The 57,671-nt window shown below is 58.1% G+C and carries 53 protein-coding genes and 4 tRNA genes (2 of these 57 cut by a window edge); 28 read left to right on the top strand and 29 right to left on the bottom strand.

The genetic code is table 11. The features are described 5' to 3' along the window. The 6 genes from D7X94_RS18150 to trhA form a co-directional block, all read right to left on the bottom strand. Positions 1 to 61, bottom strand: partial view of a hypothetical protein gene (locus D7X94_RS18150; RefSeq protein WP_147401691.1) — the 5' end (the start) only. It extends 356 nt beyond the left edge of the window; only the first 61 of its 417 coding nucleotides appear in the window; its start codon is at positions 59 to 61; its stop codon lies off the left edge, out of view. Between the two features lie 725 nt (positions 62 to 786). Further along, positions 787 to 861: transfer RNA gene (locus tag D7X94_RS08865), tRNA-Gln, on the bottom strand. 52 nt (positions 862 to 913) lie between these two features. Further along, positions 914 to 990: transfer RNA gene (locus D7X94_RS08870), tRNA-His, on the bottom strand. Positions 991 to 995: 5 nt separating this feature from the next. After that, positions 996 to 1,072, bottom strand: a tRNA-Arg gene (locus D7X94_RS08875). Positions 1,073 to 1,147: 75 nt separating this feature from the next. Further along, a tRNA-Gly gene (locus D7X94_RS08880) sits at positions 1,148 to 1,221 on the bottom strand. A gap of 140 nt (positions 1,222 to 1,361) precedes the next feature. Continuing rightward, complete coding sequence (gene trhA / locus D7X94_RS08885; RefSeq protein WP_243111236.1) at positions 1,362 to 2,060, bottom strand: PAQR family membrane homeostasis protein TrhA; 699 nt, start codon at positions 2,058 to 2,060, stop codon at positions 1,362 to 1,364. 566 nt (positions 2,061 to 2,626) lie between these two features. Between trhA and D7X94_RS08895 the strand changes: the two genes are divergently transcribed. Continuing rightward, positions 2,627 to 3,187: an RNA polymerase sigma factor gene (locus D7X94_RS08895; RefSeq protein WP_120427364.1), complete on the top strand. Its 561-nt coding sequence runs from the start codon at positions 2,627 to 2,629 to the stop codon at positions 3,185 to 3,187. 40 nt (positions 3,188 to 3,227) lie between these two features. Continuing rightward, a complete protein-coding gene (locus tag D7X94_RS08900) occupies positions 3,228 to 4,247 on the top strand; it encodes a hypothetical protein (protein ID WP_120427365.1) in 1,020 nt (339 codons plus the stop codon). Between the two features lie 42 nt (positions 4,248 to 4,289). Here the strand turns inward: D7X94_RS08900 and D7X94_RS18155 are convergent, their stop codons facing one another. Then, positions 4,290 to 4,535: a hypothetical protein gene (locus tag D7X94_RS18155; protein WP_147401692.1), complete on the bottom strand. Its 246-nt coding sequence runs from the start codon at positions 4,533 to 4,535 to the stop codon at positions 4,290 to 4,292. A 25-nt stretch (positions 4,536 to 4,560) separates the two neighbouring features. Further along, complete coding sequence (locus D7X94_RS08905; RefSeq protein ID WP_120427366.1) at positions 4,561 to 6,333, bottom strand: phosphoenolpyruvate carboxykinase (GTP); 1,773 nt, start codon at positions 6,331 to 6,333, stop codon at positions 4,561 to 4,563. Positions 6,334 to 6,583: 250 nt separating this feature from the next. Here D7X94_RS08905 and D7X94_RS08910 point away from each other — a divergent pair, with 250 nt between their 5' ends. Further along, the gene (locus D7X94_RS08910; RefSeq protein WP_158590964.1) at positions 6,584 to 7,990 is read left to right on the top strand and encodes an MATE family efflux transporter; all 1,407 of its coding nucleotides are present in this window, start codon (positions 6,584 to 6,586) and stop codon (positions 7,988 to 7,990) included. A 122-nt stretch (positions 7,991 to 8,112) separates the two neighbouring features. Beyond that, a complete protein-coding gene (locus D7X94_RS08915; RefSeq protein ID WP_120427368.1) occupies positions 8,113 to 8,835 on the top strand; it encodes a PHP-associated domain-containing protein in 723 nt (240 codons plus the stop codon). A gap of 374 nt (positions 8,836 to 9,209) precedes the next feature. On the opposite strand, the gene spoVAC is transcribed toward D7X94_RS08915, so the two are convergent. Beyond that, positions 9,210 to 9,653: a stage V sporulation protein AC gene (spoVAC, locus tag D7X94_RS08920; protein WP_120427369.1), complete on the bottom strand. Its 444-nt coding sequence runs from the start codon at positions 9,651 to 9,653 to the stop codon at positions 9,210 to 9,212. A gap of 503 nt (positions 9,654 to 10,156) precedes the next feature. Here spoVAC and secA point away from each other — a divergent pair. The 23 genes from secA to hisS all read left to right on the top strand — a co-directional run bounded on the left by secA (position 10,157) and on the right by hisS (position 37,502). Beyond that, positions 10,157 to 12,907 carry a preprotein translocase subunit SecA gene (gene secA, locus D7X94_RS08925; RefSeq protein WP_120427370.1) on the top strand — a complete coding sequence of 917 codons (2,751 nt, stop codon included), beginning with the start codon at positions 10,157 to 10,159 and terminating at the stop codon, positions 12,905 to 12,907. A 16-nt stretch (positions 12,908 to 12,923) separates the two neighbouring features. Further along, positions 12,924 to 13,682, top strand: a complete 759-nt coding sequence (locus D7X94_RS08930; RefSeq protein WP_120427371.1) for a hypothetical protein — start codon at positions 12,924 to 12,926, stop codon at positions 13,680 to 13,682. A 388-nt stretch (positions 13,683 to 14,070) separates the two neighbouring features. Next, entirely contained in the window at positions 14,071 to 14,745 is a 675-nt protein-coding gene (locus D7X94_RS08935; protein WP_120427372.1) for an acyltransferase, read from the top strand. A 33-nt stretch (positions 14,746 to 14,778) separates the two neighbouring features. Then, on the top strand, positions 14,779 to 16,548 hold the full coding sequence (locus D7X94_RS08940; RefSeq protein ID WP_243111237.1) for an FtsW/RodA/SpoVE family cell cycle protein: 1,770 nt from the start codon (positions 14,779 to 14,781) through the stop codon (positions 16,546 to 16,548). Positions 16,549 to 16,993: 445 nt separating this feature from the next. Then, positions 16,994 to 18,355 (top strand): penicillin-binding transpeptidase domain-containing protein, encoded by a 1,362-nt coding sequence (locus D7X94_RS08945; RefSeq protein WP_120427373.1) that lies wholly within the window; start codon positions 16,994 to 16,996, stop codon positions 18,353 to 18,355. Between the two features lie 587 nt (positions 18,356 to 18,942). Beyond that, a complete protein-coding gene (locus tag D7X94_RS08950; RefSeq protein WP_120427374.1) occupies positions 18,943 to 19,899 on the top strand; it encodes a type I phosphomannose isomerase catalytic subunit in 957 nt (318 codons plus the stop codon). Positions 19,900 to 19,918: 19 nt separating this feature from the next. Continuing rightward, complete coding sequence (locus D7X94_RS08955) at positions 19,919 to 20,863, top strand: sugar kinase (RefSeq protein WP_120427375.1); 945 nt, start codon at positions 19,919 to 19,921, stop codon at positions 20,861 to 20,863. A gap of 16 nt (positions 20,864 to 20,879) precedes the next feature. Continuing rightward, a complete protein-coding gene (gene ruvC / locus D7X94_RS08960) occupies positions 20,880 to 21,404 on the top strand; it encodes a crossover junction endodeoxyribonuclease RuvC (protein WP_120427376.1) in 525 nt (174 codons plus the stop codon). Then, on the top strand, positions 21,394 to 21,996 hold the full coding sequence (gene ruvA / locus D7X94_RS08965; RefSeq protein ID WP_120427377.1) for a Holliday junction branch migration protein RuvA: 603 nt from the start codon (positions 21,394 to 21,396) through the stop codon (positions 21,994 to 21,996). Before ruvC ends, ruvA begins: the two co-directional genes overlap by 11 nt. Positions 21,997 to 22,180: 184 nt before the next feature. Further along, on the top strand, positions 22,181 to 22,546 hold the full coding sequence (locus tag D7X94_RS08970; RefSeq protein WP_120427378.1) for a cupin domain-containing protein: 366 nt from the start codon (positions 22,181 to 22,183) through the stop codon (positions 22,544 to 22,546). A 65-nt stretch (positions 22,547 to 22,611) separates the two neighbouring features. Continuing rightward, positions 22,612 to 23,739, top strand: a complete 1,128-nt coding sequence (ruvB, locus tag D7X94_RS08975; RefSeq protein WP_120427379.1) for a Holliday junction branch migration DNA helicase RuvB — start codon at positions 22,612 to 22,614, stop codon at positions 23,737 to 23,739. A gap of 121 nt (positions 23,740 to 23,860) precedes the next feature. Next, positions 23,861 to 24,499 carry a hypothetical protein gene (locus D7X94_RS08980; protein ID WP_120427380.1) on the top strand — a complete coding sequence of 213 codons (639 nt, stop codon included), beginning with the start codon at positions 23,861 to 23,863 and terminating at the stop codon, positions 24,497 to 24,499. Further along, positions 24,492 to 25,310 (top strand): class I SAM-dependent methyltransferase, encoded by an 819-nt coding sequence (locus D7X94_RS08985; protein ID WP_120427381.1) that lies wholly within the window; start codon positions 24,492 to 24,494, stop codon positions 25,308 to 25,310. Before D7X94_RS08980 ends, D7X94_RS08985 begins: the two co-directional genes overlap by 8 nt. Positions 25,311 to 25,559: 249 nt before the next feature. After that, positions 25,560 to 26,357: a cell division protein ZapA gene (zapA, locus tag D7X94_RS08990; protein ID WP_120427382.1), complete on the top strand. Its 798-nt coding sequence runs from the start codon at positions 25,560 to 25,562 to the stop codon at positions 26,355 to 26,357. A gap of 4 nt (positions 26,358 to 26,361) precedes the next feature. Further along, the gene (locus D7X94_RS08995; protein ID WP_243111238.1) at positions 26,362 to 28,428 is read left to right on the top strand and encodes a U32 family peptidase; all 2,067 of its coding nucleotides are present in this window, start codon (positions 26,362 to 26,364) and stop codon (positions 28,426 to 28,428) included. Positions 28,429 to 28,489: 61 nt separating this feature from the next. Beyond that, positions 28,490 to 28,918 carry a dUTP diphosphatase gene (gene dut, locus D7X94_RS09000; protein ID WP_120427384.1) on the top strand — a complete coding sequence of 143 codons (429 nt, stop codon included), beginning with the start codon at positions 28,490 to 28,492 and terminating at the stop codon, positions 28,916 to 28,918. A 488-nt stretch (positions 28,919 to 29,406) separates the two neighbouring features. After that, on the top strand, positions 29,407 to 30,423 hold the full coding sequence (locus D7X94_RS09005) for a rod shape-determining protein (RefSeq protein ID WP_120427428.1): 1,017 nt from the start codon (positions 29,407 to 29,409) through the stop codon (positions 30,421 to 30,423). 320 nt (positions 30,424 to 30,743) lie between these two features. Beyond that, the gene (mreC, locus tag D7X94_RS09010; RefSeq protein WP_120427385.1) at positions 30,744 to 31,637 is read left to right on the top strand and encodes a rod shape-determining protein MreC; all 894 of its coding nucleotides are present in this window, start codon (positions 30,744 to 30,746) and stop codon (positions 31,635 to 31,637) included. After that, entirely contained in the window at positions 31,634 to 32,149 is a 516-nt protein-coding gene (mreD, locus tag D7X94_RS09015) for a rod shape-determining protein MreD (RefSeq protein WP_120427386.1), read from the top strand. Before mreC ends, mreD begins: the two co-directional genes overlap by 4 nt. Before the next feature lie 83 nt (positions 32,150 to 32,232). After that, positions 32,233 to 34,785, top strand: a complete 2,553-nt coding sequence (locus D7X94_RS09020) for a penicillin-binding transpeptidase domain-containing protein (protein ID WP_120427387.1) — start codon at positions 32,233 to 32,235, stop codon at positions 34,783 to 34,785. A gap of 181 nt (positions 34,786 to 34,966) precedes the next feature. Next, positions 34,967 to 35,707 (top strand): nucleotide-binding protein, encoded by a 741-nt coding sequence (locus D7X94_RS09025; RefSeq protein ID WP_120427388.1) that lies wholly within the window; start codon positions 34,967 to 34,969, stop codon positions 35,705 to 35,707. Between the two features lie 74 nt (positions 35,708 to 35,781). Further along, positions 35,782 to 36,180 carry a methylglyoxal synthase gene (locus D7X94_RS09030; RefSeq protein WP_120427389.1) on the top strand — a complete coding sequence of 133 codons (399 nt, stop codon included), beginning with the start codon at positions 35,782 to 35,784 and terminating at the stop codon, positions 36,178 to 36,180. Between the two features lie 35 nt (positions 36,181 to 36,215). Next, the gene (gene hisS / locus D7X94_RS09035) at positions 36,216 to 37,502 is read left to right on the top strand and encodes a histidine--tRNA ligase (protein WP_120427390.1); all 1,287 of its coding nucleotides are present in this window, start codon (positions 36,216 to 36,218) and stop codon (positions 37,500 to 37,502) included. A gap of 249 nt (positions 37,503 to 37,751) precedes the next feature. Here hisS and D7X94_RS09040 read toward each other — a convergent pair whose 3' ends face one another. The 20 genes from D7X94_RS09040 to glmM all read right to left on the bottom strand — a co-directional run bounded on the left by D7X94_RS09040 (position 37,752) and on the right by glmM (position 55,187). Further along, positions 37,752 to 38,261 carry a GNAT family N-acetyltransferase gene (locus tag D7X94_RS09040; RefSeq protein ID WP_120427391.1) on the bottom strand — a complete coding sequence of 170 codons (510 nt, stop codon included), beginning with the start codon at positions 38,259 to 38,261 and terminating at the stop codon, positions 37,752 to 37,754. Further along, positions 38,258 to 40,543: an ATP-dependent Clp protease ATP-binding subunit gene (locus D7X94_RS09045; RefSeq protein ID WP_120427429.1), complete on the bottom strand. Its 2,286-nt coding sequence runs from the start codon at positions 40,541 to 40,543 to the stop codon at positions 38,258 to 38,260. The genes D7X94_RS09040 and D7X94_RS09045 overlap by 4 nt, the downstream gene beginning before the upstream one ends. 829 nt (positions 40,544 to 41,372) lie before the next feature. Beyond that, a complete protein-coding gene (locus D7X94_RS09055; RefSeq protein ID WP_158590965.1) occupies positions 41,373 to 42,038 on the bottom strand; it encodes a Type 1 glutamine amidotransferase-like domain-containing protein in 666 nt (221 codons plus the stop codon). 5 nt (positions 42,039 to 42,043) lie between these two features. Beyond that, positions 42,044 to 42,655 carry a CDP-alcohol phosphatidyltransferase family protein gene (locus D7X94_RS09060; RefSeq protein WP_120427394.1) on the bottom strand — a complete coding sequence of 204 codons (612 nt, stop codon included), beginning with the start codon at positions 42,653 to 42,655 and terminating at the stop codon, positions 42,044 to 42,046. Between the two features lie 94 nt (positions 42,656 to 42,749). Further along, a complete protein-coding gene (locus tag D7X94_RS09065) occupies positions 42,750 to 43,448 on the bottom strand; it encodes a CvpA family protein (protein WP_120427395.1) in 699 nt (232 codons plus the stop codon). 242 nt (positions 43,449 to 43,690) lie between these two features. Next, entirely contained in the window at positions 43,691 to 45,001 is a 1,311-nt protein-coding gene (locus D7X94_RS09070) for a DUF5711 family protein (protein ID WP_120427396.1), read from the bottom strand. Between the two features lie 69 nt (positions 45,002 to 45,070). Further along, positions 45,071 to 45,814 carry a tRNA pseudouridine(38-40) synthase TruA gene (truA, locus tag D7X94_RS09075; protein ID WP_120427397.1) on the bottom strand — a complete coding sequence of 248 codons (744 nt, stop codon included), beginning with the start codon at positions 45,812 to 45,814 and terminating at the stop codon, positions 45,071 to 45,073. A 49-nt stretch (positions 45,815 to 45,863) separates the two neighbouring features. After that, positions 45,864 to 46,424 (bottom strand): YdeI/OmpD-associated family protein, encoded by a 561-nt coding sequence (locus D7X94_RS09080; protein ID WP_120427398.1) that lies wholly within the window; start codon positions 46,422 to 46,424, stop codon positions 45,864 to 45,866. Positions 46,425 to 46,436: 12 nt separating this feature from the next. Continuing rightward, entirely contained in the window at positions 46,437 to 47,252 is an 816-nt protein-coding gene (locus D7X94_RS09085; protein ID WP_120427399.1) for an energy-coupling factor transporter transmembrane component T family protein, read from the bottom strand. Further along, positions 47,242 to 48,117 (bottom strand): energy-coupling factor transporter ATPase, encoded by an 876-nt coding sequence (locus D7X94_RS09090; protein WP_120427400.1) that lies wholly within the window; start codon positions 48,115 to 48,117, stop codon positions 47,242 to 47,244. Before D7X94_RS09090 ends, D7X94_RS09085 begins: the two co-directional genes overlap by 11 nt. A gap of 39 nt (positions 48,118 to 48,156) precedes the next feature. Continuing rightward, complete coding sequence (locus tag D7X94_RS09095; RefSeq protein WP_243111239.1) at positions 48,157 to 48,414, bottom strand: hypothetical protein; 258 nt, start codon at positions 48,412 to 48,414, stop codon at positions 48,157 to 48,159. Next, on the bottom strand, positions 48,414 to 48,551 hold the full coding sequence (locus D7X94_RS09100; RefSeq protein WP_158590966.1) for an aminoglycoside 6-adenylyltransferase: 138 nt from the start codon (positions 48,549 to 48,551) through the stop codon (positions 48,414 to 48,416). The genes D7X94_RS09095 and D7X94_RS09100 overlap by 1 nt, the downstream gene beginning before the upstream one ends. Continuing rightward, on the bottom strand, positions 48,548 to 49,429 hold the full coding sequence (locus D7X94_RS09105) for an energy-coupling factor transporter ATPase (protein WP_120427430.1): 882 nt from the start codon (positions 49,427 to 49,429) through the stop codon (positions 48,548 to 48,550). The genes D7X94_RS09100 and D7X94_RS09105 overlap by 4 nt, the downstream gene beginning before the upstream one ends. 19 nt (positions 49,430 to 49,448) lie before the next feature. Continuing rightward, positions 49,449 to 50,141 (bottom strand): NUDIX hydrolase N-terminal domain-containing protein, encoded by a 693-nt coding sequence (locus D7X94_RS09110; protein WP_442857896.1) that lies wholly within the window; start codon positions 50,139 to 50,141, stop codon positions 49,449 to 49,451. After that, positions 50,117 to 50,473 (bottom strand): hypothetical protein, encoded by a 357-nt coding sequence (locus tag D7X94_RS09115; protein WP_120427402.1) that lies wholly within the window; start codon positions 50,471 to 50,473, stop codon positions 50,117 to 50,119. The genes D7X94_RS09110 and D7X94_RS09115 overlap by 25 nt, the downstream gene beginning before the upstream one ends. A 135-nt stretch (positions 50,474 to 50,608) precedes the next feature. After that, positions 50,609 to 51,478: a class I SAM-dependent methyltransferase gene (locus tag D7X94_RS09120; protein WP_120427403.1), complete on the bottom strand. Its 870-nt coding sequence runs from the start codon at positions 51,476 to 51,478 to the stop codon at positions 50,609 to 50,611. A gap of 24 nt (positions 51,479 to 51,502) precedes the next feature. Then, a complete protein-coding gene (locus D7X94_RS09125; protein WP_120427404.1) occupies positions 51,503 to 51,871 on the bottom strand; it encodes a DUF4180 domain-containing protein in 369 nt (122 codons plus the stop codon). After that, positions 51,861 to 52,364 carry a 2'-5' RNA ligase family protein gene (locus D7X94_RS09130; RefSeq protein ID WP_120427405.1) on the bottom strand — a complete coding sequence of 168 codons (504 nt, stop codon included), beginning with the start codon at positions 52,362 to 52,364 and terminating at the stop codon, positions 51,861 to 51,863. The genes D7X94_RS09125 and D7X94_RS09130 overlap by 11 nt, the downstream gene beginning before the upstream one ends. Positions 52,365 to 52,483: 119 nt before the next feature. Next, positions 52,484 to 53,419, bottom strand: a complete 936-nt coding sequence (locus tag D7X94_RS09135; RefSeq protein ID WP_120427406.1) for a class I SAM-dependent methyltransferase — start codon at positions 53,417 to 53,419, stop codon at positions 52,484 to 52,486. A gap of 415 nt (positions 53,420 to 53,834) precedes the next feature. After that, the gene (gene glmM / locus D7X94_RS09140; protein WP_120427432.1) at positions 53,835 to 55,187 is read right to left on the bottom strand and encodes a phosphoglucosamine mutase; all 1,353 of its coding nucleotides are present in this window, start codon (positions 55,185 to 55,187) and stop codon (positions 53,835 to 53,837) included. Positions 55,188 to 55,824: 637 nt separating this feature from the next. Here glmM and D7X94_RS09150 point away from each other — a divergent pair. Then, on the top strand, positions 55,825 to 57,671 hold the 5' portion of the coding sequence (locus D7X94_RS09150) for a glycogen/starch/alpha-glucan phosphorylase (RefSeq protein ID WP_120427408.1). 592 nt of this gene lie beyond the right edge of the window; the window shows 1,847 of its 2,439 coding nt (coding positions 1–1,847); its start codon is at positions 55,825 to 55,827; its stop codon lies off the right edge, out of view.

A 57,671-nucleotide genomic window follows, 5' to 3' on the forward strand; every position in this document is an offset into this window, starting at 1 on the left:
CGGTATCTGGCTGCTTTGGCGCAGGCGTTGGGTCTATTGTCTTTGGTTCTGTGCCCTGCATATCGGTATCTTCTACGCTAGAGGTGGATGCGTATGAGCTTTCTTGTTTCGCGTGTGGAGAGATGGTTTGACTATCGTGTTCATCTTTAATGACAAATTTTTTGATTGTTGATACGGTCGGCTTGAAATTTATTCCGGCGATGATCTGCTCAAGGACGGCAGTCATATCAATGGTAGCCCGGTCAGCTCCCGAGGCTGGTTCAGTCTTTACCGCGAGTGTTTGCAGAGCAGGTGCTGGGTCTGGCGGTGCTGTCTGGCACCCGATAATGCTCGCTAAGAGGGCTGTGGTCAGGAAGGCTGTTAGGATTTTCTTCATGGGTCTCATCCCTTCTTGAAGTTTTTCTTGACCACAAGGATACCACAAGATTTTGAGAAGTCCAGACCAAACCCAAAGAAATACCCTCTAAAGATGCCTTTGAAACTTTTGTAATAATTGGGCAGAGTGCGGGCCGAGAACAGGTAACGGTTTGCGGTTATCTTACTTGTCATCAACATCTTTCTCTTGAAAATGAAAAGCCGGTCGCTTGTTTGCGAGGGCTAACCTCCAGCGACCAGCCATTTATGTTTGCTCTATTTCGTTGTTGTGCGAGTTCACTTCCTGCCGCAAAGCCAAAAGGCCGTTTTTACATCCACGTTTCGGCACTTTTGAAATCCAGCCTTTTGAGATGCAAAAAACCGCGTGGTTACGCGGTCTTTTACCCAAATATCTTTTTGGTTTTCCTAGGATGGCTGGGCTGGCGAGATTCGAACTCACGGGTGACGGAGTCAAAGTCCGTTGCCTTACCGCTTGGCGACAGCCCAATATGCCGGGCACGGAGTCTAATCACAAAGAATTAAACTCCGTGCCCGTGTGTGGGGTGGAAGATGGGACTCGAACCCACGATCTCCAGAGCCACAATCTGGCGCTTTAACCAACTAAGCTACATCCACCATAATGGCGCGCCAAAAGGGACTCGAACCCCTGGCCTACTGCTTAGAAGGCAGTTGCTCTATCCAGCTGAGCTATTGGCGCACATGAGGCATTCCCTTTGGCCTGCGTTCAAAGAGATAAAGTATGAAACAAATCGATAGGAAGCTGAAAGGAAAATGGAGCGGGTGATGGGAATCGAACCCACACGACCAGCTTGGAAGGCTGGAGTTCTACCACTGAACTACACCCGCGCATCGACCCCGCACTCCAGAAGCCCTTCTAGCGCCATAACACACTAGGAACCTCCAGTTACTACGTGATTATAGCATAGTTCAGTGGATTCGTCAAGTGAATTTTCAGCTCTCTTAAGAGATTTTCTTCCAGCCGCCTTTTATGACGCGATCTCATAGACGCAAATCGCTTGTAAAATACTTCCTGCCAACACAAACAGGTGGAAGCAAGAGTGCATATAAGGAATTTTCTTTCCCAGGCCGTAGAGTATCGTTCCCGCCGTGTACAGAATCCCGCCGGCCAGCAGACACCAAAACCCCAAGTGGCTCACGCTTTTCCACAAGATCCCCATGGCAAAAATAACCACCCAGCCCATACATAGGTAACAGACCATGGATACCGCTTTGAAGCGTTCCACGCTGACCGCGTTTAGGACAATCCCGACTGCGGCGGCGGCCCACACCAGCCAGAACATGGCCCAGCCAAGAATGCCTCCCAGGCAGACCAACGTAATCGGTGTGTAGGTGCCGGCAATAAGCAGAAAAATCGTGCAGTGGTCCAGAGAGCGGAATACTACCTTCGCGCGGTTGAGCCCCAAACCATGATAAATTGTAGATATCGTGTACAGCATCACCATTGTGCCGCCATATATGGACACAGAGCTGATCACAACGGGGGTTTTCCGGCAGAACACCAGCAGCAGGACCAAAACCGTCACAGCAAACAGGGCGGACACGCCATGAGACACAGCGGAAAAGATTTCTTCCCCCAGAGAATACCGGGGAAGGCCCATAGATTCGCATTTTTCCCGGCGAAGCTCTCCTCTGCTTCGGCTTTTCCTTGTCATCGCGTTTTCCATTTTCGCACCTCCAGATTTTTAAAATAGCAACATATAGTTCTTGAGACCATTTATATGAATATTATATACCGCTTATCCTGAAAATGCAAGAGGTTTTTTCTGTGCTTTTTGAAACCTTGTGTAGATAATCGAGATGCAGCCCAAAAACAGCAAAATAAAATCACACAATTCTGAGAAAACAGAGATTTAGAGCAGGTACATTTAGCGGTTTCCTACTCTGAAATTATCGTGCTTATCAGTACGGCCCCGGTCAAGAAGTGCCAGTCAAAGCGGCTGGACGACCAGATCGCGGCCAAGGAGCGGGAACTGGTGAAAGTCACCCGCTACAAGCAAGGTCTGTATTAAGACTGGAAAGACGGCGAGATCACTCGTGAGCACTACCACAACATGAAAACCGATTATGAACGTCAGATGGCCACGCTGACCGTTGTACTGGAAACAGTTATGCGGCTTTATGCGAAGTTTTGCGCTTCAAAAAATTATTCAAAAAATTTTCACTTCTCCGTAACCCTTCCACTCTTAATAACGATATATAGAATGAGGGCCCGAGAGAGAGGTGTGGGAACATGGAAGATGAAAAAATTGTGGCGCTGTTTTTACGCCGGGATGAGTCTGCCATCACCTATACGGCGGAGAAATATGGAGGCCGCCTACGGGCGCTGGCCAACAATCTGCTGGCGAATTCTTCAGACGCGGAGGAATGCGAGAACGATGCCTATCTACAGGCGTGGGCTGCTATTCCCCCTCATGAGCCATGGGATTACCTGTTCCCCTTTTTGGCAAAGATTACCCGGCGGCTGGCAATCAATGTCTGCCGTAGCCGGGGCCGCCAAAAACGCAGCGCACCTCTTACCCAGCTTACCAACGAGTTGGAGGAATGCATTCCCTCCCGGGAGGACGCCCAGGGGCAGGTGGACGGCATTTTTTTAGCCGAGGCCGTCAGCATCTATCTGCGTACCCTGTCTCAGGACCGCCGGGATATGTTCATCCGCCGCTACTGGTATCTGGACTCCATCTCCAGCATTGCGGACCGGTTTGGAGCCAGCCAGAGCAAGGTAAAGACTACCCTCTACCGCTGCCGCGCCGGACTGAGAGACTATCTGTCTAAAGAAGGGTATTCGTTATAGCCCCAGCGCGCCGGGAATCGGAAAGGATTGTGATTTATGTATGAATGGCAGTGATTTTTTAGATAAACTGGAGGGCTTGGACCCGGATCTCATCCAGGCGGCCGCCCAGGCTCCCGCCTCCAAACTCCGGCGGGTTTTCGACTTCAGTGCCTGGATCGCCGCGGCAGCCTGTCTATGCGTCCTCTTCTTGCCCTGGATTCTGAAGCAGGTGTTTCTTCCCCTGGCGCCTGAAGAATCCGCCGCTCCCGATAACGCCGTGAACACCTCCCACCAGCTGGAGGACGGGGGGGCGGAGGCGGGAGGGGGAGAGGCGCACTCGCCCCAGATGGCTAAGGAAGCGGAGCCTGAAGAGAATGTCTATGAAGAGACAGGAAAGCTGGAGTCCCAGAAAGCGGACATTTATATAGAGTGCTACGACGACAGCGCGGGCAATAGTTGGACAGCCACCATCCTAGGTGAGACTTACCAGTCCGGTTTTCCCGAAGGCATGCTTCCGGCGGAGGAATATTTCTCCCATAACGCCCAGGCCCCGGAGCCCGTCTCCCTGGCCGTTGAATTCGTCGATAGTATGTCTTTTCGGGGGGAAACCGAGTTCGCCCAGTCGGAGCAGGTGAAAAAGGCCCTGCCGGACCTGGGGGATTCCCATTCTCCCCTGATTTTCGGGGACTACGATGAGAAGGACCGGCTCTCCCAGCTGCAAATGTGCTGGGGCCTGGAAGAGGACGATGATGAGAAAGGGCTTACGGCCTGGTTCCTTACGGCCACTGTCTCCGCCCAGAATCCGGCAGACCCGGATACGGAAGTCCAGGCGAAGATTCAGGGGGGCGAGACCCGGGTCCTCCGGGACGGGGTGACCGTCGTCGCCCTGGGAACCTCCGGCCAGGAGAGGACCCTGAGCTTCCAGAGGGAGGGCATGTACTACCGGATTTTTGCACAAGAAGGTATTCCCGATGAGTACATGGTCGCGGTGCTGAACTGGTTCCTGGGGGACAGCTTTAGCCTGGACCTCTTCTCCAAGGAAAATGGCGAGACTTTCCATGGCTTCAAAGCAGGTTCTTAAGTTCGGCGGCTTTGCCGCCTGGTTCAAAAGATTCTCTTAAACTTAAAAGTTAAAAGCTGCATCAAAAAAGCAGAGAACGGCTGAATCATAGCCGCCCTCTGCTTTTTTGATAAAGGGATTAAAATACTTATAGGAAAAACTTTTGCCCTGGACAGCTTGATCGGTCAATATTGACCAGAGTAAAAGTTTTGTCCACTTTTTCAAAAGTGGCGTGGTGTGGAGCGGCGCTCCACGACTTTGCCGTAGCCACCAAGAGTTTGCTCGCGAACTCTTGGTGGCGGAGGCCATTCCGTATCACTCCATAAAAGTATGCTTACTTGCAGTTGGCCTTCAAAGTCTCCAACTGGTCCTTCAGGGCCTGGGGCAGCTTGTCGCCGAACTGCTTGTAGAACTCCTCGATGCCCTCGGCCTCCTTGGCCCAGGCGGCCTTGTCCACGGTGAGGATCTCCTTGAGGGTGTCGATAGAGAAGTCCAGACCCTCAAGGTTGATGTCCTCGGCCTTAGGCACAAAGCCAATGGGAGTCTCCACAGCGTCCACTTTGCCCTCGCAGCGCTTGATGATCCACTCCACCACGCGGAAGTTGTCACCAAAGCCGGGCCAGATGAAGTGGCCGTCCGCGTCGGTGCGGAACCAGTTTACATTGAAAATCTTGGGAGCTTTGTCTCCCAGCTTTTCGCCCATCTCGATCCAGTGCTGGAAGTAGTCGCCCATATGGTAGCCGCAGAAGGGCAGCATGGCCATGGGATCCCGGCGGACCACGCCCACGGCGCCAGCGGCGGCGGCGGTGGTCTCGGAGCCGGTGATGGAGCCTACAAACACGCCGGCGTTCCAGTCGCGGGACTGGTACACCAGGGGCACGGTGTCGGGACGGCGGCCGCCGAAGATGATGGCGGAAACCGGCACGCCCTCGCCCTTGTCAAACTCGGGGCTGATGCAGGGGCAATTCTTGGCGGGAGCGGTGAAGCGGCTGTTGGGATGGGCCAGCTTGCCGCCCTCGGCGATGAACTCGGGGCCGTTCACATCGGCTCCCTTCCACTCCTGGGCATTCACAGGCGGGTTCTTGTCCAGGCTCTCCCACCACACGGTGTTGTCGTCCAGATTGCGGCCCACGTTGGTGAAGATGGTGCCCTTCTGGGTGGAGATCAGGGCGTTGGGGTTGGACTTCATATTGGTGCCGGGGGCCACGCCGAAGAATCCGTTCTCCGGGTTGATGGCGTACAGGCGGCCGTCCGGGCCCTGGCGCATCCAGGAGATGTCGTCGCCCACGGTCCACACCTTGTAGCCCTTGGCCTTGTAGCCCTCGGGCGGGATCATCATGGCCAGATTGGTCTTTCCGCAGGCGGAGGGGAACGCAGCGCAGACATACTTCACTTCGCCCTGGGGATTTTCAATGCCCAGGATGAGCATATGCTCGGCCATCCAGCCCTCGTTCTTGGCCTGATAGGAGGCGATGCGCAGAGCGAAGCACTTCTTGCCCAGCAGCACGTTTCCGCCGTAGCCGGAGTTTACGCTGATGATATAGTTGTCCTCGGGGAAGTGGCAGATATAGCGTTTCTCCTCGTCGACGTCCACCTTGCAGTGCAGGCCCTTCACCCAGTCGGTGCTGTCACCCAGCACGTCCAGCACAGCCTTGCCGGTGCGGGTCATGATGGACATGTTCAGCACCACGTAGATGGAGTCGGTGACCTCAATGCCGATCTTGGCCAGAGGAGAGCCCACAGGGCCCATGGAATAGGGGATGATATACATGGTGCGGCCCTTGTAGCTGCCCCGGGCAATGTCGAACAGCATCTTGTAGGCCTTCTCGGGATCCATCCAATGGTTGGTGGGGCCCGCGTCCTCCTCCTTCTTGGAGCAGATGAAGGTGCGGCCCTCCACACGGGCCACGTCGTTGACGGCGGTGCGGTGGTAGTAGCAGTCAGGCAGTTTATCCTGGTTGAGCTTGATCATCTCGCCGGTAGAGCAGGCCTCCTTGCGCAGGGCTTCCACCTGCTCCTCAGAGCCATCGATCCACACCACGTTGTCTGGCGTGACAAGCTCCTTCATCTCTTCCAGCCAGTTCAGGACTGTCTTGTTGTTGGTCATGCTAAACTTGCTCCTTTCAAAAAAATATAGGAAAATTTGAAATTTGTAGAAACTCATTCTGACACTCATTTTATCACATACGAGAAAAATAATCAAGAGGGCTTTTTGATTAGGGAGACGCCCGCCCCAACAGGTTTTTGCGGCAACTTTTTCCTTTGTTGAAGGCAGCGCGTTCTTTGCAAAATACCAATTGAATCCTGGAATGTTTTGTGGTAGAATAGGGTTTATTCGGAAAATGGGAGGGAGATGTTTGACCGCAATCAGAAAAATCGCGGACCGGTATATTGGGACAAAAGCCTTTTATCTGTCCGTGGTTGCCCTACTGGTCCCCATGGTGATTCAGCAGGGCATCACCCAGTTTGTAAATCTGCTGGACAACGTGATGGTGGGCCGGCTGGGAACTGCTCCCATGTCCGGCGTAGCCATCGTCAACCAAATCATCTTTATTTTTAACCTCACCCTGTTCGGGGGGATGTCCGGGGCATCCATTTTTGGGGCGCAGTACTATGGAAAAGGGGATCTGGAAGGCCTGCGGAATACGCTGCGTTTCCGGCTGCTGTTTGCCATAGCGGCTGGGGCGCTGGGCATCCTGGCCCTTATCTGTTTTGGGGACAGCTTCTTTATGCTGTTCCTTCACGCGGATGCCTCTACTCCGGAGGAAATTGCCGCCACCCTGTCATATGCCCGCAGCTATATGTGGATCATGCTGTGGGGGCTCCTGCCTTTTGCCTTGTCCAGTTGCTTTTCCAGCGTCCTAAAGGATACAGGAGAAACATTTATCCCCATGGTGGCCAGCGTAATTTCCATTGCGGTGAACTTGGCGCTCAATTACTTGCTGATTTTCGGCAGCTTTGGCTTTCCCCAAATGGGCGTGGCGGGCGCTGCTTTGGCTACAGTGATCGCCAGGTATATTGAGGCTGTCTATCTGATTTTTGAGTCTTTCCGGCACAAGGCCAAGTTCTCCTTTATGAAAGGCGCGCTGAAGAGCCTGCGGGTGCCTCTGCCTCTTGTGAAGCGGATTGCCATTACAGGAACCCCCTTGATGCTCAACGAGAGCCTATGGTCCATAGGCGTCTCCATGATCCAGGCCTGCTATGCTACCCGGGGGCTGGCGGCTGTGGCGGCCTCCAATATTAACGGCACGGCTTTTAACCTGTTTTCCCTGCTGATGATGGCCATGGGAAACGCAGTGGCCATTCTGGTGGGCCAACAGTTGGGCGCCAACGACATGGACGGCGCGAAGGGCACGGTACGCAAGCTCATTGCCTTTGGGGTGGCGGTAAATGTAGGCATGGGGCTGCTGCTGATTCTCTGCGCTCCTTTGATTCCTATGATCTATAATACCGAGGCCAACGTGCGGCATCTAGCTACCATGATGCTGATGATTTCCGGGGCTTTCCTGCCTCTGTCCGCCTTTACCAACTGCGCGTATTTCACCATCCGCTCCGGGGGGAGAACCTTTATCACCTTCCTGTTTGACTGCGTGTTTACCCTGGCGGTCTGCCTGCCGGTGGCCCTGATCCTCAGCCGTTTCACTACGCTGAGTCTGCCCTGGCTGTTCTTTTTCGTCCAGTGCGTGGACAACGGCTTAAAGCCCATTATCGGGGGGATCATGCTGAAATCCGGGATTTGGGCCAAGAACGTGGTGAATGCTTAGAATATGGCACAGTATGGTAGGAATTTTGCGGCCGGGGATGCTGCGCCGCCGCGCTGCCGGCTCATCTCTGCGGGCAGGGGTTCCAGCCCTAACAATTATTAAAGCAAAGAAGGAAACAAAGTATGGAAAACAGCACATATCCCTATCAATATGAAACTCACTGTCACACCTGTTGGTGCAGCGCCTGCGCCCATGATACCCCCCAGGATATGGCCCGGGCGTATTATGAGCACGGGTACGCGGGGATTGTAATTACCGACCACTTCCTGCTGGGCAACACGGCGGTGGACCGCACTCTGCCTTGGGAGCGGATGATGGCCTGTTACTATGCGGCCTATCAGGCTGCGGCCGATTGGGCCCAGGGCAAAGACTTCGATGTGCTCTTCGGCATGGAACACAACTATGGCAACGGGAGGGAGGCCCTCACCTATGGGATCAGCCTGGAGTTTCTCCTGGCTCACCCGGGGCTGCACCGCCTGCCGCCCAAGGAATATTACGCCGTGGTCCATGAGGCGGGGGGATTTGTCTCCATGGCACACCCCTACCGGGACCGGGGGTATATTGACATGAGCCAGCCGATGTTCCCAGAGTATCATGACGCGCTGGAGGTGTTCAATTTTTATAATTATCCGGAGGAAAACCGGAAGGCGGAAGATCTGGCCCGGTCCAGAGGGATGGTGGGCACCTCCGGCGGCGACGAGCACCGGAAGGACGGAGACGCCATTGGCTGTGCGGGAATTCTGCTGCCCAGGCGGGTACGCACAGGGGCTGAGCTGGTAGAAGTTCTCCGCAGCAGGGACTATCAGATTCTGGTGGACGGCGAGGCCAGGAGCTGTGTGTTTTGAGCACGTGAAGCGGGGGGCTTCCACATAAGGTACAACTAGAAGCGGCGCTTGAGAAAGACAAATCGGGAAAACCTTGCGGTGCGGCGGGCTGACTGGTTTGTCTTTGCTTTGTTTATGGCAAAACAATCGTAATCCACAGCCGTGGCTGTCAGAAAGTATCCCTTTTGAACTGTGTGGACTGGGTACGGCATCTGAGGTGCCGACATGGCCGTCAGTACAAGCGCGTGCTACTTTTCAAAAGAAAACGATAGATCAAAAGCCCATCCAAAGGAGATGGGCTTTATTACGGTCAGGACTTGTTTGAAAATAAAGACAGTGTTTTCGGCTTTTCAGACAGGATTTAAGGCGCTGGCCGCGAATTGTGCGGTGTTGCCTTAAATCTGAAATATAAAAATGATCAGGCCGTAGACCACGCTGGCCGTAATACCGAACACCAGCACAGGCCCGGCCACGGTGAACAGCTTCGCCCCCAGGCCGGTGATGAAGCCCTCGCTTTTGAATTCCATTGCGGGGGAGACCATGGAATTGGCAAAGCCCGTGATGGGAACCAGGACGCCCGCCCCAGCGTGTTTGGCGATATTGTCATACCAGCCCAGGGCAGTGAGGGTGGCAGAAATCAGGATGAGGCTGATGGAGACGGCCATGCGGGCCTGGGGCAGCTCTAGGCCGAGGTTCTGATATAAATTGCACAAAACCTGCCCGATTGTGCAGACAAAGCCGCCAAACAGAAAGGCCAGCGTACAGTCCTTTACAATGGGGGAGGGGGGAGAGGCCGCTTTCACGCTTTGGGCGTATTCTTCCGGGGTAATGGTTTTCATGGTTGTTCCTTCCTTTCGCGCAAGATCGCATCATGGGGTTATTGTCTCTCCGAAAGCCGGACTTATTCTTGCGAAACGGGGAAAAGGCGGAAACCTCTGCACAAATGTAAATAAACTGTTGCGTTTCTTGCAATCCTAGCCTAAATCGTGCTATAATGTAAACAAAAGCCTCGCCGGGAAAGGCCTTGCGCTTCCCCGAGCAGATTTCTAATTGCGGAATTAAGCATACTTTTTTGTAGTAATACTGTGTGGCCTTCGTACGCACAGGTCGCGTACTACGGCAAGGCCGTGGGACTCCGTCCCACACCCCGCCAGGGGCTACGCCGCCCCTGGACCCGGCAATGTGTTTGGGTTTGGCACACTCAGCTAACCAGCGTAAAAGTTTGGTCCAGTCCAGGGTGAGAGTTCGTAAGACGAAGTCTAACGAACTCTTGCCGCCAGAGGCCAACACATACTTTTAAAAAGTATAAATATGAAACTTTCCGAGGACGAGAGGAGTTACTATGGCGAATAATATCCTGACAAAATTCTTTGGCAACTACAGCAAGCGGGAGCTGAAACGCATCCAGCCCCAAGTGGATAAGGTCCTGGCCCTGGAGGGGAAATACCGAGGGCTATCCGACGGGGACCTGAAGGCCGAAACCGGCCGGTTCCGGGAGGCGCTGAAAAGCGGAAGTACTTTGGACGATATCCTTCCCGAGGCCTTCGCCGCCTGCCGGGAGGCCATGGACCGGGTGCTTAGCAAGCGACTCTTTCCCGTGCAGATCCAGGGCGGCGTGATCCTCCACCAGGGGCGCATTGCCGAGATGAAAACCGGCGAGGGCAAAACCTTCACCCTGGCCCTGCCCGCCTACCTGAACGCCCTTTCCGGCCAGGGGGTGCATATCGTCACCGTGAACGAGTATCTGGCCAAGTACCAGGGGGAGATGATGGCCCGGGTGTTCAACTTCATGGGCCTCACCGTGGGGCTGGCCCTCACAGGCATGGACCCCCAGCAGAAAAAGGCCGCCTACGACTGTGACATCACCTATGGCACCAACAACGAGATGGGTTTTGACTACCTGCGGGATAATATGGTGATCTATAAGGAGCGGAAGGTCCAGCGGGGCCACCACTACGCCATTGTGGACGAGGTGGACTCCATCCTCATCGACGAGGCCCGCACGCCGCTGATCATCTCCGGCCAGGGGGAGGCCGCTGGGGAGCTGTACGACCGGGCCAACGCCTTTGCCCGGGGGCTGCGGCTGGTGAAGGTCAAGGAGACTGATGAAAAAGCGGACAACGACGAGCTCTATGAGGGCTACGACTATATTGTCAACGAAAAGCTGCGCACCTGTTCTCTCACCCGTCGGGGCGTGAAAAAGGCCGAGGAGTTCTTCCACATCCAGAACCTGACGGACCCGGAGAATATCGCTATACAGCACCATGTGAACCAGGCTATCCGGGCCTGGGGCATCATGCACCGGGACCAGGACTATGTGGTCAAGGACGGCGAGGTCATTATCGTGGACGAGTTCACCGGGCGGCTGATGTACGGCCGGCGGTACAACGAGGGCCTTCACCAGGCCATTGAGGCCAAGGAGGGGGTGCAGGTAGCCCGGGAGAGCAAGACCCTGGCCACCATCACCTTTCAGAACTATTTCCGTATGTATGAAAAGCTCTCCGGTATGACGGGCACCGCCATGACCGAGCAGGAGGAATTCTCTGAGATCTACCGGCTGGATGTGGTGGAGATCCCCACCAACCGGCCCATGATCCGGGAGGACTGCGCGGATGTAGTCTATAAAACCGCCGAGGCCAAATACCGGGCGGTAATCGAGGACATTGTGGAGCACCACCGGAAGGGCCAGCCGGTGCTGGTGGGCACCATCACCATCGAAAAGTCGGAGATGCTTAGCAAGCTCCTGAAGCAGCGGGGCGTGAAGCATCAGGTGCTGAACGCCAAGTTCCACGAGAAGGAGGCCCAGATCGTGGCCCAGGCCGGCCGCAAGGGCGCCGTGACCATTGCCACCAACATGGCCGGGCGCGGCACGGATATTGTACTGGGCGGCAACGCGGAGTTTATGGCCAAGGCCGAAATGCGCAAAAAGGGCTATACCGAGGAACTCCTAGTGGAGGCCACGGCCTTCAGCCATACGGAGGACCCGCAGATCCTGGAGGCCCGGGAAGAGTTTGCCCGGCTGAACAAGGAGTTTGAGCAGGAGATCGCCCCCGAGGCCGAAGAGGTGAAAAAGCTAGGCGGGCTCTACATCATCGGCACAGAGCGCCACGAGTCCCGCCGGATTGACAACCAGCTGCGGGGCCGTTCCGGCCGCCAGGGCGACCCAGGCAAGAGCCGGTTCTATATTTCTCTGGAGGACGACCTGATGCGGCTCTTCGGCGGCGAGCGCCTTTCCGCCATGATGGACCGGCTGAAAATCGACGATGATGTGCCCATCGAGGCGGGAATGGTGTCCAGCTCTATCGAGGGCGCCCAGCGGAAGGTGGAGAGCCGGAACTTCGGCATCCGGAAAAACGTGCTTCAGTATGACGAGGTGATGAACAAGCAGCGGCAGATCATCTATGGCCAGCGGGACCAGGTGCTGGAAGGCGGAGACATGAAATCCGCCATCCTAAAGATGATCGAGGAGGCTGTGGAGGACAACGTGAAGCGCTTTTTGCCGGAAAACGTCCCCCACGACGACTGGGACTTAGCCGGGCTGCGGGAGCACTATATGGGCTGGCTCCTGGGGGAGGAGGATCTGAACTACACTTCCCGGGAGGTGGAGGATCTGGATCCGGAATTCGCCAAGGAGGAGATCTGGAAGAGGGCCCAGGCCCTGTATGAGAAAAGGGAGCAGGAGTTTACTCCGCAGATCATGCGGGAAGTGGAGCGGGTGGTCATGCTGAAGAATGTGGACCGGGAGTGGATGGATCACATCGACGCCATGGAACAGCTTCAGGACGGTATCCGCTTGCGAGCCTATGCCCAGCACGACCCGGTGGTGGAATACCGCCTGGAAGGCTTCGACATGTTCGACAGCATGATCGCGGCCATCCGGGAGAACACGGCCAAGGACATCCTCACCGTGCGCCTGCGCACCAAGGAGGCGCCCCAGAGGGAGCAGGTGGCAAAGGAGACTTCCGCCGGAGCCGGGGGAGGAGAGCAGGTGAAGCGGCAGCCCGCCAAAAAGGAGAAGAAGCCTGGCCGCAACGATCCCTGCCCCTGCGGCAGCGGGCTGAAGTATAAAAAGTGCTGCGGGCGCAACGAGTAAGGGGAGGTTTGGACAGATGGGCAAGAGGATAGGAGCGGCCATGCTGGCCCTGGCACTGATGCTGGCCCTGGGAGGATGCGATTTTCTGCCGTCGGCAGATTTTGACGATTACGATGTTTCCGGGTATATTCAGGCCCTTCTGGACAGCAGCTACCGGGATTCCCACCAGCTGTTTATGGATGTGACCCAGGCTACCCAGGAAGGGGCCAAGCAGAACAACACCACCACGGTGCAGAACGCGGCGGTGAACTTCTGCAACGCCTACAATCTCTCCCCCACTGAAGAACAGATGACCCGGTTGGAGAGCATTATGAGCCAGGCCCTGCGGTCTGTGCGGTACACGGTGAAAGAAGAACAGAAGGTGGACGCCGGCTATTATATTGAGGTGGAAGTGACGCCGATGGTGAATCTGGCGGGACTGGGGGATGAGTTCAAAGAACTGCGTACCCAGGCCCAGACGGAGGCCGACGCTGCCAATACTCCGGCGGCCACCCCCGGGCCTGATGAGGACGGGGACGATGACGAATGGGGAGAAGAGGGGGAGGGAGAAGCCACCCCCACCCCGGCACCCACGCCTGAGCCGCCCAAGGTGGACGCATACGCGCTATATATCGACAAGGTACTGGATAGCTGTCAAGGGAAGATTGCCGAGCCCCAGTTCCAGACCCAGAGCATTGTGGTGGCGCTGGACATTGTGCAGACCAAAGAGGGCGAGCTCCAGTTGGACATGAACCAAATCGACAGGATCGACCAGACGGTGCTGCTGTTCAAGTAGCGAAAGACCCGTTGGACCGGTCAAAGCTGATCAGGGTAAAAGTTTTGCAGACTTCGCTCTGCGAAGTCTTTGCTTTCTTCAAAAGCTCATAGGGTGTGGGAGAGTTCGCTTCGCGAACTCTTGAGTCCCACGGTCTTGACCTTAACACCTGAGAAGCGCATTCTTTAGAAGGTGAAATTGGCGCGCAGCGCCAAGAGGAAACTTTTTGCAGGAGAAAAAGTTTCCTGGAAATCGGAACCCAGCCATCGCCGGGCGGAGGCACATAGCCAAGCCGCCCGCCCGGACTTGTGCTTCGCAATCAGCCTGCGCGCACACCCACGCGCCTATAACCATAAATATAAAAATATTAACTCTCAAAAACTATAATTTTCTGAAAGAAGGAACGTGTATGAATCAAGCGAATCTTGCCACGGCGGCTCTGCTGGACCTGTCCCGTACCGCCGCCCGGACCCTTTTGGAAAAAACAGAGTACCCCTGGCAGGCCCTGCCGGAGATCAGGGCGTTCGTCAAGGCCCTGGGTGACTCCCTGCCCGCCGGGGACTACCACCACCCCCAGGAGTTTGTGTGGATCCATAAGAGCGCGGAGATTTTCCCCAACAATTATATCGCCGGGCCTTGTATTATCGGGCCGGAAACACAGGTGCGGCCCGGGGCCTTCCTTCGGGGGAATATTCTGGTGGGGGCGGGCTGCGTGGTAGGCAATTCCACCGAGCTGAAAAACGTGATCCTTTTCGACGGGGTGCAGGTGCCCCACTATAACTACGTGGGCGACTCCATCCTGGGCTACAAGGCCCACATGGGGGCGGGGGCCGTCACCTCCAACGTGAAGCAGGACAAATCCCTGGTGACGGTGCGCCTGCCCGATGGGGCCAGGGTGGAGACCGGGCTGAAGAAGTTCGGGGCGGTCCTGGGAGATCACGCAGAAATCGGCTGCGGCGCGGTGCTGAACCCCGGCACGGTGGCCGGTCGGAACAGCCGGGTGTACCCTCTCTCTATGGTGCGGGGGGCCGTGCCCGGGAACAGCATCTATAAAAACGCGGGAGAAATCGTGGAAATCCGGTAGGCCGGGCGGGCCTTTGGGGGAATGGAGGGAATCGTGGAATATATCCTGGAATTTTTGCAGTCCGGCGTGGCTCCGGCGGCGTTGCTGATTATACGGGCCATTGTACCCCTGCTGGCCGGATATGTGGTCTGGCGGAGCTATACCTCCTTCAAGCGGGGCCAGCGCCGGCGGGACCCGGTGGTCATGCTCCTGGACGAGGGCTCCGGGGCCCGGTTTCCCGTGCTCTACTGGGAAAACTCCATCGGCCGGAGCAGAAGCTGCGACATCTGTCTGCCGGTGGGGTCGGTCTCTCGGGACCACGCGGTGTTCATGCGCCGGGAAGAGGGTTGGATGGTGTGCGACACAGGCTCCAAGGGCGGCGTGCTGGTGAACGGGAAGAAGATCAGCGGCCCTACGCTGGTGCGCATCGGGGACGCTATGACCTTCGGCAGCGTCACCCTTTCCTTATATAATACCTCCCAGATTCCGGAGAGGAAACGCCGGGCCTTTCAGACCCTTCTGCGGGAGGCGGCGTCCCCCTTCCGCCTGATGATGACGGCCACCCTGGTCCACCTGCTGATAGCCTTTCAGGCGGGCGTCACGGCAGAGGAGGGAAAGCTCGGTTTCCAGCCGGAGCTGCTCTTGCCGGAGCTGGGGGTGCTGGCGGTAGGCTGGGGGCTCTATGCCTACTCTATCGGCTATCTCCACCGGGTAAGCTTTGAGATTGAGACAGTGGGCTACCTGCTTTCGGGAATCGGAATCAATCTGCTGGCGGCTTTTGATCTGGGAACCGCCCGAACCCAGCTGATTGCCATGATTTTGGGCGTGGGGATTTTCTGCTTCCTCATCTGGTTCATGAACGACCTGGACCGGGTGGCGAAATACCGCCTGGCCATCGGCATCGGGGCGCTGTGCCTGTTTGTGGTGAACCTGCTTCTGGGCACCACCCAGTTCGGCTCCAAGAACTGGATCCGCATCGGGCCGGTGAGCGTGCAGCCCTCGGAGTTCATCAAGATCGCCTTTGTCTTTGTGGGCACGTCCACCCTGGACAGGCTCCAGACCAAGAAGAACATCACGGAATTCCTGGTGTTTACCGGGGCCTGCATCGGGTTTCTGTTCCTCATGCGGGACCTGGGCACCGCGCTGATTTTCTTTGCCACCTTTTTGATTATCGCCTTCATGCGTTCGGGCAGTGTGCGCACCATTGTACTGATTCTGGCGGCGGCGGCCCTGGGCGTGTTCCTGATTCTCACCTTTATGCCCTATGTGGCGGACCGCTTCGGCGCCTGGAGGCATGTGTGGGAGGACCCCTACGACTCCGGTATCCAGCAGACCCGGACCCTCACCTATATGGCCAGCGGAGGGCTCTTCGGCATCGGCCTGGGCCGGGGATGCCTGAAATACATTTTCGCGGCGGACAGCGACCTGGTCTTTGGCCTGCTCTGCGAGGAGCAGGGGGTTCTGCTGGGCCTTCTGGTGATCCTCTCCATCGCCCTCTTCATCCTCTATGCCCGCAGCGACGTGACCCGCAGTCGGTCCACCTTTTTCTCCATCGGGGCCTGCGCGGCGGCGGGGATGCTGCTCTTCCAGACCTGCCTCAATGTGTTCGGCGTCACGGACATTTTGCCCCTCACCGGGGTGACTTTGCCCTTTATCAGCGCGGGCGGGTCCAGCATGGCCTCTGTGTGGGGGCTGATGGCCTTTCTCAAGGCCTCGGACGAGCGCACCTACGCAGTACGGCGGGCGGGCGCACACGGCGCCAAGACCTCGGGGGCTCAAGAGTTCGCAAAGCGAACTCTCCCCAAACCCCCGCAAGGGGCCTAGACGCCTGAGACTTGGCTTCGCCAAGTCTTTGACCGCGTAATGTCACTCCTCATTTCATTCGTTGTGAACGTTTTGATGTTTTCGCTAAGCTAACCAGGGCAAAAGTTTCGTCAACCTTTTCAAAGGTTGCAGGGGTTTGGGGACAGCGTCCCCAAGGTCTTGCCCTTAAAACACCTGAGAAAACAACGCAGGGGGGGTAGCATAAACGTCCCAGTGGGACGTTTTGCGTAGGGGACCCACGTAAGGGGTCCCCTGTCCCGACTGCGGAGCAGGCGGGAAGTCCCTGGGTTCCGGAGAAGGCCAGCTGAGCGCACGAGCGTACCAGCCGAGAGCGCGCCTTGCCTGCTGGAATCTGGACGCGCCACCGCACCCCAAAAGCCCCCGTACAAACATCCAAAACCATACGCAGACCATCATTTCCACGAAATAGAAAGGGGGTCCGCCTATGAAAACCGTAGGTTTCCGGTCCTTCGCGCTCTACATTCTGCTGTTCGCCTTTCTGGGGGGCGTGGGCTGGCTGGTGTTCAGCCTGCTGCTCCACGGGGGGCAGTGGGCCATGCAGCCCTATAACGGCCATATTTACGACGACAACCCCACCATCACCCTAGGGGAGATCCAGGACCGGGACGGGGCGGTGCTGGCCTCCACCCAGGAGGGCCGCCGGGTCTATAGCGAGAGCGAAACCGCCCGCCGGGCCCTGCTGCACACGGTGGGGGATTCCGCCGGGTACATCAGCACCAGCGCCCAGTATACCCTGCGCACCAAGCTCACGGGTTACAACCTGATCACCGGCCTGAACGACACCGTGTTCAACCGCATGGGCAGCACCGTGCGGCTCACTGTGGACCAGGACGCCTGCGTGGCGGCCTACAACGCCCTGAACGGCCAAAACGGCGGGGCGATTTTCTACAACTACAAGACCGGGGACATTCTCTGTAAGGTGAGCGCCCCCAGCTATGACCCGGAGAACGTGCCCGAGGATATCGGCGAAAATCCGGATTACGAGGGGGTCTACCTGGACAACACCCTGTCCGGTTCCTTCACGCCGGGGAGCATCTTCAAGCTAGTGACCTCCGCCGCGGCCATGGAGAAGTGGCCGGACACCTGGAGCAGCCTCACCTATGACTGCTGGGGCTCCGAGGAGATCGGCGGCAGCAATATCACCTGTCTGGGAGAGCACGGGGAATTGGATCTGTCGGGGGCCCTGGGCCACTCCTGCAACTTATACTTTGCCAAGCTGGCCAACGACATCGGCGCGGCGGACCTGCAAAAGACGGCGGAAAAGCTGGGCTTCAACGCCAGCCTGAGCTTTGGAAGCATTGAGATCGCCAAGAGCGAGGCACCTCTCTCCGGCTCAAACCAGAACCAGCTGGGCTGGGCTGGCATTGGCCAGTACACGACCCTTGCCAACCCCTACCACATGATGGTGCTGATGGGAGCGGTTGCCAATGGTGGGGAGTACGTTCAGCCCCGGCTGACAGGGGATTCCGGGCTTTTTGAGGGATTGGGGTCCGGCGGCAGCCGCCGCCTTCTGACCTCCGTCCAGGCGGCCAACCTGAAGGCTCTGATGCGGAGCAATGTGGAGAACTACTACGGGGACTCTTTTTTCCCGGCGGGCCTGAACGTGTGCGCCAAGACCGGCACTGGCGAGGTGGGCGAGACCCAGGACCCCAACTGCTGGCTGGTGGGCTTCTGCGACAACGCCCAGTATCCCATCGCCTTCGCCGTGGTGGTGGAGGATACCAATAATAGCCTGGGGGACGCGGGCGGCGTGGTCAGCGCAGTGCTGGCGGAGCTCACAGCGTAGGGCAAGGTCGTGGAGCTCCGCTCCACACCACGCAAACTTTTTGAAAAAAGTTTGATCAAAAACTTTTATCCACTCCTCGCTTTGCTCGTCGTGAACGTTTTGATGTTTTGCCGAGCTAACCTAACAACCGTAAAAGTTTCATCAACCTTTTCAAAGGTTGCGGAGTGTGAGGCAGAGCCTCACGACCTTGCCCTTGACCTTAACACCTGAGAAGCGCATTTTTTGAAGGTGAATTGGCGCAAAGCGCCAAGAGGAAACTTTTTGCAAGAGGAAAAAGTTTCCTAGTTTCGGAGCCAACTACCCCTCGTCGGGGGGTGAGCGTAGTGCCGGATACTTGGCAAAGCCAAGTATTGCACACAAGCCGCGAACCGATCGAACCGGTAGGCGAGCCCCCCTATCCCGACTGCGGAGCAGGCGGGACAAAGCCCTGGAAACCGGAATCAGCCAGCTGAGCGCACAAGCGTACCAGCCGAGAGCACACCCAGCCTGCTGAAATCTGGACGGCTCCATCGGGCCCATCCAGCTCCCATATAAATAATTCCCCAAATTTCACATTAGCACCTACCACATACCAAAGGAGGATATCCATGAAAATCGAGAAACTGAGCCCGGCGTTCAAGGACTATATCTGGGGCGGCGTGAAGCTCCGGGAGGTTTACGGCAAACCCTGCGACTACGACAGAGTGGCGGAAAGCTGGGAGCTCTCCACCCATCCGGCGGGGCCGAGCAGAATCTCCGGCGGGGACCTGGACGGCATGGAGCTTTCGGAGTACTTCCGCCTGCACCCAGAGGTCCTGGGGGAAAACTGCGGGACCTTCGACAACTTCCCCGTGCTGATCAAGTTCATCGACGCCAAGGAGGCCCTGTCCATCCAGGTGCACCCCAGCGACGAGTACGCCCTGAAGGTGGAGGGGGAGTACGGCAAAACCGAGATGTGGTACGTGATGGACTGTGAGCCTGGCGCGTACCTGTATTTCGGCGTGAACCGAGAGATCAGCCAGGAGGAGTTTCGCCGCAGGATTGCGGACAATACGGTGGAAGAGGTGCTCAACCGGGAAGAGGTCCACCCCGGAGACGTTTTTTTTATTGAATCCGGCACCATCCACGCCATTGGAGCGGGAATCTTGATCTGCGAGATCCAGCAGAACTCCAACTGTACCTACCGGGTCTACGACTACGGCCGGGTGGGCGCGGACGGCAAGCCCCGGGAACTCCATGTGGAGAAGGCTTTGGCAGTCTCCCGGCTGACCCCCTCGGACACTTCCGGACGCCGGGAAGAGGCCCAGAGCATTCCCGGAGGCACGAGGACCCGGCTGGCCTCCTGCAAATATTTCACCACCGACAAATATGAAATTGACGGCGCGGCGGCCGTGGAAGTGGACGGCAGTTCCTTCCTCTCCCTGATCGTCATGGAGGGCGGCGGCAGGCTGGCGGGCTCGGAGAACACGGTAGAGTTTCAGGCTGGAGACAGCCTGTTTGTGCCCGCCGGTTCGGGAAAGCTCGAAATCACGGGCAAATGCGCTCTGGCTGCTACACAGGTTTGATCTTTGTGGAGGGGTAAGGATGAAGATTATTTTGTTGGGGGAGCCCATGGGCTTGTTTATGGCGGAGGAACCGGGGAGGCTGAGCGAGGTCCGGCGGTTTACCGCTTCCATCGCGGGCGCGGAGTATAATGTGGCGGTGGGGTTGGCTCGGCTGGGGCATACTCCTGCCTACTGCACCCGTCTGGGAGACGATCCCCTGGGCCAGAAGATTCTGGACGGCCTCTTGGGCAACGGCATCGACACCGGGCTGGTCACGGAGGCGGAGGGGGAGTTCACCGGACTGATGCTGAAGAGCTCCACCCAGGAGGGGGACCCGGACATCGCCTATTACCGCAAGGGATCGGCTGCGTCAAAAATCACGCCCCAGGATATTGACGGACTGGACCTTTCCGGCTGCGGCTGGCTGCATGTCACGGGGATTTTCCCAGCAGTGTCTGCTTCGGCGCTGGCTGCAGTCCACCGGATGATCCATAGGGCCCAGGCCCTGGACATCCCCTTCTCATTTGACCCCAATCTGCGCCCCCAGCTGTGGCCCGAAGAGAGACGGATGGTGGAAACCCTGAATGAGCTCGCACAGGGCGCCCAGACCGTGCTGCCTGGGATCGGAGAGGGAAAACTGCTCACCGGTCAGGACACGCCGGAAGGCATTGCGAATTTCTACCATAAGCTGGGCGCGGAAAACGTGGTGGTGAAATTGGGAGGCGATGGAGCGTATTTCTCTCAAAAGAGTGGAGAATCCGGCCGGGAGCCGGGCTTCCCGGTGGAGCGGATTGTGGATACCGTGGGCGCGGGGGACGGCTTTGCGGCGGGGGTTGTCAGCGCCCTCTGCGAGGGTCTCTCTCTGCGGGAGGCTGTCCGGCGGGGGAATGTCATTGGCGCCATCCAGGTCACGGAGAAGAGCGACAACGAGGGCCTGCCCACCAGGGAGAGGCTGGAAACTGTGCTGAAAGCAGGGCGGGTATAGGAACCAGGAGAAAGCCATGAGAATATTAGGTGTGGACCCGGGGTACGCCATTGTGGGCTATGGAGTGGTGGAGGCCAGAAACGGCGCGTATGCCCCGATAGAATACGGCGCGGTGACCACCCGGCCGGGGGAGGACTTCGGCCTGCGGCTGAAAGAAATCTATGATGGCATGGCGGAGCTGCTGGATACCTGGAAGCCCCAGGCGGCCTCTGTAGAAAAGCTGTATTTTCTGAACAACAAAACCACAGGCATTGGCGTGGCAGAGGCCCGAGGAGTCATTTTGCTGGCCTTATCACAGGCGGCTGTGCCTTTGTATGAATATACGCCCATGCAGGTGAAGCAGGCGGTAACCGGCTACGGCAAGGCCCAGAAGCATCAGGTGCAGGAAATGACCCGGAAGCTCTTAAGGCTGCCGGGAATCCCCAAGCCGGACGATGCGGCTGACGCTCTGGCTCTGGCTATCTGCCACGGCCAGGCGGCAGGGTCCCATCTGAGAAGGGTGTTGATAAACAGAAACGGAGGGAGCGGCGGTGTTCTATAGTCTGAGGGGCAAGGTGGCCCACACGGAACCGGGAATTGTGGTAATCGATGTGGGAGGGGTGGCGTTTAAATGTGCCACGTCGATGAATACCTTGCGGAACCTGCCTAGAATTGGCGGCGAGGCCGTCCTATACACCTATCTCAATGTGCGGGAGGACGCCCTGGACTTGTACGGTTTTTTAACCCAGACGGAGCTGAATTGTTACAAGCTCCTGACGGCCATCACCGGAGTAGGACCCAAGGCAGGGCTGGCGATCCTTTCGGAGATGGCTCCAGAGGACGTGGCCCTGGCAGCTGCCGCGGGAGACGCCAAGCGGTTTACCAGGGCCAGCGGTGTGGGGGCCAAGCTGGCCCAGCGGATTGTGCTGGAATTAAAGGACAAGGTGAAGGGCCTGAGCTTTGCGGGTATGGAACTGGAAGGGGTTGAACCCGGAGGTCTTTCCGCCGCGGGCAATGCCGCCCAGGCTGCGGAGGCGCTGGTCACCCTGGGGTATTCTCCCTCAGAGGCCGCCGCCGCTGTGGGGAAGCTGGACAGCCAGCTGCCCGCCGAGGAGCTGATCCGGTTGGCGCTGAAGAGTTTTGGGAGCCGGTAGAGGCTGGCTTCAAGCAGGCTATCCCTCGCCGCCCGGCTTTTGCTTCGCAAAAGTCCGGGAGAGGCACGCCAAAGGCGTGCCTCTCCCCAGCCCCGTTCGAAGAACGGGGCTGGGCGGCGGGCTAGAGAGACCTTCCGGCTCTTTCAGAGGGGGAACCTCTCTAAGAAAATAGGGGGAATAGAGTATGGAATTTATAGAGGGGAACAGCATTGGAGCGTTGGCGAATCCCGGCGTGGTATCCCGTCAGTTGCTGAGCCCGGAGAACTCCGCCAGTCAAAGGGTAACGATAACAGAGGTTCATCTGGAACCGGGGGCCAGCCAGCCCCGGCATATCCATGAAGCCTCGGAGCAAATCTGGTACGGACTGCAGGGCCGGGGAGCCCTCCTTCTGGCGGACGGGAAAGAACAGGCCTTTCAGGCCGGGGACGTGGTCCGGTTCGAAGTGGGAGACATTCACGGGCTGCGCAACGGCGGGGACGAAGAATTCGTCTATCTTTCCGTAACAGCGCCGCCGCTGAACTTTCGGCACGCGTATCAGGAGAAAATGTGAGGAGGTCTGAGCCCAATTCGGTTTTGGAATAGGCTTGGAAGCTGGGGCAAAAGGGGGAGAAGGCCATGATTGAAAAAAGCGGAGGTCGGGGCGGCGGTGCGGAATATGGCATCGACTGGGACGCGCGGGATTTATCTCGGGACGGGGAGCTGGACCTGGAAAACCGTCTGACGGAAACCGGATACATTCCCGGAGATGGGGAGGTGGAGAATCCCCTGCGCCCTAGGGCGTTTTCCGAGTACATCGGCCAGGAAAAGGTGAAGGAGAATTTGAAAATCTATATCGAGGCGGCCAAGAGCCGGAAGGAAACTTTGGACCATGTGCTGCTTTACGGCCCCCCGGGACTGGGTAAAACCACCCTGGCGGGAATTGTGGCAAATGAGTTGGGAGTGAACCTACGGATCACCAGCGGCCCGGCCATTGAAAAACCCGGGGACCTGGCGGCGCTGCTCACCAACCTTTCCCCCGGAGATGTGCTCTTTATCGATGAAGTCCACCGACTGCCCCGCACCGTGGAGGAAATTCTGTACCCGGCCATGGAGGATTTCGCTCTGGATATCATCACCGGCAAGGGACAGATGGCGGCTTCTTACCACCTGCCTCTGCCCAAGTTTACCTTGGTGGGAGCCACCACCCGCGCCGGGCAGCTCTCCGCGCCCCTGCGGGACCGGTTCGGGGTGGTGCTGCGTCTGGAGCTGTATGAACCCAGGGAGCTGGGGCTCATCGTCCAGCGCAGCGCCAAAATTTTGAATGCCGATATTGACGCCGACGCGGCCATTGAGCTGGCGTCCCGGTCCAGGGGTACCCCCCGCATTGCCAACCGCCTCTTAAAGCGCGTGCGGGACTTTGCCGAGGTGATGAGCGGCGGGGTGATCACCCTGAACACAGCCCAGATTGCCCTGGAGCGCATGGAGATCGATGAGCTGGGTCTGGACCAGAGCGACCGGAATATGCTGCGGGCCATCATCAAAAATTATGGGGGCGGACCCGTGGGCCTGGAAACCCTGGCCGCGGCTATTGGTGAAGAGGCCATTACCATAGAGGACGTAAACGAACCCTATCTCATGCAGGTGGGCTTTTTGACCCGCACGCCCCGAGGAAGATGCGTCACTCCGGCGGCCTGCGCCCATCTGGGCTTGCCCCTGCCCTCCCGGCTGCGGGCGGAGGAGGAGCTTCAGCTGAAAATGGAGTAAGGCAGAACTATGAAGCGTGAAAAATATGAAGTGCCCCTCCTGGCCGGCCTGTTCCTGGCTGGGAGGCTGTCCGTTTCTTCAGAAAGCAAGGACGGTGGAGGAATGAGAAAAGAAATGGGGTGTGAAAATGGTCGACATCTGCTCTCAATGTGGAAATTATGAATGGGACAAGCTGGTAGAGGGGAACAGGATCGCCTGTCCCAAATGCGGCCACAGCTGGGAGTTCCTCAAGTTGCCCCTGTTTGTGCTCACCGGGACCAGCGGGGTGGGAAAAACCACCACTTTGCGAGCCCTGCAGCGGGTGAGCCGGGACTTTGTATGCCTGGATACGGATTTCTTCTACAACATCATGCCCCATGAGACAGAGGCCGACTATATGGCCCAGACAGAACAGGCCCAGGCCCTCTCCCGGGACGTGATGCAGTGCGGCAGGCCGGTGGTGTGGGCCCGGGCGGGAAATATCCACATGCTGGACAAAACCTATGGGGCCCGATTTTTCAGCGGCATTTTTGTGCTGGCTCTGGTGTGCGGCGAGACTGGGCTTCGCCGCCGGATGGCAGAGGGGCGGGGGATCGGCGACCCGGACTGGATCCAGAGCTCTGTAGACTATAACCGCTACTTTATGGAGCATGACCGGATTGGCGGCGTGGCCTATGAAAGGATGGATATTACAAGTCTGACTGCGGATGAGGCCGCCTGTGCTGCGGAAGCGTGGCTAAAGGGAAAAATGGCGGGGGAGAGGAGAGCGGGCAATGCTTGACGTGGTGGAAAAGAACCGGCGGAACTGGGAGGAATACTCCAAGAAATATCAGGCTTTTAACCTTTCGGAGAGGATACTGGAGCGGCTGAAGCAGAACCCCCAAAGCGCCTTTGATCCCCTAGTGTGGAAGATGCTGCAAAAATATGCGCCGGAGCTGAAAGGAAAGCGGGTTTGCGTGCCCTCCAGCGGGGACAACAACGCTGCCCTGGCCTTTGCCCCGCTGGGGGCGAAGGTGACCTCTTGCGACATCTCTGAAAATCAGCTGGCTGCGGCGAAGGCTGCGGCGAAAAAGCTGGGGCTGGGGGAGGGGATCCGCTTCCAAAAAGAGGACACCATGCGCCTGGACGGTATCGAGGATGAGACCTATGATCTGGCCTACACCTCCAATGGGGTACACGTCTGGCTGGACGATCTCCCTGGGGAATACCGGAATATCCGCCGCGTTTTGAAGCCCGGCGGCATATACATTCTGTATGAGCTGCATCCTTTTCAGCGGCCCTTCGGGGAGAAAATGCGGGTGGTGAAGCCCTACGATGCCACTGGTCCCTTTGAGGATGAAACCACGGTGAACTTTGCCTGGCGCATCCAAGATATTATGAACGCCATACTGGACGCGGGCATCACGTTGCTACACATGGAGGAGATCATGCCGAAGCCCGACTATGAGCGCCCGTTCTTCGTGGATAACAACGAGATAGTGAACGGCCGGAAGCTGAGCCGGGAGGAAGTGGACGCCATGTACGACTGGCACAAAAACCCTGTGGCGGCCTTGCCGGAGATGATCGCTTTGGCGGGGCGCAGGAGTGAATAATCTGGCTACAACTTACCTCCCTCGCGCCATGGAAATCCGCGCACGGCGGCGCGGATCTGGCTTTATGAGAGGTCGCTGCCAGGGGAAGGCGGCAGAGGGCCCCGACAGGCCCGTGTGTTATAGTAAACGGCAGCTGCGCAGCCTGGTTCAAAAGAGGTGTTCTGCCCTCTTTTGAACTGTGTTAACTATCAAAACAAAGATATGCTCTAAATTTTTTCGTGATATCTCCATCAGAAAGGACGGGTCAATGTGGAAAAAAGACGGGTCCGGCTGACCATAAACGGTGTGGTCTGCGGCTTGATTACCGGTGAAAGCGAGGCGTATATGCAGTCTCTGGCAGATGAGGTAGGCGATCTGATGCGGCAGATCATGACAGCCTCGCCTTTCATCACCAGAGAGGCCGCCGCTCTTACAGCCGCTCTCAGCCTGTGCGATGACGCCCACAAGAATGGGGACCGTGCCGCCGCTCTGGCCGAAAAGAACGAAGAGCTGGAGGTGGAGGCAGAGCTCTGGAAAGAGGAAAAAGTGGAGCTTTTGAAATCCGCTGTAGACACCCAGAAGGACGCCCAGCTGGCGGAAAAAGCCGCCCGGCTGGAGTCGGAGAACGCCCTTTTGGAAGAAGCTGTAGCCCGCCTGAAGGGGATTGAGCAGCGGTCCCAGGCTCTAGAGGACGAGAACGCCGCCCTGCGGGAAGCCGCCCAAGCGCCTTCCCCCTCTCCCAAGGTGGCCGCCCTGACAGAGGAAAACCGGCAGCTCCAGGATAAGCTGGTGCGTCTGGCCCAGGCCGGGCAAACCGCCCAAACGGAAAACCAGCGGTTGCAGCAGGAGCTCGCCCTTCTGAATGATTCCCTGCGCCAGGCCAGGGAGGCGCTCCGGCAGTCCCAAGAAGCGCAGGCGGCACAGGCGGCGTCCTCCAAGCCGCCTCAGCCAGGCCCTGGCGCGCCCCGTGCAGAAAGCGGCAAACGCCGCCGGAAAAACCCCTTGCGCTATGAGGAAAACCTGGAGCAGGAGGGCATGGTGAGCTTCTTCAAACAGGATGATGAATAGGGCTGTGGAAATTCTGGCCCCCGCCGGAGGCTGGCCTGCCCTGGAGGCCGCCGTGCGGGCCGGAGCGGATGCGGTTTACCTGGCCGGCCCCTCCTATGGAGCCCGGGCCAGCGCCCAAAACTTCTCTCGGGAAGAATTGGCGGAAGCTGTCCAATACTGTCACGGCCGGGGAGTCCGGGTTCATGTGACGGTAAATATCCTCCTGAAAGACCGGGAAATTCCGGAAGCTCTGGAGTTTGTGGAGTTCCTGTGTTCTCTGCCGGTGGATGCGGTGCTGGTTCAGGACATGGGTCTGTTTGCTCTACTCCGCCGCCAGGCCCCGGAGCTGCCTCTTCACGCCTCCACCCAGATGAGCCTGCACACCCCCGCCGGGACGGACCTTCTCTGCCAACTGGGCGCGGCCCGGGTGGTGCTGGCCCGGGAGCTGAGCCTCTCGGAAATCCGGGAGATCGCGGACCGGTGTCCCGTGGAGTTGGAGGCCTTTGTCCATGGAGCTCTGTGCATGAGCGTTTCTGGTCAATGCTACCTCAGCGCGGCCTTTGGCGGCCGGGAGGGAGGCGCCCGTTCCGGCAACCGGGGACGATGCGCCCAGCCCTGTCGCTTGCCCTTCGCCGCCCCAGGCGGCCCGGGCTGCGCCCTCTCCCTGAAAGATCTCTCGTTCATCCGGCGTATGCCCCTGCTCGCCCAGGCCGGCGTGTGTTCCGCCAAAATTGAGGGCCGGATGAAGCGCCCAGAATATGTGGCCGCCGCTGCCGCTGCCTGCCGGCTTGCCGCAGACGGTCAGCCAATTCCTCCGGACCTTTTGCAGGATCTGGAGGCCGTGTTCTCCCGCTCCGGTTTTACGGAAGGCTATCTCCGGGGAAAGCGGGGCAGGGAAATGTTTGGCGTCCGCCGGAAGGAGGACGTGACTGCGGCCACAGAAAAGGTCCTGGGAAAACTGCGGAATCTGTACCGCGCCGAAAGCCGGAGGGTTCCCGTCAGCTTCACTTTAGAGGAGACAGGAGGACAAGTCCTTTTGACGGTTCGGGATCCGGAGGGCCGCGAGACTCGGACATCCGCTCATTCGGGAGAGTTCCGCCTGCCCAAAGAACGGTGTGAGGAACAGCTGAAAAAAACCGGCGGCACGCCTTTCTTCCCGGAGGAAACTGTCGTTCCGCCAGAAGGAGTCCGCCTTTCCGTGGCCGCGCTCAACCGCCTGCGCCGGGAAGTTCTGGAAGGGCTCCTCTTGAAACGGCAGGGCCGGAAACCTATCCCCTTCTCCTCCCGGCCCTATGATCTGCCCCCCCATCAAAAGGCGCCGGCCTCACCCAGAGTCCGGGTTTCCTTCCGCGCATTGGAGCAGCTATGTCCCGAAGCCCTGGAATGCCCGGAAATCTGTCTGCCCGTTGAGACGAAGGAGGAAGAGCTGCTTGCTCTTCGTGAGAAAACCGCCGGCAAAATTTTGTTGGACCTGCCCCGGGGCTTTTTTGGCCGGGAACAGGAGCTGCGAGAGCTGATGGGGCGGCGCATGGCCCGGGGATTTACCGAATTTCTCTGTGGAAACCTGGGGTCCCTGGCCCTGTGTCAGGAGATGGAGGCCACGGCCCACGGGGGTCCTTCCCTGAACATTACCAATACCGCCGCCTTGGAAGCCTTTGCCAGGCTGGGGTTGGCTTCTGCTCAAGTGAGCCCGGAGCTCACCGGCCGGGAGGCTGAGGCGCTGGGAGGCGCTCTGCCCCGAGGGATCGAAGCCTACGGCCGTCAGGCCCTGATGCTCACCCGGAACTGTCCTCTGGCCAATTCCCCCAAGGGCTGCCTGGGCTGCCAGACTCCCGGATTCCTCACCGACCGCAGGGGCGTGGCGTTTCCGGTGGTCTGCCGCCAAGGGGGTCAGTGGTGTGCCGAACTGCTGAACAGTGTTCCGCTCTGGCTGGGAGACCTGCAAAAGGAGTTTCTCTGGGCGGACTTCGCTGTGCTTCGCTTCACTGTGGAAAGTCCTGTGGAATGCGGACAGGTTCTGGGGGCCTGGCAAAAGGGCAAGCCCCTGGAAGGAAGCTATACTCGAGGGCTTTTCCGCCGGGGTGTGGAATAGTGTGGAAAACTCTGTGGAAAGTGTTGATAATTTCCCAAAGGGAAATGGAGGCGTCCAATATATGAACATCAAATTTGTAAAGCTCCGCTCCGGCGCTCAGGCTCCCCGGCGGCAGACCCCTGGCAGCGCTGGGCTGGACCTTTGCGCCTGTGCCCCAACGGAGATTCTGCCTGGGGAAACCGTCTTAATCCCCCTGGGCTTTGGGACAGAAATCCCCCTGGGCCTTGCGGGGTTCGTGTTTTCCCGCAGTGGGCTGGGCGCGAAGAAGGGAATTGTGGTAGCGCAGGGCGTTGGGGTCATCGACAGCGATTACCGGGGCGAATGGTTGGTCCCCCTACGAAATCTAAGCCAGGAGGCCTATCAGGTGGCTCCTGGAGAACGGATCGCCCAAGTGGTGTTTCTCCCGGTGGATCCGGCGGAATTCACAGAGGTGGAAAGCCTTGCGGACACTCAGCGGGGGGAAGGCGGTTTTGGCAGCACAAAAGGATAAATTGACGTTCTGTAAATTTATCCTTCCGAGTTTCCCTCAGCCGCGCAGCGGCTGGCTTTCCTTACGGAAAGTACCGGCAAGCTTTGGCTTATATCCCCCGGCGGCAAGTCGCGATATCGCGCAAAGCCACGCGCTCGCCGGTGCGAAAAGCTGGCTTGCCCATCGCGGCATATGGCTGGGGACTAAGATATATATCTAGTAGCATTTTTGGGAAAAATCGGTAGATGTGCCGGAAAAAGCGATTTCCCCGCCGGGTTCTCCACATAAAGGTTGAGAATCTCGGAGAAATGTGTTATAATAAATGGATACCATACTCAAAAGCAAGGATTTGGGGACTCTGGGGAGGGCTTCTCGATGAATGGCCCGGCAATTACTGGGAATACTTTATTTGTTGTATTGTGTTTTCACCGCTTTCAATACACCGGCGAGGCCGGAGAAAGGCAGTTTAAAATATGGCAGGCTTTTCTGGATTTTTCTCTATGTTCTCTATGTTTTCCAAGGATATCGGCATTGACCTGGGCACCGCTAACACCCTGGTCTTTATGCGGGGCAAGGGTATCGTGATGCGGGAGCCCTCTGTGGTGGCTGTAGACGTTCGCACCGATGAGGTATTGGCCGTGGGCAAGCAGGCCAAGGAAATGCTGGGCCGCACCCCCGGCTCCATCGTGGCCGTGCGCCCCCTGAAAGACGGCGTTATCGCCGACTTTGACGTGACTGCCGCCATGCTGAAATACTTCATCAAAAAGGCGCTGAAGGCCGGAGCTCTCAGCCGCCCCCGTATTGTTATTTGCATCCCCTCCGGCGTCACCGAGGTGGAGCGCCGGGCCGTGGAGGACGCTGCCCGCCAGGCCGGAAGCAACAATGTGGATCTAATGGAAGAGCCCATGGCCGCCGCGGTGGGCGCCGGCCTGCCGGTATCCGACGCCACGGGCAGTATGGTGGTAGACATTGGCGGCGGCACCAGCGAGGTGGCTGTGATCTCCCTGGGAGATATCGTCACCGCCGTTTCTGTACGCATGGCCGGGGACAAGTTCGACGAGGCTATCGTTACCTATGTAAAGAAAAAGTATAATCTCCTCATTGGCGAGCGTACCGCCGAGGAGATCAAAATGCGCATTGGCTCTGCTTTCCCCACCGAGGAAACCATCAACGCTTTTGTGGAGATCAAGGGCCGCAACCTGGTGGACGGTCTGCCCAAAAACGTCACCATCCACGCGGACGAGGTCCGGGAGGCCCTGGCCGACAGCGTGATGATTGTGGTGGACGCCATCAAGGAGACCCTGGAGCAGACCCCCCCGGAACTGGCTGCGGATATCATCGACCGGGGCATTATGCTTACCGGCGGCGGCGCGCTGCTTAAGGGGCTGGACCGGCTGGTGAGCCAGGAGACGGGTATCCCGGTTCATGTGGCGGAGCGTCCCCTGGACTGCGTGGTAGAGGGCACCGGCAAGAGCCTGGAGATCGAGCTGCCTAAGTCCTACTACCGGAATACCCGCCGGAAATGATACCTTTGCAACCGGGAATCTCCAAAACGCAAAATTCGTAAAGAAATGCTTTGATGAGCCGAACAGTAAAAGTTTTGTCGTCTCGCCTGCCGGGTCCGTCGGCGCTTGACGGTCTCCACTGGAGACCAACTCTCTTTTCAAAGGTTGCGGGGGCCGATTTCGCAATACGAAGTCTGAGAACCCCTAAACCGCCGGAGAGGGAAGTTCCCTACTGAGGAACGTTCTGACCCGACCGAGCCGGTAGGCGAGCCCCCAAATCTTCGTCCAATAAATACGCAATTTGGTCAATCTGTTCGCCGCCGATTCAGGAGAAGAAAAGCGTGAAAGATATTTTGAAAGGAAGCTCCTTCAAAGTGCTGGTCATCGCCGTGGTGGTGCTTTTGGGGCTGATCATCTACACCGCCTCTGCTGGGGGCTCCTTCATCGCCAGCCTGCTGGGCTTTGTCTCTACCCCTATGCAGGGCGTGGCCGCCGACGTGGCCGGGAATGTCACAGAATTCCTGGACTTGGACGGCTTCTCCAAGGATGAGTTAAAAAGTTTGGTGGACTCCCTTTTGGAAGAGAACAGCCAGCTGCAAAACCAGCTGATTGACTACGCGGAGCTCCAGCAGGAGAATGAAAGGCTGAAAACTCAGCTGCGCATTAGCGAAGCAGATCCGCAGATTGAAATGCGTTCCGCCTCGGTAATCGGCCGGGACCCCAACGATGTGTTTTTTGGGTTTTCAATTGGCGCGGGAACCCTTTCCGGCATCCATGAAGGGGATCCGGTGATTACTAGCCAGGGTCTGGTGGGCATTGTTACAGAGGCCTATGCCACCACCAGTAAGGTGAAATGCCTGCTTTCTGAGGACGTAACCGTGGCTGCCGTGTCCATTGACAAGCAGGAGAGCGGCGTGGTGGGCTGCACCATCACCATGGCCAGCTCCGGTCTTCTGCGCATGAGCTATCTTCCAGGGGACACCAAAGTGGAGCCGGGAGATATTATCACCACCTCCGGAGTGGGCGGCGTGTATCCCCCAAAGCTGAAAATCGGCCGGGTGGAAAGTGTGGAAAAGTCTGAAACCGATGTGTCCAAATATGCGGTAATCCGTCCCTTTGAGGAACTGTCTACCGTAAAAGAGGTGCAGGTGATCGTGGACTTCCCCGGTAAGGGAGAGGACGAAGCCGCCGGAGATCCGGGCCAGACTGTGGAAGGCGGGGAGGATGCGGAATGAGGGACCTGAATCGTATCATCCGCTGTCTGGCCTATACCCTGGAGCTGCTGGTCCTTTTCATGATACAGGAAACCCCCGGCCTGCTGCCCAGAATCTATGGGGCAAGACCGGTGCTGGTGCTGGCTGCCGGGCTGGTAATCGCCATGTTTGAGCTGGAAACGCCCGCCATGGCCTTCGGCATTGTGGCCGGACTGTTCTGCGACTTCGGCTTTTCCGGGACTCTGGGTTTCCACGCGCTGATTTTGGCTGTGCTCTGCTTTTTCATCAGCCTGCTGGTGCGGGCTTATATGCAGGTAAATCCTGTAACGGCGGTGTTGCTGGGAATTGTGGCCCTTGGGATCACCTTTGGGGCCCAGTGGCTTTTCTTCTACTATTTTCGCCACTACTCTCAGCCTCTTTTCGCCCTCACCAGCCATTATCTGCCCAAATACCTATATACCCTGCTGTTTGTGCCTCTCTTGTACTTAGTAAACAAAGGACTTTCCGAGGCCCTTCCGGTACAAGAAAAATAGCCGGCATTTCCCGCCCAACGGCAGACCCGTGCCGCTGGGCTTCTGCTTATTTCCCCCAATATGGGAGAAAGGATGTGTTATCCATGAAATTCCCCCACATTCATCTGGGCCGTCGGGCCGCCTGTATTCTCGTTGTGGCCGCCTTTTTCTGTGTCTTTGAGCTTCAGCTTTTCAACTGGCAGATTCTCCAGGGCGATACCTTCGAACAGGAGGCCTTGAGCCACCGTACCGATGCGGTGGAGATCAACGCTGCCCGGGGGGAAATTCTGGACCGGAGGGGAAAGATCCTGGCGGGCAACCATATCGTTTATGAGGTTGTTTACAATGCCCTATATATGGACGATTCCAAGCGAAATTCCACGATCTTGGACGTTGTCGACCTTCTGGAAGAACGAGGGGAGGCATGGCGGGATATCCTGCCCATTGAGCTGGACAGCGAGGGGAACTACCGCTATAAGGAGGGTGAGGAGGATGAGATTGAAACGCTGAAGGGGCCGAACTTTCTCAACCTGGCGGATTATGCCACAGCCGATGACTGCATGAACGAGCTTGCCAAACGCTACCACTATGAGGGGTTTTCTAAAGAGAACACCCGCAAGGTGGTTTCTGTCCGGTACTCCATGACCCAGGACGGCTTCTCCATCAATGATCCCTATGTAATCGCCTCTGGGGTTTCCCCGGAGACAGTGGGGGTTTTCGGGGAATATGCCAACCGCTGGAAGGGCATCGAAACCCGAGTGGGCGTGCAGCGTTATTATGGGGAGGACGGCGCTCTAGCTCCCCATGTGGTAGGCTATACCTGGGGTATCTCCGATAAGCAGCTGGAACGCGCCGAAGAGGACGGCACGGCCTATGACAGCGAAGAAAACATCGCCGGCTATAAGCAGAGCGACTTTATCGGCACAGCGGGGGCGGAAAGCGCCTTCGAGGAAGAGCTGCGGGGTAAACGAGGCCTGCAGGCCATTTTCACCGATGAAAACGGCAATGTCACCTCTACTGCCACCACCATCCAGCCAGAGCAGGGCCACACGGTCCAGCTCACCTTGGACTCGGAACTTCAGCGGGTGGCCAATCTGTCTTTGGCAAAGAACATCCGGGCCAACACCGGGGATGGAAAGGACGGGGCCGTGAACTGCAATGCCGGGGCAGCCGTAGCCGTTGACGTGTCAGACTTCGGGGTGCTGGCCTGTTCCTCCTATCCCACTTATGACGTCAACCGCTTTATTGAGGACAGCGACTACCGGGTGGAGATCAACAACGATAACGAGGGGAAGCCCTCTCTAAACCGTGCCCTCCAAGGTATCTACCCCCCTGGCTCTGTGTTTAAGCCAATGGTAGCCATTGCCGGCTTACAGGAGGAAGAGATTGGCGCGGGAGCCACCATCTATAACTGTGACGGACCTATTACCGGCGTATATGAGCTGGCAGATCTGGAGCTGAAATGCACTGGCAAACACTATTGGGCCAACGTGTATGAGGCCATCTCCGGATCCTGCAACTGCTTCTTCGCCGAACTAGGCGTGCTTTTGGGAATCCGCCGCCTGGACGCCTACGCGGAATATTTTGGTCTGGGAGAAAATACCGGCGTAGAGCTCTATGAGGCCAAGGGCGTCATGTCCAGTCCCCAGGAGTACCGGGAACGCCACACGGATTTGGGCGCGGACTGGACCCAGGGCGTCACCGCCCAAACAGCGATCGGCCAGGCGGACAATATGTTTACCCCGATGCAGCTGGCCTCTTACGCTGCCACCATCGCCAACGGGGGACAGCGCCTGAGCACGCACTTTCTTCAGCAGGTGTTCGACTATTCTGGAGACGAGCTGATCCGCCGGTATCAGTCCCAAGAGCTCTACAATGCAGAGATCAGCGAGGACGTGCTCTCTGTGGTGCGGGAGGCCATGTGCCTTACCGCCACGGAAGGCACCGCCCGCAGCGTTTTTTCCGATTATCCTGTGCGGGTAGCCTGTAAAACAGGAACTGCCGAAACTTCTCCGCTGAGGCTGGAGGACGGAGGCACTCAGGAGCACATTAGCTTTATCTGCTACGCTCCCGCTGACGAGCCCGAAATCGCGGTATCTGTCCTGCTGGAGTATGGCCATGGAGGCCCTTACGCCATGAACGTGGCAAAGGACATCCTGGACTGCTACTTCGGCTTCTACACCTGGGATGAAGAGGGCAACCGCTACAACCAAGAGGGGGATTTGGTGGATGACGACGGCCAGATCGTAAAAACTAAGGAAGAGCTGGAGGAGGAAGCCGCTCAGCGGTCCCCCACGTCCTCTCCCGATCCAGGCGCCACCGCCCAACCGGAAGGCGGCTCCAGCCCTTCTGAAAACGGAGGATCCGTCGAACCTGGTGAGGCCCCCACGCCGTCACCTTCTCCCACTCCGAATCCCGACCGAGGCAGCGCCATTCCAGATACGATTTATACCGGGGCATTCTCCAGCCCCACTCCTGGTGAGGGAGGGGAGTCCGGTGGCGAAAATGAGGACGGGTCTCCAGGGGAGGAGGGAGAAAGCGGCACCACGCCCAAGCCTCCGGGAGACGGTACGCCCTACTATAGCGGGGGAAGCGGTAATGCGGTTCAAAAGAAGGAGGGCGCTTCGCCTGAACCAACTGCGGAGCCATCCGCCTGAAACCAGCATTTCCCGATTTTCCAATACGTTTTCGAGTATACTTAGAGGATCCTTCAGGCTTAATATATACAAAAGAGGCCTTGCATTTTTGTGCAGGGCCTATATAATTTCAAAAGAATAGTATTTGTTTTTGACAAATTCCTTTTGATGTGGTAAGATACTAGATAAGGCGGTGTTTCGCATGGGAATTGCGACTGTTATTACCTCTGGAAAGGGCGGCGTGGGAAAGTCTACCGCCGCAGTGGGTCTGGGCAGGGCGTTGGCCTCCCGGGGCCGCAGGGTTCTGCTGGTAGACTGCGACGCCGGGCTGAGAAGCCTTGACCGAATGACCGGCACAGAAGAAAATCTGGTCTTTGATATCTCTGATGTGGTATTTGGCCGGTGTTCTCCCGCAGAGGCTATCTATCCCTGCGCCAGCTGTCATGGGCTTTTTCTGTTGCCCGCCCCCGCCTGTGGCGAGGACATGGTACTGCCGGCGGTGATGCGCCGTCTGGCCCCGTTGCTGAAAAGCTACTATGACCATGTTCTGCTGGATTCTCCCGCCGGGGTAGACCTGGGGTTCCGCTCGGCTGCCTGCGCCGCTGACCGCGCCCTGGTCCTTTGCAGTCCTGACCCAGTATGTGTGCGCAGCGCGGACACTGTCCGGCGGCTTTTAGAGCAGCTGGAGATTCTGGACAAGCGTCTGATTATCAACCGCTTTGATGGAGTCTTTTTTGATGAAACGGATTTTTACAGCGATCTGGACGGAGTCATCGATAGCTCCGGAATCCAGCTTTTTGGTCTAGTTCCTGAGGATCATCGTTTAGCCGCGGCCTTTTTGAGGGGCCGGCCCGCCCCTCAGGGCTCCCCAGGCATGATGGCCCTTAGCCGTATCGCCGCCCGGCTGGATGGAGAATCGGTGCCCCTGCCGGAGAAATTTTAAGCTGCGGGAGTTTCTGGAAAGCCCATATCATGCTGTTGCATTTTGATATATTTTTAATTTGGGAGGAGTACTCTATGCACATTGCTTTAACTGCTCACGACGCAAAAAAGGAACTAATGGTCCAGTTCTGCATCGCCTACTGCGGAATCCTCAGCCGCCACTCGCTATGCGGCACCGGCACCACCGGCAAGATGATTTCAGAGGCCACGGGGCTCAAGCTCCAGCGGTTCCTCAGCGGCCCCCAGGGCGGCGACCAGCAGATTGCCGCCCGGATTTCCTGCAATGAAATCGACCTGCTGCTATTCTTTCGGGACCCGCTGAATCCCCAGTCCAATGATCCCAGCGCCTTAAACCTCCTTCGCCTGTGCGATATGCACAACATCCCTGTGGCCACCAATATTGCCACCGCCGAGGTTCTGGTCCATGGGCTGGAACGGGGCGATCTGGACTGGCGAGATATCGTAAAGGGCTAAGCGGGAGCGCCTAATTAAAGAAAGGAAAACTCACTATGGATTTGATCACGAAAGCGCCCAAAGGCACGGCGGATCTGGTTCCCGCCGACACCCATCTCTGGCGCCTGGCAGAGCAGGTGCTCATTAGCGAAGCTGAACTGAACGGCTTTGCCGAGATACGCACCCCCGCCTTTGAGCACACAGAGCTTTTCCAGCGGGGCATGGGCGATGTAACCGATGTGGTGGAAAAGCAGATGTATACTTTCGAGGACAAGGCGGGACGGTCCGTCACTCTGCGGCCCGAGGGTACGGCGGGTACCGTGCGGGCCATGCTGGAGAACGGCCTTTACAACGCCGGATACCCGGTAAAGCTCTATTACAACATTCCCTGCTACCGGTATGAGAAGCCGCAGGCCGGCAGGATGCGGGAGTTCCGGACCTTTGGCGTGGAGCTGTTCGGCACGGCGGAACCCATCGCTGACGCCCAGCTGATTGCCTTGGCCATGTCGGCTTTCCGCCGGATGGGTCTGGAGGATGTGGGCTTGCAGCTGAACTCTATCGGCTGCCCAACCTGCCGGAAGGAGTATCACGCCGCCTTAAAGGAGTACTTTTCCGCAAGCAGGGAAAAACTATGCCCCACCTGTCTTTCCCGGCTGGACAGAAATCCCATGCGGATTCTGGACTGCAAAAATCCGGAATGCCAAGAACTGGCCGCCGCCGCGCCCAAAATCACGGAGTACCTGTGTGGGGATTGCCGGCAGCATTTCAGCCAGGTCCAAGCGTATCTGGCCGCTCTGGGGATTGGTTTTACACTGGATCCGGGTTTGGTCCGGGGTCTGGACTACTATACCCGCACGGTGTTTGAGTTTCCCTCTCAAACCCTGGGCTTTGCCCTAGGAGGAGGCGGCCGGTATGATGGCTTGGTGGAGGAGATCGGGGGGCCATCCACCCCGGCGCTGGGGTTTGGCCTGGGCATGGACCGGCTGATGCTGGCCCTCAAAGAACAGCATGTGGATTTTCCGGAGCCGGTAAAATGTGAGGTCTACATTGCGGCCATGGGTCCGGCAGCCCAGGTAAAGGCCCTCACTCTGGTAAACACCCTCCACAGCTGCGGCGTGCCTGCGGACTGCGACATCTGCGGGCGGGGCCTGAAAGCCCAGATGAAATACGCGGGAAAGACCGGGGCCAAATTCAGTATGGTGCTGGGAGAGGACGAACTGGCATCCGGCAAGGCGGTGCTAAAGGATATGTCTACCGGGGAAACCCGCAAAGTGGATATTGGAGACAGCTTTGTGGATGATTATCTTACCTTCAGCACACAGCAGGAGGATCTGCGCTTTTAGCCGCCCGGCTTAAAAATCGGTATATACCGATTTTTAAGTTCGTTTACGATAAATCTGTTTGAGCGAGAAGAAGGGACCCATGGGAGTCTCTTCTTTTTATGAGAAAAACGGGACGGCCCTCAAAGCCATCCCGTTTTTGAAAGAGATCCGCATTACAATTACATAGCTAATTAAGTTCAAAAGAACCTCTTGAACTAGGGGGCAGAGCCGCCGAGCTTAAGAGCCGACTTTGTCGGTTCTTAAGCTAATTTACGATATCAGCGCCTCAAAGGCCAGTCGCTCCGAGCCGTCCTCCACATGAATAATCCCCCGGTATTTCAGGCCGTTTTTCGCCATCACCCGCTGCATGGACTTATTGTCCCGGTGAGTATCCCCTCGAACGGTTTCCACGCCCCGCTCCTTTGCCTGACGTTTCAGCTCGCCGAAGAAAAGGCCGGCCGCTCCCCGGCCTTTTGCACCGCCGTCCACAACCACCCGGTGAAGAAAACCGTACTCCCCCCGGCCCAGCCATGCTCCCTGCTCAATCACGTCATAGGTAGGCTCATGACCAAAATCCAGGCAGGCATAGGCCAATACCCGGCCGTCCTCTTCCAGTACATAGCCGCTTCCGGCGGCAATGTCCGCTAATGCGTTTTCACCGTTAGGGTAGCCGTCCTGCCATTGGTCCACTCCAGCGGCTTTCAGCGCTGCCCGGGCCTGCTCGTAGAGCCCGGCGATGACGGGGACGTCCCGTTCTTTCGCTCTCCGCAGCGCCATCATAGAGCAGCCACGCTTACTGTTCCATCCTGGCCGGTAACGACAATAGCGCTCACCGATCCCCGCTCCACCAGCAGCGCGGCAATTTTATCCTCCACGTCCCGGCGGATAGCATTGCGCAAATCCCTAGCTCCGCTTTTCCCGGCAATGGACTTTTCCGCCAGCACCCGGCAGGCGGACTCATCATATTTCAGCAGAACTCCCTTCTCCTTCAGAGAGCCCACGTACTCCTCCAGCATCAGTCCGGCAATCTTCCGGTAGTCCTCCTGGTCCAGGGGACGGAAAATCACCACCTCGTCGATGCGGCTGAGGAACTCCGGCCGCAGGAACTCCGAGAGAGCCTTTTGGGCCTTTTCACGGCTCATGTCTTCCGCCGTTTTGGCGAAGCCCAGGGCGCCTTCCTTCTTTTCGCTGCCCGCGTTGGAGGTCATGACCACCACGGTGTTCTCGAAGTTCACCGTGCGCCCGTGGGCGTCTGTGATCCGGCCCTCGTCCAAAATCTGCAGCAGGATGTTCATTACATCAGGATGCGCCTTCTCAATCTCATCGAAGAGCAGCACCGAATAGGGCCGGCGGCGCACCTTCTCCGTCAACTGGCCGGCTTCGTCATAGCCCACATAGCCCGGAGGGGAGCCAATAATCTTGGAGACGGAATGCTTCTCCATAAATTCTGACATATCCAGGCGGATCATGGTTTCCGGCGCGTCAAAGAGCTCCTCAGAGAGCACTCGGACCAGCTCGGTTTTCCCTGTGCCTGTAGGGCCCACAAAGATGAAGGACGCAGGCCTGCGCCGGGGGCTGATCTGTACCCGACTGCGGCGCACAGCTGCGGATACGGCCCGGATGGCCTCCTCCTGGCCAATGATCCGCTTCCCCAGCACACTTTCCAGCCCGGCCAGCTTCTGAAGGTCCCCTTCTTCGATTTTCGACGCGGGAATCCCGGTCCACAGCTCGATCACATAGGCCAGGTCCTGCTCCTCCACCGGAGAGAATACACCCTCACCTCGCAGGCGGTCCAGCCCCTCCTCCAGGGTGGCGATCCGGTAGTGAGTTTTTGCCAGCTCCTCATAGTCCACTGTGACGCTGCTGGGATTGGAAAGGTCCTGCTCCCGCACCCGTTCCCGGTTCAGGTTCATCTCCATCTCGTCATATTCTTCCAGACGCTTGTTGCGCAGGGCGGCGCAGGCACAGGCCTCGTCTAAGAGATCGATGGCCTTATCCGGGAGATACCGGTCGTTGATGTACCGCTCCGCCAGCACCACAATCCGCCGGGCAATCTCCTCGGAGACCGTCACCCGGTGATAGCTCTCATAATAGCTCTTGATGCCCAGAATCACCTGGGCCGCATCCTCGATGGAGGGCTCGTTCACAGTCACCGGCTGGAACCGCCGTTCCAGAGCCGCGTCCTTCTCGATATATTTCCGGTACTCGTTAAAGGTGGTGGCCCCGATCACCTGGATCTCTCCCCGGGATAGGGCGGGTTTCAGGATATTAGCGGCGTTCATGCTCCCCTCGGCGTCCCCGGTGCCCACCAGATTGTGCACCTCGTCGATAAAGAGGATCACGTTGCCATCGGCCTTCACCTCGTCCACCAGACCCTTGATCCGGCTCTCGAATTGCCCCCGGAACTGGGTGCCGGCCACCAGGGCGGTGAGGTCCAGCAGCTGGATCTCCTTCTCCCGGAGCTTGGCGGGAACCTTCCCCTGGGCGATGCGCAGGGCCAGCCCCTCCGCCACAGCGGTTTTGCCCACGCCGGGTTCGCCGATGAGGCAGGGATTGTTCTTGGTCCGGCGGGAGAGGATCTGGATCACCCGCTGGATCTCCTTCTCCCGGCCGATGATGGCGTCCAGCTCTCCCGCCCGGGCCCGGCCGGTGAGGTCCGTGCAGTAGTTCTGGATATGCTTGCGCTTTTTCTTGTGGACGTTCTCCCGCTTTTCCGCAGTACGGTAGCCCGCGCCTTCCCGAGGGGGGCGGCCTAAAAGCATATCTGTTGGCAGTGTTGCCGCGCCGCCTGGAGAGAAATCGTCATCATCGCCATCCTCCCCGGCTTCCTGGGCATCCATGCGCATCATCTGGGTCATCTGCTCTGTGGCCTCCTGGAGCTCTTCATCCGTCATACCAGTCTGCTGCTTGAGAGTGTTCATCATATTGTCCATCAAGTCGTTTACCGGCTTAATGCCCAATTCCTTAGCACAGACAAAACAGTAGCCCTTGATATCCCTTCCGTCGCTGGACTGGGACACAAACACTGTCGCCGGTCTTTTATGGCATCGTGTACACAGCATCATCATTGCGATTTCCTTTCTGAAAAGAGGGCCCTAACCAGTCCCCGAAGCTCTTATCGTATATGTTGTGAAAGTCATACGGAGTGGCCTCCGTCGCAAAGGGCGCGACTACGGCAAGGTCGTGGGACTCCGCGAGTCTCAGCTGCCGCTTCGGTCGGTTCGCAGCTTGTCTGCCACTGGCAGACGCTCACCCCCACACCCCCGCCAGCTTAAGACCAGCTGGACCGGTCAATGCTGTCCAGGGTAAAAGTTTCGTCAACCTTTTCAAAGGTTGCAGGGTGTGCCTTAGCAGCGTCCCACGGTCTTGCCCTTAAACTCCTGAGAAGCGCAATTTTGCGGGTGGTGAATAACAGTTAATCATCGTTTCACTCGATTAACTGTCCGAGTTTTGCTTTGCAAAACATCGGCAAGAGGGGAGCGGAGAGTTCATCTCGTATAACGAGATGAATCTCTTTTGCAACTGAATAAAAAGCTCCCCTAGTACCGGAACCAGCCAGCTCTGGGCGGAGTATCCCAGCTTGGCGAGTTTTGCGTAGCAAAACTCATGACACACCGCGAAACCCAGCCAACTCCTTTCACTTTGCTTGGCGCGGTGTGCCCGGCCCTGTGCTCCGCAATCAGCCAGCGCACGCACCCACGCGCCCATATAAAATATTCATTCTCAAAAAGCATAACAAAACGCAGTTCAAATATTCGAAAGAATCTGAACCGTATTAACTATACTATTCGAGAGTCAAGCGGCTTCGCACGCTTACTCTCGAAAAGTATACCACAATCCTCGCCCGGAATGATTAACAACCTTTTAACATTTCCGCTCCGGGGCCCCTTCTTACAGATGAAAAAACTGGCTCCCCTGGAAAAAAGGGCGAATCCCGCCCTTATCAACCCAGTGGACTCTTCCCGTATGCGAGGCCTCCCCGTCCGCCAGGAAAATGGCGCTGTCGTCCTCCATGGCGCAGAGCGGCAGTTCCTGGGAAACTTTCAGTAAAGTTGACAGTACCGTTTCGTCGTCAGGTGAAAAGTGCGGCTTAACCGTAATATCAGCCAGCCCTAGGCCCTCATAGGGAACCAGGGACTCCTTGGTGTCCAGGGAGCGTTTGGCCATGTTGATCGATCCGGCGCTGATGCCCAGTACTACCGGCGGGAAATCACAGATCGCGGCATCCAGACCCGCGTCCCGTATCAGGCGCATTTGCAGCCCCGGGTGGCCGCCCATGAGAAAAACGCAGGAGGCCTCCTGAATCAGACGGACAGCCTGAGCTGCTTCCATCCGGTTGTCAATGACATCATGATGCAGAAAGTCCAGGCCGTACTCTAAAAACATATCGTACATGCCGGCGCAGTCGCTGTCGTTCCTTTCGTAATCGCCTGGCCATGCGCTCACAAAAACCAGGCTGTCCCGCTGTGTCATTTCCCTAGCAAGCCGCCCGGCCACGTCCCGGGGAAAATGGCGGCTGGGAAATCCACTGAAAAATCCCAATAGACGGTGCTCCATACCTGTTACCCCCTGCGCGTAATCTGCGGCTGTTCCTCCGGTTCCCCGTCCCGCAGGATGGAAAGAAAGATCTGGAAATACCGGAAGGCCGCGTAAGCCATCATCAGCCCGGTGAGCCCCAGCATGATATAGGCCGCGATGTTGAAGGTGTTGGGCTTCATCAGGCCCACCCAGTCCATGGCTACAATGGCCGATACCGACACATAAAACATCACGGTGGCCACTTTGCCGTACCATTTGGCGGCGCAGGGACGCTTATGCTTTTTCAGCAGCACCAGGGCACAGCAAAGCATCAGCAGCTCTTTGAGAATAAATAGTAACAAAAGCAAGCGGATAGCCGGAAACCGGATAGCGATGCACAGGGCCACCACACCTTGGGTGAGTTTATCTGCAAAGGGGTCCAGCATTTTGCCCAAATCGGTAATCTGGTTAAATTTTCGGGCGACCAGGCCGTCCAGCATATCCGTCAGGCCCGATACCACCAGCAAGACCGCAGCCTGGGCCACATGCCCCTGCAAATAGCGCCACGCAAAAAAGGGCACGATCAAAATTCGCAGCAGGGACATGGCGTTGGGCACGGTCAAAATTTGATGTGAGGCGTTTCTTTCTTGGGGCATGATGTTCCCTTTCTTCTTTTCCCAAATTCTTTTCCATATCTGCCAAGCGGCGCGAAGCCGCCACTATCGATTCGAAAGCATCCTCTTTTCCTGGTCAGCTGAAAAGCCCACGCAGGGGATTCAAGCGGATCAGCGTCCCCGCAAGGAAGGAGCTGTCCAGGGCGCCGTTGATCTGCTGCTGCATGCCCTCGTCCAGCATGGGCATAAATACCAGCAGAGCCGCAACCACGATCCACACGCTGACCATGGCCAGCAAGAAACCAAAAATCCCTCCCAGCAGGCCGTCCAACTGGTGGATGATGGGCAGGCGGAGCATTCTGGACACCACCCCCGCCAATATCCGGACGAGAGTCATAAACAGGGAGAAGAGAACAATTACCACAAGCACTTTCAGGAAGTTTACAAAAACGGGGGATAGGTAGTCGGTAATCAACTGGGCGGCCTGGCCGGTTTGCACCCCGATTCCTCCGGTAATAGAGGCGGCGGTTACCCCGGCCTCTTCTAGAGCACGCACCAAAAAGTCCGGCAAAGAGGCTATGATCTGCTCTACAGCGGCGGCGGCGTTTTCGGCTCCCAGCCCTTGCAGGGAATCGCTGATTTTTTCCACCATAGCCTGCCGGAACAGACTATCAAACAGCCACTGGGCTACCACGCCCCCCAGGGCCGAGGCCAGACACGCGGCAATCACCGCGCCCAAAAAATGTACCACCGACCGGATAAAACCTCTCTGCACGCCGATTAACACGCAAAGCAGGCATATCCCTAAGATAATCCCATCCAGCGCATATCCCATTGGTATTCCTCCTTTTGCTTGAAAGCCATACGGTGTGTCCCTCTCTGCCCACAGAAGCGTTTCGCTTTTACACTCCACTTCTGAAAAGCGCGCGGTTTAAACGGAAAAAAGGCTCCGTATTCTCCGGCCCCCGCCGTTCCAAACGCGGATACGGCTTATATTGTAACACATTTTCTCCCGTTCCACAAGAGCTAACCCCTTACAGTTCTCTTTCAAAACTCCCAAAATTCTCTTCTGTCCGCCTATTCGATTTCCGCCTCCCGCACCTCGCTGACGCCTAAAATATATGCCTTGCGTTCACTGGCCAAAGCCAGGCTTTTGGCATCGGATCCCGCGTCTGCCTGGCCCAGTTCCATTCCGGTAGTATAGTCCCGGAACACCGCTTGATTTCCCGCCAGTACGCCCACCGTGCCTCCGGACACAGAAATGGCCTCAATCCGTTCACTCAGCTCCATGCGCACGGGGTTGTTCTCTCCATAAGCCTCGTTTCCGTTAAAGGCCAGCAGGGTGCTGGCCCCCGCGTGCTCATAGGCAGAAATGGAGAGGAAGGCCCGGCCGGAATCCAGGCAGAAAGCGGTCAGCTGCCTGCCCTGATAGTCGAATTCGGTAAACTGGTAGTCCGCAGATTTTCCTGTCACCAGCGCGCCGTCTCCCACACCGTAGATCACTCCGTTTTCTCCCCAATAGGCCGCCAACAGCATGTTGCTCCGCGTCTCAAACTGGGACACAGGCTCGGTCTGGGTGAAATCCAGAATGGTCACTTTGGAAACCATCTCCCCTTTTTCGCTGCGCACTGTGCATACCGCTCCAAACGTACCGTCATAGTTCATGGCGATTGCGGTTATGTAGTCGTCGGCAAAGGGATATTCATATTGCAGGCTGCCATCCTTGAGAAACACTTGCAGCTTGGAGGCTCCGTGGGCCCCCTCCAACCCCAGCGCAAAGCTCCCCTGGGGAGAAACGCATCCGGTAATGATATCCCTTTCCGCTATGCTGTTTACCACAGTCTGCCCCCCCGAAATCACCATATATCCTGTACTCCCCTGGTTGTACAGCAGGTATTTCCCTCCCGCGGCCTGGAGTATCGGCTGGCTGAGGCTGTGCTGAATGGACGCTTCTTGGGCGCCCCGGCTGTTGATAGAGGTAAAAGCCGTATTGCTCAGCATCACCGCCGAGCCGTTGCGGCACATAAAGTTCCTTGGGTACACGTTAGCCCCCGTAATCTGCACTGGAAAGCCGTCTCCGTTCTCTTCCCCTCGAATTTGCAGCACCGCCCATTCCTTCAGGGTATCCCAGTTTAGGTATTCCCTGTTCATCCACAATGACAAGCCAATGACCACCGCCAGCAGTACCAGGCAAATGTGATACACTGCTTTCGGCAGGTGGCGCTGTTCCCGTTTCTGGTGCTGGTCCTCTTCCCCCTCCGCCAGAAAGTCCTCCCCGGCCTCGCTGTCATATTCATATTGGACTTTCGGCTGCTCTATACCTTGGTCCGGCCGGTAGTCCTTCAGGTGGATGACTTTGGTCTCCTGATGCTTGCTATGTTTTGCCATTTCTTCCCTTTCCTTCTATGCCTGGCGGCCTTACGGAGCCAAACCGCCGAGGTCGCTCCCTTTCGTTCTCTATTCCTCATAAAATACACGGTTCAGATATAATCCGCAGGCCGGAGCGGTAGGCCCCGCAGCCGCCCGGTCCTTGGCGGCAAGAATCTCCGGGATATCCCCGGGGCAGAGCTTTCTCTGCTGGACCCGGAGCAGGGTGCCAACCATGATGCGTACCATGTTGTATAAAAAACCATCCGCCGCCACAGTGAATATTACCAGGTCCCCCCGGCGCTCTACCCTGGATTCTGTGACAGTACGGGTCAGGTCTCCTTTTTCCCGCCGGTCCAGGGTACAAAAAGAAGTGAAGTCATGGGTCCCCAGGTACTGTTTTGCGGCCCGGTCCAGCAGGTCAGCATCTATGGGATACCAGTAGTGCAGGGCGCGGTCCCGCAAAAACGGTTCCCGCACCGGGTGGTTCCAGATCTCATAGCAATACTCCTTGCCCTTGCAGCTATACCGGGCATGGAATTCTCCAGGGACCTCCCGGCAGGCTTTTACCGCGATATCTTCCGGAAGCCAGTGGTTCAAGGCGGCCGTCATCCGCTCTGGGGAGATCCGGCTCTCAGTCTGGAGGCTCAGGCAGAACGCCCGGGCGTGGACCCCGGTGTCCGTGCGGGAGCAGGCTTTCAGGTCCTCCCGCAGGCCTGTGGCCTTGAAGAGGGCCTCCTGAAAGGCCCCCTGTACCGTTTGGGCATTTTCCTGGATCTGCCAGCCGTGATAATTCGTGCCATCATAGGCAATGGTGAAAAGCAGATTGCGCATAGGCAGCGCTCCTTTCTCCGCCGCGCCGGGGCAAGGGGATGCGAAGCCTTCACATGGGCTTCAAATTCCTGTTAAGCCTATCTGTCATCCAGGCGATCCGCCTCTCCCGCCCGGCATCAGTCTTTGCGTCAAAATATGCCCGGGTATAGGTTTTCTGAACGGACGGGGGCATAGCCAGAAAGTTTGTATACGCGGGCTCATTCCCCTCCAGCAGCGCGGAAACCTGGGCGATCTGCTCTTCTGTCACCGCCATGGGTCTGGGCGCCTTCCACAGGCCGTTCTTTTTCGCTTCTTCTATTTTCGCTCGGCCGAAGTCAGTCATAAGCCCCTGCTCTTCCAGACTTTTGGCCAGCGCTTTATTCTTTTCCGACCATGTGCTCTTCTCCCTGCGCATGGAAAAATATTTCCGATACGTCTTGCTGCCAAGACTTTGCATCTGCCCATCGATCCATCCAAAGCAAAGCGCCTCTTCCAGAGCCTCTCCTGCCTTTATGGTTTTTGGACCGCCGGCTTTGCCGAACAAGAGCCAGACGCCGGGGCTTGTCCGGCAATTCTTAGAAAGCCATTTCCGGAATTCCTCCCTGCTGGAAAACTCCATCGTTCCGCTCATGTCCTCTCCTCCTTACCGCGCGATGGACGGCGCGAACAGATTCAGCAGCACGAACCCGGCCAGCACGGCCACTGCCGAGCTGAGCACCAGCCAATCCACTGTGCCGAAATGGAGCTGCTTCATCTTGGTGCGGCCCTCGCCGCCCTGATAGCACCGGCTTTCCATGGCTGTGGCCAGATCAAAGGCCCGGCGGAAAGCCGACACGAACAGGGGGATCAGCACCGGCACCAGGGCCCGGATTCTCTGGATGATCCCGCCGCTTTCCATATCCGCCCCCCGGGCCTTCTGGGCACTCATGATCTTATCCGTCTCCTCCAGCAGCAGAGGCACGAACCGCAGGGCAATTGTCATCATCATGGCGAACTCATGCACCGGCACCCGCAGCTTAGAGAGGGGCCGCAGCAGCCGCTCAATGGCGTCGGTGAGCTGGGTAGGGGAGGTGGTGAAGGTGAGCACCGAGCTGGCCAAGATTAGCACGATGATCCGGATGGACACAAACAGGCAGTTCAGAAGGCCGTTTTGGGTGATTTTGAAAGGCCCTAGCTGCCAGAGAGGTTCGCCGGTCCCATAGAAGATGTTCAGCACCGCCGTGAATATGATGATGAACAAAATCGGCTTTAAGCTGCGAAGATAGAGTTTCACCGGGATTCTGGACATGACCATGCCCAGGGCAATATATCCCACTGCCAGAGCCAGGGAAAAGAAATTTCCGGCTGAGAAAATCAACACAATGGCAAATACCGTCAGGCAGATTTTTAGCCGGGGGTCTGCTTTGTGCAGCACAGATGCCGCCGGGAAATACTGGCCCAGGGTGATGTCAGAGAGCACGGGCGCTTCCTCCTTTCTCCTTGAAATAGGGGATCAGCTGCTTGAGGGCGTGGTCTACCGTGAGGGTGGCCGGGTCTACCGGACAGCCCAGCTTCCCAAGCTCCTGCATGATCTTGGTGATCTGGGGCACCCGCAGCCCCATGGCCTCCAGGGCCTCCCCCTGGGAGAACACCTCCCGGGTGGGGGCCAGGTAGGCCTTATGCCCGCCGTTCATCACCAGAATCCGGTCCGCCGTGCGGCCGATGTCCTCCATGCTGTGGGACACCAGCAGCACCGTATTGCCCCGCTCCCGGTGGTACTGACTGATCTGGGCCAGCAGCACGTCTCGGCCCCGGGGGTCCAGCCCGGCGGTGGGCTCGTCCAGGATCAGCACCTCCGGGTCCATGGCGATCACCCCGGCGATGGCCGCCCGGCGTTTTTCGCCCCCGGACAGCTCAAAGGGAGACTTCTCCAGCAGCTCCTCTTTCAGGCCGGTAAAGCGCGCCGCCTCAAGGGCCCGGTTCCTGGCCTGCTGGTCGTCGAGGCCCTGGTTTTTGGGGCCGAACATGATGTCTTTCAGCACCGTCTCCTCAAAGAGCTGGTACTCCGGATACTGGAACACCATGCCCACCTGAAAGCGCACCGCCCGGATTTTCTTGGGCTCCACCCAAATATCCCGCCCCTCTAGGAGTACCTGGCCGGAGGTGGGCCGGATGAGGCCGTTGAGCATCTGGATCAAGGTGGACTTGCCGCTGCCCGTGTGGCCGATGACGCCGATGAACTCCCCTTTTTCAATGGCGATGGACACGTCCTCCACAGCGGTTTTCTCAAAGGGCGTGCCCTGGCCGTAGATATATGTGAGGTTTTTGGTTTCTAAAATTGGCATGATAAGCCGCCTCCGCTTCCCGTGTTATGGGGATACAAACTAGAATTTATTTGCTTTTTTGTTCTTGCAATAATAAACGATCAATATAAAGCCAAAAGAAATAAGCTGGGCGACCATAATGCGGACAATCTGTAATTCGTCCGCGCCCTTTAGAGAGACGACGTGCAGCATATTTGTGGCAACAGTATTATTGAATAGATGATCGCCAAGTCCTGCCCATATACTCCCGGTCATGCGGGTAAGAAGTCTCCATTTGATTCCCATAATTCCGGCAAGAATGATATAGCCGATACTCATTAGGACCATTGCCGCCAATAGGGGTCCTTGGGGCAGTCCGGATCCGCCCGGGATCCCACCAGCAGCACGGCGCGGATGTTCCCGTCCTCCCGGGCTACCCGCAGAATCAGGTCCAGCATCTCCTCCGGCGTCCTCATAGAACGGGTCCCTCCCCCGCCTTCAGAGCCGCCCGAAACAGCTCCAGGCATTCCTCCACGGAGAGGGGCGAGCCGCCCAGATCCACCCCCGCCGCCTTCAGCCGGTAGCAGAGCTCCGTGGCCTGGGGCACGTCCAGGCCGTGGCGCTTCAGGCGCTCCACGTCGCTGAACACCTGCCGGGGGGCGCCGTCCATGAGCACCCGGCCCTCGTCCATCACCACCACCCGGCCGGCCTGGACCGCCTCGTCCATATAGTGGGTGATGAGGATGATAGTGATGCCCTTCTCCCGATTCAGCTTCTGGATGGTGTCCATGACCTCCGTGCGGCCCCGGGGGTCCAGCATGGCGGTGGGCTCGTCCAGCACAATGCACCGGGTCTCCATGGCGATCACCCCCGCGATGGCCACCCGCTGCTTCTGCCCGCCGGACAGCTTGTGGGGGGCGTGGGTCCGGTAGTGGTACATGTCCACGGCCTTGAGGGCCTCGTCCACCCGGCGGCGAATCTCCACAGGGGGCACTCCCAGGTTCTCTGGACCGAAGGCCACGTCCTCCTCCACCACGCCGGCCACCAGCTGGTTGTCCGGATTCTGGAGCACCAGCCCCACCTGACGGCGCACCTCCATCTGCCGGTCCTCCAGACGGGTATCCACCCCGCCCACCGTGAGGGCGCCCCCATCCGGGACCAGCATCCCGTTGAAGAGCTTGGCCATGGTGGACTTGCCGCAGCCGTTATGCCCCAGCAGGGCCACGAACTCCCCCTGTTCAATGTCCAGGTCGATCCCGTGCAGAACCTCTCTGGCCGCGCCCTCCTCCGTGTCATAGGAGAAGCGCACGCCCCGCGCCTCTATAAACGCCAAATTTTTCCCCTCCATTCTCATTCCGGCCGCAGACAGGTTCTTAGTCAAACTGCGCGGACCAGTTCTCCGCTTGATACGACTGAAAGCACATATGAACCTGTTCCTCGTTGCATTTTGCCTCCGCCAAGGGGGGCAGCTCTTCCAAGGAAAAGTACCCGCTTTTCGTGGTCTCAAGATTGGGTGTGAAGCCGCCTCCAAGCAGCTCGCACAGATAGAAAATCTTCACCACGCCATAGGCGTAAGGGGGCTGATTGTGCTTGTCGCGGTCCTGCACGGAAATCAGCCTCTTCACCGCCACATGGACCCCGGCCTCTTCCCTGGCTTCCTTCACCGTGTTTTCTGCGGGAGACAGGTTATACTCACACCACCCGCCCGGCATGGACCAGAGCCCGTCCCGCTCCTGGACCAAGAGAATCTTCCCGTCTTGAAAGACAGCCGCCCGGGTATCCACCTTGGGCGTCTGGTATCCCGTATCATTGCAGAACAAGCCCTGAACGGTTTTTACCGGAATGCCCGTCCTGTCCGCCAGCATTTCAGCGGAGATCTCCCGGATTCTCCCATACCTCTCCTGATCAAAGGGATCCCTGCCGTAAAACAGCCCGGCCTGCGCCAGGCTCTGGAGCTCCTTGGCCCACTCGATGATTTGATCCTTCATACCCGCAGCTTCCTCCCACACGCCGGACAAGGCCAGCCTCTGGCGCAATTCTGTCATGGCCTCTTCTGCTTCTTCCACCAAGTATAACAGCCCGAGAGGAAAAAGTCCAGAAAGAGAATCAAATACAGGGGCAGCACGGGCACATGGGTCAGGTGCTGCTTTGCCGTGTGCTCCACCATGGAATAGAACAGGGCCACCATCAGCGCCGCCAGCAGGAACCACTCCATGGCCTTCACCTGCCGGCCGGAGCCGCCCTTTGTGGCGCTGCGGACCATCAGGCCCACCAGCACCGTGACACCGATGGCCCCCCAGGCCAGATACTGCACGATCTTCCCGCCGTTCCACATCCACTCGTAGATCATGGACAGGATCCAGGCCACGGCCGCCGCCAGATAGCTCCACTTCTGCATACCGCAATCCTCCTTTCCCCTAATCCCCGCCGCCCGGCCCATTCTCCGAATGGGCCTCACCCGGGAAAGGTGTTCCGCCTGCGGCGGGACCCCTTTCCCGGGGAGCATTTGCGAAGCAAATGCGGGCGGCGGGGGCTAGCGTCCCTCTCCCTGCCAGATGGCCGTGTTCCCGCAGGGCAGAACCATCCCCGTGGCGGTCACTGGCAGGCCGATCTCCTCCGCCGACACCCTTCCCCCCAGCCGGGGCTTCAGCAGCACGGTCAGAAGATACTCCATCACCGCCGGGGAGAGCCCCGTGGTGTAGGAGTTCAGAATCAAAAAGAGCGGCCTTTCCGAGAGGAGCTCCAGACACAGGCGCAGAAGCCCGTCCAGCTGCTCCTCCAGCTTCCAGACTTCCCCCCCAGGCCCCCGGCCATAGGAGGGCGGGTCCATGATGATCCCATCGTAGGTGTTCCCCCGGCGGCGCTCCCGCTGGGCAAACTTCACGCAGTCATCCACCAGCCAGCGCACCGGCCTGTCCGCCAGATCCGAGGCCGCCGCGTTTTCCTTTGCCCACTGGACCATGCCCTTCGCCGCGTCCACATGGGTGACCGCCGCCCCCGCCTTCATGCAGGCCAGGGTGGCCGCCCCGGTGTAGCCGAACAGGTTCAGCACCTTCACCGGCCGTCCGGCCTCCCGGATCTTCTCCATGGCGAAGGCCCAGTTCACTGCCTGCTCCGGGAAAAGCCCCGTGTGCTTGAAGCCCATGGGCTTCAGCCGGAAGCTGAGCCCCCGCCAGCCGATCTGCCAGACGTCCGGGATTTTTTTGTAGGCCTCCCAGTGGCCGCCCCCCTTGTTGGACCGGAAATACCGTGCGTGGGCGTCCTGCCAGCGGGGGTCCCGCTTTTCGCTGTTCCAGATGATCTGCGGGTCCGGCCGGATCAGGAGGATGTCCCCCCAGCGTTCCAGCCGCTCACCCGCCGACGTGTCGATCAGCTCATAGTCCTTCCACTCCGCCGTCCTCATGCTCCACACTCCTCCTCATCCAGGTCAAATCGCCTCCGTAAGCCTGCGCACAGCTTCTTCCTCTGTCTCCACGAAGAAGAAGTCCCTGCCCTGGTTGGATTCGTAGATAAAATCATGCAGCGGCTTGCTGGTATAGCGGGAACCCCCCAAAAAAACAGCCAATTTTATCTGGTAATTGACGTATTTCTGCAAAATCTCCCCGGCCATCCCGCTGCTGAGGATGAAGAATTCCTCCGCCACCAGCCTTTTGGGCAGGACAAGCCGCTGGGCCCCGGTCTCATATTTTACGGTCATGGCCAAATCCAGGGCCTCCTGGGGGCCGGTGATTAGCTTCCCCTCATCCTCCACCAGGGCGACAAGAACGCCGTTTTCCGTAAGTTTCCTAATTGTCATGTTCGGCTCCTCTCCACTCCAAATTCCGCTCCCCCAGCTTTTTTGAGGGGAAGAACTCGTAGAGCGCCGCGCCGGTGATCCTCCCGGAGAACCGCCGGAACCGCTCCCCCAGAATCTCCCCGGCCCGCAGGACCCGGTCCCTCTCGTCGATCAGCATGGTGGTGTGGGCCGTCCAGCCCTTTTCATCGCTGAAATGCTCCTTGAGGTCCAGCAGCTCCCGGCTCACGTCCGGGGCCAGAAAGAGCACCCGCTGCCCCTCAAACATCCCCATATGGTTGAAGAATACCTCCACCGGCTCCATGCAGAGGCCGCGCAGCTTTTCCAGCAGCTCCTCCCGGCGCTCCAGGCCGAAGGTCCCCAAGGTCACATGGAAGGGGATGCCCATGGTCTGCCGGCCGGCAAAGCCCTGGTCCAGAATGGCCCGTTGATATTCTTCCAGCCTGTGCTGGGTGGCCCCGTCGTAGATCCCCAGCACACAAAAAAACTTCTCCACGTCTGTCCCCCTCCATCCTTTCCGGCCCCGGAAGCCTCCCCGCTCCCCGGCCGCTCGCTGAAACTTGCGCCTGCGGCACAAGGCAGCCGCGAAAACCGCGCGTCTGCGCTCGCGGCCCTCTACTTCTCCGCGCTGGCGAACAGATTGTCCTTGCCCATGCCCAGCACGTAGGGGTTCTGGTCATACTCATAGCAGAAGTCCAGGAAGTCCCGCCTCTGCTCCGGGTCCTCCATGATCTTCCGCAGAATCTCCCAGGATATGCTGCGGGCATAGGCTCCGGGCCCGGCCATGCGGATGTTTTTCATCCCCAGCCCCTCCAGGATCCCCCGCAGCTCCTCGGGCAGAAAGCTATAGGTGATGCACCAGGGCGCGCCGCCCCGCTCGTACTCGTCTATTTCCGCCTGTCCGCCCATGAGCCCCTCGGCCAGCAGCTTCTCCATTCCCGCCCGGTCAAAGCGGAAATTCTCCACCATCTCCTCCCGATGGCTCAGGCACCAGTCCACGAAGGGGTCGCCGCAGTTCTCGTCCAGGATATAGTGGCTCTTCTGGATGGGGTCCGCCAGATAGGGCAGGGAACCCAGCCGGGAGGCGACGCTGAGGAGCAGCCTCTTCCCGCATATTCTGGCCAGCTCCCCGATCACCCGCTCCTGGTTGGGCCAGGTGTAGGACACGGGGGCGTCGAAGGAGAACACCAGATCGAACTGCCCGTCCCGATAGGCGGAGAGGTCCTCCAGCGCCCCCTGGACGAACTCCATCCGGTCCAGCACCCCGGCCTCCGCCGCCAGTTCCCTGGCCTTTTCAATCATGGGCTTCGAGATGTCGAAATGGGTGACCCGAAGCCCCCGCTTTGCCAGCAGGATAGAGAAGCGGCCGCTTCCGGCTCCGCCGTCGAACACGGTCTCCGCGCCCTCCAGCGCGGCCAGCACCTGGCGCTCCAGATGGTCCTTCTGGACAATGTCGTCGATAAAGGTGGCCTCCCGCCGGCTCTCCCGCTCTCCCTTGTCCGGCTGGTTCCATTGACGCTCCGAAATTTTCTGGCTATAGCTTTCGTTCATGTCTCTCTCCTCCTTTAAGACCTTGGGGCGTTAGATCTCGCCTGCCGGCTCGGTCGGCGACGGGAAATCGCCACAGGCGATTGTCGCCCCAAAACCCCACAAACTTTTTGAAAAAAGTTTGATCAAAAACTTTTACCCTGCTTCCTCACTTCGTTCGTCGCAGACATTTCCGATGGATAACATTGACCGGTCCAGCTGGTCTTAAGCCGGCGAGGAGTTTGAGGGGTGAGCGTCTGCCAGTGGCAGACACGCCGCGAACCGACCGAGCCGGCAGGCGAGACTCGAGAAGCCCTTGGACCACGAGAAAGCCAGCTACGGGCACAGCTTCCCAGCCAACTCGCCCGGCCAAGCACTGTGCTCCTTGCCGCGCCGCCGAGCCCACCGTTCCCCCCATATAACAACGCCATATGGGGAATCAGCACAGCTCCTCCCGGATCACGTCCGCCACTTCCTTGGCCAGCTCCTGGATCTGGGCCTCGTCCCGGCCCTCTACCATCACCCGCAGCAGGGGCTCGGTGCCGCTGGGCCGCACAATCACCCTGCCCTCGTCTCCCAGCACGCCGCTGACCTTGTCGATCACCGCCCGCACCCGCTGGTCGGTGTAGAAGCCCAGCTTCCCCTCGGGCGTGACCTGGATGTTTACCATGGTCTGGGGGTAGCGCTGCATGGCCGTAGCCAGAGAGGAGAGCTTCGCCTGCCGCCGGTGGAGCAGGCTCAGCAGCTGGCAGGCGGTGAGCTGGCCGTCGCCGGTGGTGGCGAAATCCCGGAAGATCACATGGCCGCTCTGCTCGCCGCCAAAGCTGTAGCCCTCCAGGCGCATCTGCTCCAACACATACCGGTCGCCCACCTTGGTGGCCTCGAAGCGCATCCCGTTGTCCTGGCAAAATTTCTGGAAGCCCAGGTTCGTCATGATGGTGCCCACCACCGTGTTCTTATTCAGTTTGCCCCGGCTCTTCATGTCCAGGGCGCAGATGGCCATGATGAAGTCCCCGTCCACGAAATTGCCGGTCTCGTCCACCATCAGGCACCGGTCCGCGTCCCCGTCAAAGGCCACGCCCGCGTCCAGCTCATGGGTGCGCACATATTCGATGAGCCCCTCCATGTGGGTGGACCCGCAGTCCCGGTTCACGTTTACGCCGTCCGGGCTCTGGTTCAGCATGACGGCCTGGGCGCCCAGCTCGGTGAACAGGGTCTCGGCGGTGGCGCTGGCGGAGCCGTTGGCGCAGTCCACGGCGATCTTCATGCCGTCCAGGGCAAAGTGCACCGTGCTCTTCACATGCTCAATATAGTCCCGGACGGCGGTTTCCGCCCGTGTCACGGTGCCGATGCCGCCGTCCGCCGGCAACTGGCCGGAGATGTCCGTCTTGCCCAGGATGATGTCCTCGATGCGCTCCTCCAGGTCGTCCGGCAGCTTGAAGCCGTCCCCGGAGAAGATCTTGATGCCGTTGTACTCAAAGGAGTTGTGGGAGGCGGAAATCATGATGCCCGCGTCCGCCTTGTACTTCTCCACCAGATAGGCCACGGCGGGGGTGGGCACTACGCCCAGGGTCACCACGCTGGCCCCGATGCTGCACAGCCCCGCCGCCATGGCGTTCTCCAGCATGTCGGAGGAGAGCCGGGTGTCCTTGCCGATCAATACCCGGGGATGGCGGTTGGATTTGTTCGTCAGCACCTGCGCCGCCGCCCGGCCCAGCTGGGTGGCCAGCTCGCAGGTCAGGTCCCTGTTGGCGATGCCTCTGATTCCGTCTGTTCCGAATAGTCTGCCCATAAAAACACCTTCGCTTTCTAAAAAAATATAAAAATGAAAATCCATTCTTTTCTGGAGCAATACTGTGGGACTCCCGCGCCTTACGGCAAGACCGTGGGGCGCTGCCCCACACTCTGCGAGCTTTCTCAAAGGCCGCAGAGTGTGGGGACAGCGTCCCCAAGGTCTCAATAAAGTATACTTTCTGAAAGACAAGCGGCAGCGCGCACAATCGCTCAATAAAGTATCGACTATTATGGTATATGATCGTAAGACAAGGAATTTTTTGCCTTTTCATTATATCCCGCTTTTGAAATTGTGTCAACAGGCATTGGAGAAGAGGCAGCGTCGTGTTTTTGTCTCCAGGAAAATTCCGGCTTGGGCCGCAAAAAAATTCTTTTTATTTCGATTCTATAAGGCAAATTTTAAAATGGAGAGATTATAATTATATGTATGAACACAAAGAAAAAATAGTCTCTGGGGTGCGGCGGCCGCTGGAAGGGCCAGGAAAGGCATTTTTCCGAAAATGAAAATTTGCGCGTTGGAGTAGTTGCTTTTTTGAGGAATTTAGTGTATAATTCATACATTGACATCTGGGATTTACCAAGCATACGAAAAATTTTTCATAGTTTACACAGATTTTCAACATGGAGGCATGCTCATGAATTACAATCTATCTGTCGCGCAGCTTAAGGAGGCTATTCGGGATAAGCTGTCCCATACCTTTGGCGTCTCTCTGCAGAACGCTACGAACGAGGAATATTATAAAGCCGTAGCCCTGATTGTCCGGGAACTGATGGCAAAGGGCCGGGCGGAGTTTAACCAGAACGCCGAAAGCACCGAGACAAAGCGGATCTATTATCTCTGCATGGAATTCCTTCTGGGCCGTTCTCTGCGCAACAACCTGTGCAATCTGGGCATGGAGGACAATGTGCGCCAGGCCCTGGCGGAATATGGCATCAAGCTGGACCATCTCTACGACCAGGAGCCGGATGCGGGCCTGGGCAACGGCGGCTTGGGGCGGCTTGCGGCCTGCTTCCTGGACGGCCTCGCCACCCAGGGATATCCTGCCATGGGCTATTCTCTGCGGTATGAATACGGCCTGTTCCGCCAGAAGCTGGTGGAGGGCTGGCAGACTGAGCTGCCGGATTTCTGGCTGCCGGGGGGCTCCGTTTGGATGCAGCAAGTACCCGACAACTCCGTGGAAGTCCACTTCGACGGCCACATTGAAGAGCGTTGGAACGACCAGTACCACGCGGTGAAACACAAGGACTACACCACCGTCACCGCCGTGCCCTTTGATCTGTACGTCTCCGGTATGGACGGCCGGGGCATCAGCCTGTTGCGGGTGTGGAAGGCGGAGAACCACCAGTTTGACATGAGCCTCTTCGGGGGCGGCAACTATATGCGGGCCATGGAGCAGCAGACCATGGCGGAGGTGATCACCAAGGTCCTCTACCCCGAGGACGATCACACAGAGGGCAAGCTGCTGCGCCTCTCTCAGCAGTACTTCCTGGTGTCCGCCTCTGTCCAGGACATTATCCGCCGGCACCTCTTTGCTCACAGCAATCTGGACGAGCTGCCTCAGCTCTGCGCCATTCACCTGAACGATACCCATCCTGTGCTGGCGATTCCCGAGATGATGCGGGTGATGCTGGACGAGTGCGGCTATAGCTGGGAGGCGGCCTGGGATATTGTCAAGCGCACGGTGGCCTATACCAACCATACCGTAATGAGCGAGGCCCTGGAAACCTGGAAGGCGGACCTGATGCGCATGCGCCTGCCCAGAATTTACCAGATCATTGAGGAGATCAACCGCCGCTTCTGGGAGGAGATGAAGTATAAGGGTGTGGACCACGGCAAGATTGCCCGCATGGCCCCCATTCAGAACGGCTACGTGAAGATGGCCAACCTGGCGGTGATCGGCTCCCACAGCGTCAACGGCGTCTCCGCCCTGCACAGCGATATCCTCAAGGAGGACGTGTTCCACGATTTCTATGTGGAGGAGCCTGAAAAATTCGGGAACGTGACCAACGGCATCGCGCACCGCCGCTGGCTGAACCAGTCCAACCCCCAGCTGGCGGGACTGATTACCGAGCTCATCGGCAAAGACTATATCTACGATGCGGATAAGCTCTCCGGTCTGGTTAAATATAAAAATGACTCCGTTGTCCTGGAGCGGCTTCAGAAGATCAAGCGCCAGAACAAGGAGCGGCTGGCAAGCCACCTCAAGCGCACCCAGGGGGACATTGTGGATCCGGACAGCATCTTCGACGTACAGGTGAAGCGCCTGCACGAGTACAAGCGTCAGCACATGAACGCCCTGTCCATCCTGGCCACCTACCAGTGGCTGCTGGACAATCCCAACGCGGACTTTACCCCCCACACCTGGTTCTTCGGGGCCAAGGCCGCGCCGGGGTACTATTTCGCCAAGCAGATCATCGAGTTCATCGCCGCCCTGGCCCACACCATCAACAACGACCAGCGGGTGAACCAGAAGATGAAGGT

The organism is Acutalibacter sp. 1XD8-33 (genome assembly GCF_003612555.1).
In the GTDB taxonomy this organism is placed as follows: Bacteria; Bacillota; Clostridia; order Oscillospirales; family Acutalibacteraceae; genus Acutalibacter.

Bases quoted from the DNA above. Each gene is read 5' to 3' on its own strand.
- trhA (WP_243111236.1), bottom strand. From the start codon at position 2,060: ATGGAAAACGCGATGACAAGGAAAAGCCGAAGCAGAGGAGAGCTTCGC.
- D7X94_RS08895 (WP_120427364.1), top strand. From the start codon at position 2,627: ATGGAAGATGAAAAAATTGTGGCGCTGTTTTTACGCCGGGATGAGTCT.
- D7X94_RS08900 (WP_120427365.1), top strand. From the start codon at position 3,228: ATGAATGGCAGTGATTTTTTAGATAAACTGGAGGGCTTGGACCCGGAT.
- D7X94_RS18155 (WP_147401692.1), bottom strand. From the start codon at position 4,535: ATGGCCTCCGCCACCAAGAGTTCGCGAGCAAACTCTTGGTGGCTACGG.
- D7X94_RS08905 (WP_120427366.1), bottom strand. From the start codon at position 6,333: ATGACCAACAACAAGACAGTCCTGAACTGGCTGGAAGAGATGAAGGAG.
- D7X94_RS08915 (WP_120427368.1), top strand. From the start codon at position 8,113: ATGGAAAACAGCACATATCCCTATCAATATGAAACTCACTGTCACACC.
- spoVAC (WP_120427369.1), bottom strand. From the start codon at position 9,653: ATGAAAACCATTACCCCGGAAGAATACGCCCAAAGCGTGAAAGCGGCC.
- secA (WP_120427370.1), top strand. From the start codon at position 10,157: ATGGCGAATAATATCCTGACAAAATTCTTTGGCAACTACAGCAAGCGG.
- D7X94_RS08930 (WP_120427371.1), top strand. From the start codon at position 12,924: ATGGGCAAGAGGATAGGAGCGGCCATGCTGGCCCTGGCACTGATGCTG.
- D7X94_RS08935 (WP_120427372.1), top strand. From the start codon at position 14,071: ATGAATCAAGCGAATCTTGCCACGGCGGCTCTGCTGGACCTGTCCCGT.
- D7X94_RS08945 (WP_120427373.1), top strand. From the start codon at position 16,994: ATGAAAACCGTAGGTTTCCGGTCCTTCGCGCTCTACATTCTGCTGTTC.
- D7X94_RS08950 (WP_120427374.1), top strand. From the start codon at position 18,943: ATGAAAATCGAGAAACTGAGCCCGGCGTTCAAGGACTATATCTGGGGC.
- D7X94_RS08955 (WP_120427375.1), top strand. From the start codon at position 19,919: ATGAAGATTATTTTGTTGGGGGAGCCCATGGGCTTGTTTATGGCGGAG.
- ruvC (WP_120427376.1), top strand. From the start codon at position 20,880: ATGAGAATATTAGGTGTGGACCCGGGGTACGCCATTGTGGGCTATGGA.
- D7X94_RS08970 (WP_120427378.1), top strand. From the start codon at position 22,181: ATGGAATTTATAGAGGGGAACAGCATTGGAGCGTTGGCGAATCCCGGC.
- ruvB (WP_120427379.1), top strand. From the start codon at position 22,612: ATGATTGAAAAAAGCGGAGGTCGGGGCGGCGGTGCGGAATATGGCATC.
- D7X94_RS08985 (WP_120427381.1), top strand. From the start codon at position 24,492: ATGCTTGACGTGGTGGAAAAGAACCGGCGGAACTGGGAGGAATACTCC.
- dut (WP_120427384.1), top strand. From the start codon at position 28,490: ATGAACATCAAATTTGTAAAGCTCCGCTCCGGCGCTCAGGCTCCCCGG.
- D7X94_RS09005 (WP_120427428.1), top strand. From the start codon at position 29,407: ATGTTTTCCAAGGATATCGGCATTGACCTGGGCACCGCTAACACCCTG.
- mreD (WP_120427386.1), top strand. From the start codon at position 31,634: ATGAGGGACCTGAATCGTATCATCCGCTGTCTGGCCTATACCCTGGAG.
- D7X94_RS09020 (WP_120427387.1), top strand. From the start codon at position 32,233: ATGAAATTCCCCCACATTCATCTGGGCCGTCGGGCCGCCTGTATTCTC.
- D7X94_RS09025 (WP_120427388.1), top strand. From the start codon at position 34,967: ATGGGAATTGCGACTGTTATTACCTCTGGAAAGGGCGGCGTGGGAAAG.
- D7X94_RS09030 (WP_120427389.1), top strand. From the start codon at position 35,782: ATGCACATTGCTTTAACTGCTCACGACGCAAAAAAGGAACTAATGGTC.
- hisS (WP_120427390.1), top strand. From the start codon at position 36,216: ATGGATTTGATCACGAAAGCGCCCAAAGGCACGGCGGATCTGGTTCCC.
- D7X94_RS09040 (WP_120427391.1), bottom strand. From the start codon at position 38,261: ATGATGGCGCTGCGGAGAGCGAAAGAACGGGACGTCCCCGTCATCGCC.
- D7X94_RS09045 (WP_120427429.1), bottom strand. From the start codon at position 40,543: ATGCTGTGTACACGATGCCATAAAAGACCGGCGACAGTGTTTGTGTCC.
- D7X94_RS09055 (WP_158590965.1), bottom strand. From the start codon at position 42,038: ATGGAGCACCGTCTATTGGGATTTTTCAGTGGATTTCCCAGCCGCCAT.
- D7X94_RS09060 (WP_120427394.1), bottom strand. From the start codon at position 42,655: ATGCCCCAAGAAAGAAACGCCTCACATCAAATTTTGACCGTGCCCAAC.
- D7X94_RS09065 (WP_120427395.1), bottom strand. From the start codon at position 43,448: ATGGGATATGCGCTGGATGGGATTATCTTAGGGATATGCCTGCTTTGC.
- D7X94_RS09070 (WP_120427396.1), bottom strand. From the start codon at position 45,001: ATGGCAAAACATAGCAAGCATCAGGAGACCAAAGTCATCCACCTGAAG.
- truA (WP_120427397.1), bottom strand. From the start codon at position 45,814: ATGCGCAATCTGCTTTTCACCATTGCCTATGATGGCACGAATTATCAC.
- D7X94_RS09080 (WP_120427398.1), bottom strand. From the start codon at position 46,424: ATGAGCGGAACGATGGAGTTTTCCAGCAGGGAGGAATTCCGGAAATGG.
- D7X94_RS09090 (WP_120427400.1), bottom strand. From the start codon at position 48,117: ATGCCAATTTTAGAAACCAAAAACCTCACATATATCTACGGCCAGGGC.
- D7X94_RS09095 (WP_243111239.1), bottom strand. From the start codon at position 48,414: ATGAGTATCGGCTATATCATTCTTGCCGGAATTATGGGAATCAAATGG.
- D7X94_RS09100 (WP_158590966.1), bottom strand. From the start codon at position 48,551: ATGAGGACGCCGGAGGAGATGCTGGACCTGATTCTGCGGGTAGCCCGG.
- D7X94_RS09105 (WP_120427430.1), bottom strand. From the start codon at position 49,429: ATGAGAATGGAGGGGAAAAATTTGGCGTTTATAGAGGCGCGGGGCGTG.
- D7X94_RS09115 (WP_120427402.1), bottom strand. From the start codon at position 50,473: ATGCAGAAGTGGAGCTATCTGGCGGCGGCCGTGGCCTGGATCCTGTCC.
- D7X94_RS09120 (WP_120427403.1), bottom strand. From the start codon at position 51,478: ATGAGGACGGCGGAGTGGAAGGACTATGAGCTGATCGACACGTCGGCG.
- D7X94_RS09125 (WP_120427404.1), bottom strand. From the start codon at position 51,871: ATGACAATTAGGAAACTTACGGAAAACGGCGTTCTTGTCGCCCTGGTG.
- D7X94_RS09135 (WP_120427406.1), bottom strand. From the start codon at position 53,419: ATGAACGAAAGCTATAGCCAGAAAATTTCGGAGCGTCAATGGAACCAG.
- glmM (WP_120427432.1), bottom strand. From the start codon at position 55,187: ATGGGCAGACTATTCGGAACAGACGGAATCAGAGGCATCGCCAACAGG.